Genomic DNA, 45812 nt, shown 5'->3' on the forward strand with positions numbered 1-45812 from the left:
TCTCAAGGAACGGACGCTTCCTTTGTACTCACCCTCTCGGGCTTTCCTCCGGGCGCTTCCCTTCGGTCTTGCGTTTCCGACTCTATCAGATCTTTTTCTCGACCTGACCCCCAGTCAGCGGGGTTTGCCTTCCCGGCCGTTGGGCCGTTCCGACGTCTCAAACCTTAGCGGCTCTCTCCGTGTTTCCCAAATCGGGGGCGGGAATTCGAATTCAGGCATGCCGAAATCGTTCCCGCTGGGAGGTCGTGCTGGGGTTTTGAGTGCCGCAGGTGCGGCGGGAGGTGTTGCCGGAGAACCGTTACGGCTCCGTGGCAACCCGAAGAACTCTACGGATCGCCGAGGTGGATGTCAACCACTCCTGGTCAAGATCTTTCAGTCCAGGTCGGTGAGGCGGCCGCCGGCGTCCGGCTGGGCGTCCTCCACCCTGCGCAGCAGTCGTGTGAGGACCTCACCGAGTGCTGTCCGCTCGTCCTGGTCGAGGTCCTGGAGGAGGTCGCTCTCGAAGACGGTGGCCATACGCATGGCCTCCTGCCACTTCTCCCGGCCGGCCGGGGTGAGCTCCACGATGACGCGGACCCGGTTGGCCTCGTCCCGCTCCCGGGTGACCAGGCCCTCGGCGACCATGCGGTCGATCCGGTGGGTCATGGCCGCCGGGGTCAGACCGAGGCGCTTGGCGAGGTCACTGGGGCCCATGCGGTATGGGGCGCCGGACAGGACGAGCGCCTTCAGGACCTCCCAGTCGGCGTTGGTGATGCCGAGTTCGGCGGTCTGCCGGCCGTAGGCGACGTTCATCCGCCGGTTCAGCCGTGACAGTGCGTTGACGATCTTCTCGACCTGGGGGTCGAGGTCCTGGAACTCGCGCTGGTAGGCGGCGATCTGCTCTTCGAGTGTCGGCTCGCCGATGCCGGAGGTGTCGCCCATGCCCCGCAGTATGGCACGCCCGCTCTTTGCCTTGAAGTCCTTCACTGTGTACTCTTTAGCCTCGAACTTTAGGTTCTAAGTCTTCAGGTCTAACTAGTAAGTGAGGTGAACGTGACCAGGGCGATGGGCGCGGCGATGCGCCGGATCCACGTGGGCAACGCGCTCAGTGCGTTCGGGCTGGGCTTCACGGTTCCGTATCTGTACGTCTATGTGGCGCAGGTGCGAGGGCTGGGGGCCATGACGGCGGGGCTGGTGCTCGCCGTCTTCGCCGTGGCCGCGCTGATCGTGCTGCCGTTCGCCGGGCGGGCCATCGTCCGGCGGGGTCCGCTGCCGGTCCTGCTCGTCGCCCTGGTCACGGCCGCCGTCGGCGCGTTGAGCCTGGGTCTGTCGAACAGCGAGGCGACCGTGCTGCTGTCGGCGTCGGCGCTCGGTGCCGGGCAGGCGGTGATGCAGCCGGCGCTCGCGACGATGATCGTGGACTGCTCCACCACGGAGACCCGGTCCCGTGCGTTCGCCATGCAGTTCTTCCTGCAGAACCTCGGGCTCGGTGTCGGCGGGCTCATCGGAGGTCACCTGGTGGACCCGACGGAAGCAGGCTCGTTCACTCTCCTCTTCTCGATCGAGGCGGCGATGTTCCTGCTGCTGGTCGTGGTGATGGCGACGGTGCGGATGCCGCGGGCGCCGCGCCTCACGGACGCGCCGCAGCAGTCGGCCGGCGCGAGCTGGAAGCAGCTGCTGGGCAACCGGGCCATGGTGCAGCTCTGCGTGCTGGGCTTCGTCCTGTTCTTCGCCTGCTACGGGCAGTTCGAGTCGGGGCTGAGCGCGTACGGCGTCGAGGCGGCCGGGATCTCCACCTCCGCGCTGGGGACGGCGCTGGCGGCGAACACGCTGGTGATCGTGGTCGCGCAGTTCGCGGTGCTGCGGTTCGTGGAGCGGCGCAGGCGCTCGCGGGTGATCGCGTCCGTGGGGCTGATCTGGGCCGTGGCGTGGGCCGTGGCCGGTTACGCCGGTCTGGGCGAAGGCAGCCAGGCGATGGCGACGGCCGCCTTCATCTCCACGTACGCGCTGTTCGGGCTCGGGGAGGCGCTGCTGTCGCCGACGCTCGCACCGCTGGTCGCCGATCTCGCGCCGACCGGCATGGCCGGTCAGTACAACTCGGCGTTCGCCCTGGTGAAGCAGCTCGCGCTGGCCGTGGGTCCCGCGGTGGGCGGACCGATGGGCGCGTCGCTGCACGCGCCGTACATCGTCGTCTTCCTGCTGTTCTCGCTCGGCATCACCGTTCTGGCGGTGCGGCTGGGGCGGCAGCTCACCGAGGCGCAGAACCATCCGTCGGCGGCGCGGAGCCGGGTCGTGGCACACAGCGGCGCGGCAGCGGGTCAGGCCCCGGCGCACGCCTGATCCTCGCCGGCTCCCGGACCGCCGCTAGGAGCCGGCGGTCTTCGGCAGGAGGAACTCGCACCAGACCGCCTTGCCGCCGCCCGGGGTGCGCCGGCTGCCCCAGCCGGAGGCGATCGTGGCGACCATGGCGATGCCCCGGCCGGACTCGTCGCCGGGCTCCGCGCGGCGGCGCCGGGGCAGGTGGTCGTCGCCGTCGGTGACCTCGATGATCAGGCGGCGGTCGGTGCGGCGCAGCCGCAGCCGCATGGGTGGTGTGCCGTGCTGGAGGGAGTTGGCGACCAGTTCGCTGGCGGCCAGGACGCCCAGGTCGTGCAGTTCGGTGGGGAAGCGCCAGCTCGTCAGCACTCCCGAGGCGAAGGCACGCGCGCGGGGCGCCGCCTCGACTCCGCCGAGCAGCTCCAGCGCGGCGTTGCGGAAGAGTTCGCTCTCCGCTCCCTTGCGGGCGGGGTGCTGGAGGACCAGGACCGCGACGTCGTCGTCGTGGTCCGGGGTCACCCCGGCCGAGCGGACCAGGCGGTCGCAGACCACCTGAGGGGTGCCGGTGGCTCCGGCCAGGGCGCGCTCCAGGGCGGCGATGCCCTCGTCCAGGTCCTCGTTCCTCCGCTCGACCAGGCCGTCCGTGTAGAGGACGGCGGTGGAGCCGGGGCCGAGGGGGACGGAGCCTGAGGAGTGCATCCAGCCGCCGGTGCCGAGCGGGGGGCCGGTCGGTTCGTCGGCGCGCCGGACGGTGCCGTTCTCGTCGCGGACCAGAAGGGGCAGGTGGCCGGCGGAGGCGTACACCAGACGGCCCTCGTTGGGGTCGTGGATGGCGTACGTGCAGGTGGCGATCTGGTTGGCGTCGATCTCCATGGCGAGGCCGTCGAGCAGCTGGAGGACCTCGTGCGGCGGGAGGTCGAGCCGCGCGTAGGCCCGTACGGCCGTGCGGAGCTGCCCCATGACGGCGGCCGCCCGCACTCCTCTGCCCATCACGTCGCCGATGACCAGGGCGGTGCGGCCACCGCCCAGGGTGATCACGTCGTACCAGTCGCCGCCGACGGCGGCCTCGGTGCCGCCGGGATGGTAGGTGGCGGCGATGCGCAGGTCGTCGGGCTCCTCGAGCTCCTGGGGGAGGAGGGAGCGCTGGAGGGTGACGGCGGTCTCGCGCTGCCTGCGTTCGCTGGCGCGCAGGCGCTCGGCGGCCTCGGCGTGATCGGTGACGTCCGTGGCGAAGATCAGCACCCCGCGGCCCTCGCCCTCACTGACGGGGGTGCAGGTGAACGTGTAGGAACGGCCGTCGGGGGCCTTGCGGGACTTCAGCGTCCGGGGTCTGCCGCTGCGCAGGACCTGGTCCAGGAGGGGCAGCAGGCCGAGCGCGTCGAGCTCGGGGAGCGCACCTCGCGCGGGGGCACCGACCGGGCGGACGCCGAAAGCCGCCGTGTAGGCGTCGTTGACGTAGGCGATGCGGTGCTCGGGGCCGTGGACGAGGGCGACGAGGGAGGGAACGCCCTCCAGAACCTCGCGCACTCCGAGCTCGTCGACGGCGGGCACGGGCTCCGTGTCGGTGGAGAGTCGTCCGGCGCGGGCCGCGGGCACGGAGCCCTCGCCCCGCCGGTCCGGGGAGACCGCCTGCTCGGTCCGCGCTGCCGCGCGGCGCTGCGTTCCGGGGAGCCGGGCGCTCCAGCGCGTGAAGTTCACGAATCCTTGCCTCGTGTAGTTGTCGGCGGCCGGAAACCGGGACCGGCCGGGACCCCGGAGGGCCGCACCGGGGTGGGCGGGGACCCGCCCGCGGTGGTGGACCAGTCTGGCAGGGTGCCGACCGGGCCGGCATCCGTCAGACGCCGGACCGGCCGCAGGAGTTCCTGACTCCGGTCAGGACGACCCCTTCGGGTCGCTCGGGGGGTCCTGAGGAGGTTTTCCACCGGCCGCCAGTTCGAACTCCGCACGGGGGTGCTCCAGTGACCCGAGGGAGACGATCTCCCGTTTGAACAGCCCCGCGAGGGTCCACTCGGCGGCCACCCGCGCCTTGCGGTTGAAGGTCGGGACGCGGCTGAGGTGGTACGTCCGGTGCATGAACCAGGCGGGGAAGCCCTTGAGCCTGCGCCCGTACACCTGCGCGACTCCCTTGTGGAGCCCCAGGGAGGCGACGGAACCGGCGTACTTGTACGCGTACGTCTCCAGCGGCTCCCCGCGCAGGGAGTGGACGACGTTGTCCCCGAGGACCCGTGCCTGCCGGAGCGCGTGCTGCGCGTTGGGGGCGCATTCCCGCCCCGGCTCCCGGGCGGTGACGTCGGGCACGGCGGCGGCGTCGCCGGCGGCCCAGACGTGCGCGGCACCGTCGACGGCCAGCTGGGCGGTGCACTTCAGCCGCCCGCGCCCGTTCAGCGGCAGGTCGGTGGCGGCGAGCACGGGGTGCGGTCTGACGCCGGCGGTCCACACGACCGTACGGGTGGGGAAGCGCGATCCGTCGCTGAGCACGGCGACACGGTCGGCGCAGGACTCCAGCCTCGTCTCCAGGCGTACGTCGATGTTGCGGCGGCGCAGTTCGGTGACCGTGTACCGCCCCATCTCCTCGCCGACCTCGGGCAGGATCCGCCCGGATGCCTCGACGAGGATCCACTTCATGTCCTCGGGCCGGATGGTGTGGTAGTACCGGGCGGCGTAGCGGGCCATGTCCTCCAGCTCGCCGAGCGCCTCGACGCCCGCATAGCCGCCGCCGACGAAGACGAAGGTCAGGGCCGCGTCCCGGAGCGACGGGTCACGGGTCGACGAGGCGATGTCCATCTGTTCGAGGACGTGGTTGCGCAGGCCGATGGCCTCCTCGACGGTCCTGAATCCGATGGCGTGGTCGGCGAGGCCGGGGATCGGCAGCGTGCGCGACACGGAACCGGGGGCGAGCACCAGTTCGTCGTAGGCGATCCGCCGCCCGCCCGTGCCCTCCTCCTCGGTCGCGAGGGTGCTGACGGTGGCGGTGCGTTCCTCGTGGTCGATGCCCGTGGCCTCACCGATGACGATGTGACACCGGTCCAGGACACGACGCAGCGGTACGACGACGTGACGAGGGGAAATGGCACCGGCGGCCGCTTCCGGCAGGAAGGGCTGGTACGTCATGTATGGGTCAGGGGTGACCACGGTGATCTCGGCCTCGCCCCGCCCGAGTTCCCGTTTCAGCTTCCGCTGCAGACGCAGGGCCGTGTACATCCCGACGTAGCCGCCGCCGACAACGAGAATGCGCGCACGTTCCTTCACCATCCCATGACGCACCCGCCGCTTGTGTTTGTCCACAGCCTCGACGAATTGTGTGACCGGAAGGCCGCGCGCCCCCGGGTTGGCCGATTCACCGCCCTCGACGCCATACCCCCAGGTCGTCCGGCCTATGCCCACCATCGCAGGGGGTGCATTCAGGACGTATACGACCCGTGCTCCGATCGAGGGGCGCTCCGTGCGGAACCTGCCCCTTCTGAATTGACCCCCTCTCAACTATGTTCATGTGTCGACGGGGTGTAGGGGCTGTGCCGACCGGGTCCGCGACGGGCGACACCGACGGGCCGGGCCTCTTCCACACGCCCCGGCCATCGAATGGCTGGGAGAAGTCTCCGGGGGGAGACGTCATTACCGGGGGAATACATATGCATGTTCAGGACTCTCATTGGTCTTCCGCCGTCGCGACGGGCGGTGCGCTGAGCGCTCCCGCGGGCGGCGCGCGCGGCGACGGCGTGCGGACGGCGCCGCTGCGCGTGGACGCACAGCGCAACCTGGAGCACGTGCTGCGTGCCGCGCGGGAGGTGTTCGGCGAGCTGGGCTACGGCGCGCCGATGGAGGATGTGGCCCGCCGGGCGCGGGTCGGGGTGGGCACGGTGTACCGGCGCTTCCCGAGCAAGGACGTCCTGGTGCGGCGGATAGCCGAGGAGGAGACGTCCCGGCTGACGGAGCAGGCTCGAACGGCGCTGGGCCAGGAGGACGAGCCGTGGTCGGCGCTCTCCCGCTTCCTGCGCACCTCGGTCGCCTCCGGCGCGGGCCGGCTGCTGCCGCCGCAGGTGCTGCGGGTGGGCGTGGCGGAGGAGCACGGTGCGGCGGACCACGCACGGCGGCTGCCGCAGCAGCGGACGCAGACGGCGGGCGCGGGTGAGCTGCGGCTGGTGCCGGAGCAGTCGGCCGGCGTGGGCGGCGTGGCGGACGACGCGGGGGCCGCGCAGCTGCTCGATGTGGTGGGGCAGCTGGTGGAGCGGGCGCGGGCGGCGGGGGAACTGCGGCCGGACGTGTCCGTGTCGGACGTGCTGCTGGTGATCGCCACGGCGGCGCCGTCCCTGCCCGATGCCGCGCAGCAGGCGGCGGCGTCGGCGCGGTTGCTGGACATCCTGCTGGAGGGGTTGCGGTCGCGTACGGCGTAGTCGGGGTTCCGCACCCCGGCGGCGTTCGGGGCCGGAGGCTCCGCGCGGTGCTTGCCGCGTGCAGGGGTTGATCAGTGCCGGGTTATGCCGCCGTCGGTGTGTGCGCAGCCCGGCGCTGGTGTGCGCCGGGTGCGTTGACGCAGCCCGGCGCTGCTTCGGCTGCCCGGCGTCGGTGTGGGCCGGGGGGGGTGTTGGCGCAGCCCGGCGCCGACGGGGTGCCGTCGCGCCCACCCTCCCCCACTCCCGGCTTCGCTCGAGCGGGAGGTGCCCCCACCGCCCCAACGGCACGACTGCCCGCGGAGGGCGGAGACCGGGGGACGGCAGTGCGGCGGCCCGCCCGGCGGCGAGGGGGCATCACCCTGGGCGCTACGCGCCCCCGGGGGGACAGCGGCGCCGCAGGCATCCACCCACCATGCCGCAGGGGCGGCAGGTGGTCAGCGGGCGGTGGCGCCGGCGCCCAGGGCTCCGCGCTGGGGGGCGATGCCGCCCGGGACGGCTCGTTGGCGGGCCGGGGTGCCGGTCCAGCAGGTGCCCCGGCGGGCCAGCAGGCGGCGCAGCCACACCTCCAGGGCGACCAGGTCCGCCAGACCGTCCAGCGGCAGCGGCTCGCCCTCCGCCGCGCCCCGCAGCGCCTTGCGCACCACCCGCGCCTCCACCAGCCCCGCCTCCGCCAGCAGCGGCGTGTCGAACAGCGACATCAGCGTGCCCGAAGCCACCCGCAGCCCCGACCGCGCCGCGGCCGCCGGGGTGGCCGTGCCCGGCGCTCCCCACCCCGCCGGCAGCTCCCGCACCCCGGCCCCCTCCAGCACCGACCGCAGGATGGAGGCCCGGGCGCCCGGCCGCACCCGCAGCGCCTCCGGCAGGGCCCGGCACGCCCGCACCACCTGGTTGTCGAGGAACGGCGCGTGCAGCCGCTGCGAGCGGATCTCGGCCGCCTGCTCCAGCACCCGCAGGTCCGCCGCGTGGCGCGCCAGCGCCGCCCGGGCCCTGAAGTCACCGGGCCGCTGTCCCGGCCCCACGTCGGACCGCCGCGTCGACGCCTGGAGGCGAACCGATACTTCAGCCAGTGCCTCCCCGGTCAGCCAGCGCGCGGCCGGCCCGGGTCTCCCCCAGGTCAGCGCCGCGAGCGAGGCATCCGCGGCCCCCGGCCCGTCGTCGTCCAGCCGCCGGTGCAGCAGCCGCTCGGCGAGGTTCTCCAGTCCCGTCCGGTACGGCGTCCGCGCCAGCCGCCGGGCCGCCGCGTACACCCGCGCCGGCACCATCACGGACCCGTCCGCCTTCGCCAGCGCGGCGACCGGCCGCACGAGGTGCCGCCGCTTGCGGTCCATCAGCAGGTCCGCCAGTCGCGCCGGATGCGCGTCGAGCACCTGCTTGGCCCCGTACCCGGTGAAGTGGTCCGCGCTCCCGGCGGCCAGCCGCGCCCGGTGCCGGGCGGCGGACACCAGCGAGGGTCCCGGCTCGTCCGTCAGCGGCCCGTCCAGTTCGACGTAGGGAAGGGTCGACTCCCCACCGGCCACGACCACGTGGTGCAGCCGCGGATTGGCCGCCAGCGCCCCCGCACGCTCCAGTTCGCCCTCGTCGCGCCCCCCGGCCGAGGCGCCGGCCAGATCGTTGAAGGTGACGGCCAGCAGCCGCTCCCCCGCCCCCGTCCCGTGTCCCAGCACGGTCCCCGGCATTCCCGGCAGCCCCGCCGCCAGCAGTGCCAGTGCCCCGGACGCCGGTCCGCCGGACAGGTCCGCCCCGATTCCCGGCACCGGCGTCCCCCGGGCGGCCCGCCGCTCGGCGGGTCCCATCCCCGGCACGGGCCCGGGGTCGATGTCGGCGCCGGGCACGTGCCGGGGTGCCGCCAGCCGGGTCCGTACGGCTTCCACCAGCGCGTCGCGCACGCCGTCCACCGCGTGACCGGGGTCGGCCGGCGGCGCGGCGACGACGAGCGAGGCGACGGGTTCGTACCCGGCGATCTCGCGGGCGCCCGCGCGGAGGATCAGGGCGTGCCCCGGCGGGACGCGTCTCACGCCGTCGTACGGCGTGGAGTCGTGGAGGGCGGCGGGTACGTCGGGGGCGGCGAGCAGTGCGGCGAGGTGCCCGAAGTCGAGGTTGGCCTCGACGAGGTCGGCGAGCGGCAGTGCGGCGGTGGCGTACGCCGTGCCGCCCGCCCAGGGGGTGTGGAACACGGGCCGGGCTCCGGCGAGGTCGCCGCAGACGGTGACCCGGCGCCCCACCTGCACCACCGCCGTGTAGCTGCCGGCCCAGGCGGTCAGGTGGCGCAGCGCGCCGCCGCGCGCGGCGAACAGGGCGACGCGCAGCTGTTCGTCGGTGGCGCCGCAGGTACCGAGGACGGCGATGCGGGTCTGTGCGTCGGCCTCGACCACCCGGATCTCGTCGGGGCGCCAGTCGCCGACCGCCCACAGCGGATCGGGGTCGCCCCACAGCAACTGGGATCCCACGGGCCGCACGGTCTCGCCGTCGACCCCGGTGGCGCCGGCGGAGCCTGTGGGGCCGAACCCCATGGCTCCGGCGGCGGTGCTGCTCCACCCCACCAACCACCGCATCGCCGCCTCCACAGGCTGTGGACAACCAGTGCACCGCACGAACCGGTTCCCCATGCTGCCATGAAGGAGGCGCTCGGTACCGGTGCCGGAGCCGTCTGCACTCCGTCGAATGCGCCCCGGCGGATACACCTAGCCTGAACACACCCCGTTCCGAACACGCGCTCGCCGCCTCCGGAGTGGCACCCCGTCACCGCCCGGCCGGCATACCGCGGACCACATCGCCGCGACGCGAATGCGCCCCCCTGGCGCGCCCCCGTAACCCCCAACGCGCCGTCACCTACCTGGGTAGAAGCGCGGATGCACCCGAAAGAGCGGGATCGATTTTCGGCCAAGTTGGAGCGGTGAGATCCACCTCGAACACGCTCCGTGCAGGCTCTGCGCACCGCTGGGCGGTCGCGCGGTCCGGGAGACGCCGCACGCCTCCCGGACCGTTCCGCCGCCCGCGGGGATGTAGGCGGCGGTGTCCCCCAGCCCACTGGATCCAGTACAGCGGGCCGACCCACGCACCGACCAGGGAACCGCCCCCGTGATGGCCGGAGAAGAGCGCACGGACGGGCGCACGGCCACACACCGGGAGCACGTCGCAACTGCGCGTATCGGGGCCGTACTTCAGTACGGACCACAATCCCGCCATCCGGAAGAATGCCCCTTAACGCTTGGGATGCGGCGAACTACGCTGGGTTTACGAATGCCGCACGGTTATGCCAGCGCGGCAGCCGTCTGTGTCGAGGGGTGGCGCATGTCCAGGGAGCAACGCGGGCCGAACGAGAAGCTCGGCGCCGTTCTCGCCCTCGCGGGAATCTCGAACGCGGGCCTCGCGCGGCGCGTCAACGACCTCGGCGCACAGCGGGGACTGACGCTTCGCTACGACAAGACGTCGGTGGCGCGCTGGGTGTCGAAGGGAATGGTGCCGCAGGGCGCGGCACCCCATCTGATCGCCGCGGCGATCGGCCAGAAGCTGGGCCGTCCCGTACCGCTGCACGAGATCGGCCTGGCGGACGCGGACCCCGCGCCCGAGGTGGGCCTCGCCTTCCCGCGCGACGTGGGGCAGGCGGTCCGCTCCGCGACCGAGCTGTACCGGCTGGACCTCGCGGGACGCCGGGCCGGCTCCGGCGGCATCTGGCAGTCGCTCGCCGGTTCGTTCGCGGTCAGCGCGTACGCGACGCCCGCCTCGCGCTGGCTGATAACCCCGGCCGACAGTTCGGTGGCGCGGGAGGTGAACCCCGCGGACGGCTCCGGCGCACCGCTCAAAGTCGGCCACAGCGATGTGCGGAAACTGCGGGAGGCCGCCGACGACGCCCGGCGCTGGGACTCCAAGTACGGTGGCGGCGACTGGCGTTCGTCCATGGTGCCCGAGTGCCTGCGGGTCGAGGCGGCACCACTGCTGCTCGGCTCCTACTCCGACGACGTGGGCCGCTCGCTGTTCGGCGCGGCGGCGGAGCTGACCCGCCTGGCCGGCTGGATGGCCTTCGACACCGGCCAGCAGGAGGCGGCGCAGCGCTACTACATCCAGGCCCTGCGCCTGGCCCGGGCGGCGGCCGACGTCCCCCTGGGCGGCTACGTCCTGGCCTCGATGTCCCTCCAGGCGACCTACCGCGGCTTCGGCGACGAGGGCGTGGACCTCGCCCAGGCGGCCCTGGAGCGCAACCGCGGCCTGGCCACCGCCCGCACCCTGAGCTTCTTCCGCCTGGTGGAGGCCCGCGCGCACGCCCGCGCCGGGGACGCCCAGGCGGCCGGTGCCGCGCTGAAGTCCGCGGAGAGCTGGCTGGAGCGGTCCCGGCCCGGTGACAGCGACCCGGTCTGGCTCGGCTTCTACTCCTACGACCGTTTCGCCGCCGACGCCGCGGAGTGCTACCGCGACCTGAAGGCGCCCCGTCAGGTCCGCCGCTTCACCGAGCAGGCGCTGTCGCGGCCGACGGAGGAGTTCGTGCGCTCGCACGGACTGCGCCTGGTCGTCTCGGCGGTCGCCGAACTGGAGTCGGGGAACCTGGACGCGGCCTGCGAGCAGGGCGTGCGCGCGGTGGAGGTGGCGGGCCGCATCTCGTCCGCGCGCACCACCGAGTACGTCAGGGATCTCCTGCACCGTCTGGAGCCCTACGGTGACGAGCCGCGCGTGGTGGAGCTGCGCGAACGCGCCCGGCCGCTGCTGATGACCACGGCCTGACCGCGCGCCGCGGGGCGCGCGGGGCGTTGTCAGTGGCGGGGTGCACTATCGATGCCGGAGGTGGTGCAGGTGGTGGTGGCACGGTCGTACGACTGTGACGTGCTGGTGGTGGGCGGCGGCATCGTCGGCCTGTCGACGGCGTACGCGATCAGCCGCGCGGCTCCGGGCACCCGGGTGACGGTGCTGGAGAAGGAGCCGGGCCCGGCCCGGCACCAGACGGGTCGCAACAGCGGGGTCATCCACAGCGGTGTCTACTACCGCCCCGGCTCCCTGAAGGCGCGGTACGCGGTGCGGGGCGCGGCGGAGATGGTCAAGTTCTGCGCTGAGTACGACATCGCGCACGCGGTGACGGGCAAGCTGATCGTCGCCACGGCCCGCGAGGAGCTGCCGCGGCTGCACGCCCTGGTCCAGCGCGGCCGGGAGAACGGCATCGTGGTCCGTGAGCTGTGCGGCGGCCAGATCGGGGAGTACGAGCCGGAGGTGGAGGGCCTGGCGGCCATCCACGTCGCCGCGACCGGCATCTGCGACTTCACGGCGGTCGCCCGCCGGCTCGCCGAGGCGTCCGGCGCGGAGATCCGCTACGGGACGCGGGTGGTGCGCGTCGACCGCCGCCCCGACCGGGGGGTCGCCGTCCTGACGGCCGGCGGGGACGTCGTGCGCGGCCGGGTGCTGGTGAACTGCGCGGGACTGCACTGCGACGAGATCGCGCGCGCCACCGGGGACGATCCGGACGTGCGGATCGTGCCGTTCCGCGGCGAGTACTACGAGCTGGCCCGCCCGGAGCTGGTGCGCGGCCTGGTCTATCCGGTGCCCGACCCGGCGTTCCCCTTCCTCGGCGTCCATCTGACGCGGGGCATCGACGGAGGCGTCCACGTCGGCCCGAACGCGGTGCTGGCCCTGGCCCGCGAGGGCTACGACTGGCGCACGGTGCGCCCGCGCGAGCTGGGGGCGACCCTGGCCTGGCCGGGCTCCTGGCGGCTGGCCCGCCGCCACTGGCGGTACGGCACCGGCGAACTCCACCGCTCCCTGTCCACGGCGGCCTTCACCCGGGCGGTGCGAAGGCTCCTGCCCGCCGTCCGGGAGGACGACCTGGTGCCGGCACCGGCCGGGGTGAGAGCGCAGGCGGTGCTGCGGGACGGCACACCGGCCGACGACTTCCTGATCCAGGAGACCCCCCGCGCGGTGCACGTGCTGAACGCCCCCTCGCCCGCGGCGACGGCGTCCCTGCCCATCGGGCGGGAGATCGCGCGGCGGGCGATGGCGCAGCTCACGGCGGAGGGGGGCTGAGGGCACGCCGGCCGCCGGCCGCGCCCCCGTAAAATCGGCAGCACTGTGTCTGACTCCGTGAGCATCCCCGAAACGCACCACCCGGCCTCCGCGCCCGGTGAGCCGATCCGCCGTACCCGGGCCAAGGGCGAGCCGAGGTTCCCGGACGGGCCGAAGGCCGACCCGGCCGGGTCGCACTTCGAGCGGCGGATCCGCAGTTTCCAGCCGCGCCGCAGCCGTGTCACCGCCGGGCAGGCGGACGCGCTGCAGCGGCTGTGGCCGGCGTGGGGGTTCGACATCGACGGCGGCCGGCGGCTGGATCTCGCCGCGTTCTTCGGCAACGGCAACCCCGTCGTGCTGGAGATCGGCTTCGGAATGGGCGAGGCCACCGCGGCGATGGCCGCCGCCGACCCGGACACCAACCTCCTCGCGGTCGACGTCCACACCCCCGGCCAGGGCCATCTGCTCAGCCTCGCCGACCAGCGGGGGCTGACCAACGTCCGGGTGGGCAACGGGGACGCGATCATCCTGCTGCGCGAGATGCTCGCCCCCGACTCCCTGGACGGACTGCGCGTCTACTTTCCCGACCCGTGGCCGAAGAAGCGGCACCACAAGCGGCGGCTGATCCAGGAGGAGTTCCTCACCCTCGCCGCGGCCCGGCTGCGGCCGGGGGCTGTCGTGCACTGCGCCACCGACTGGGAGCCGTACGCGGAGCAGATGCTGGAGGTGCTCACCGCGCACCCCGCCTTCGAGAACACGCGGGCGGACGGCGGTTTCGCGCCGCGTCCCGCGTTCCGGCCACGCACCCGTTTCGAGGGGCAGGGGCTGGAGAAGGGTCATGTCGTGAACGACCTGCTCTTCCGCCGCGTACCGCACGGGGAGCGGGACGGGCACCCAGTCTGAGACCGCACGCCGTCCTGCCCCTCCCTCGTTAGGGTCGATTCCGTGGCCACCAGCCCTCCGTACCCGCCGCACCCCGGCGACGACCCCGGCGGGACGCTGGGGCACGCGCACTGGTGGCAGCGGCCCTGGGTGCGCTACGCCGCGCTGACCGTCCTGCTCACGCTGTCCGGTCTGGTGATCCTCGCCCTGGTCCGCGAGCAGACGGGCACCGAGGGGTTCCTGGTCGGGCTGGGGCTCGCCGTGCTCCCGGTGCCGCTGCTCGTGGCCGCCTTCCGCTGGCTGGACCGGGTCGAACCGGGACCCTGGCGGAACCTGGTGTTCGCCTTCGCCTGGGGGGCGTGCGCGGCGGCACTGATCGCGATCGTGGCGAACAGCTTCGCCACGCGGTGGATAGCGACGGCGACGGCCGACCCGGCCGGCGCGGACACCCTGGGGGCGACGGTCATAGCGCCGGTCGTGGAGGAGTCCGCGAAGGCTGCCGCCGTCCTGCTGGTCTTCCTTTTCCGCAGACGCGACTTCAGCGGGATCCTCGACGGCGTGGTGATCGCCGGGGTCACCGCCACCGGTTTCGCGTTCACCGAGAACATCCTCTACCTGGGCACGGCCTTCGGCACCGACCAGCTCACCGGCGGCAGCGGCGTGGCCTCGGTCACCGCGGCGACGTTCTTCGTCCGCATCGTGATGTCCCCCTTCGCGCATCCGCTGTTCACCGTGCTCACCGGGATCGGTTTCGGCTTCGCCGCGCTGTCCGCGGACCGGCAGCGGCTGCGGCGGGTCCTGCTGCCGCTGAGCGGGCTGCTCCTGGCGATGGGCATGCACGCGCTGTGGAACGGCTCCGCCGCGCTCGGCCACTTCGGGTTCTTCGCCGTGTACGCGGCGTTCATGGTGCCGGCGTTCGGCCTGCTGACCTGGCTGGTGGTGTGGACGCGGCAGCGTGAGCTGCGGACGGTGCGCACGGAGCTGCCCGCGTACGTGGCGGCCGGCTGGCTCACCCCGGCCGAGCCGTTCGCCCTGGGCTCGATGCGGGCGCGTCACCTGGCCCGCCGGTACGCGCGCCGGCACGGCGGGAGACCGGCGGCGCGGGCGGTCGCCCGGTACGAGGCGTACGCGACGTCGCTGGCGTTCCTGCGGCACCGGGGCCGGAGGGGGCGGGCCGGGACGGACTTCGTGGCCCGGGAGCGGGAACTGCTGCTGGAGCTGTGGCACCGGCGGGCGGCGGCCCGCCCGGCGCTGGAGCACGCGGCCCGGCTCACCGCGCCGCCGGTTCCCCTCGCCTTCGCACCGTGGCCGGTGCCGGGGGCGTACGGGCCGCACCCGTACGGACCCCGTCCGTACGGACCTCACCCGCACGGACCACACCCCTACGGGAATCCGCCGTACGCGCACCCCGCACCCGGGAACGCGAACCCGCCCTATGGCAGGCACACCTGACCGGCAGCCCTGACGTCGGGGGGTCGTCGTCGGGACTGCCGGGGTGGGGAGGCGGTGGGGCTCAGGGGGCGCCGGCGCTCAGGGGTTGAGGCCCTTGCTCTGCAGCCACGCCATCGGGTCGATGCCGGTGGAGGAGCCGCCGGTGTGGACCTCCAGGTGGAGGTGGGCGCCGGTGGAGTTGCCGGTGGAGCCGACGCGGCCGATCACGTCGCCGGTGTTGACCTTCTGGCCGACGCTGACGCCGATGGAGGACTGGTGGGCGTACAGGATCTCGGTGCCGTCGTCGAGCGTGAGCACGGTCTTGTAGCCGTAGGAACCGTCCCAGCCGGCGGAGGTGATCGTGCCGGTGTGGACCGCCTTGATCAGGGTGCCGGTGGGGGCCGCGAAGTCGAGGCCGGTGTGCTGGCCGGAGGACCAGTAGGCGCCGGACTGACCGAAGGTCGAGGAGATGGTGTACGAGGAGGTCGGCAGCGTGTACTGCTTGGCCAGCTCGGCGAGGCGCTTGGCCTCGGCGGCCTTCGCGGCTTCCTCCTCGGCCTTCTTCTTGGCGGCCTCGGCCTTGGCCTTGGCCTCCTGCTCCGCCTTGGCGGCGGCCTCGGCGGCCTGCTTCTCGGCGGCGGCGAGGGCTTCGGCGGCGGCCTTGGTCTCGGCCTGGCTCTGCTGCTGCTCGACCTGGGCCATGATCCGCGAGCGGAGCGCCTCACCGGCACCGGCGGTGCCCTCTTCGGTGTCGGCCGCGCTCATGCCGAGGGTGCTGAGCGGAGTGGCCGAGCCCTGGGGCGTTTCCTCGTCGGAGATGAGGGAACCCACGTTGGGGAGGTCGGGCATGGAGATCGACACCGGCGGCTTGCCGGTCTGGGCGGTGGCCATGCCACCGGCGCCGACCGCGGCTATGACGCCGACACCGAGGACGGTGGAACTGCGGGCGAGTCCTCCGCCGCGCTGCTTGGAGACACGGTGCCGGCCCCGGACGGGGCGAATGGACTCCGCGGTGGGGTTCCACTCCTCGAAGGGGCCCTCGTCGGTGCGGTCTCCGCCGTAGGCGAAGGTGTCGCTCGGCATGAACGGGGCCTCGGGGGCAGGCGGGTTGGACGCCACGTGGGCGCGCTCCTTTCCTTCCTTCTCGCCTACCGGGTTAGCTGACGGGTTCGGAGCAGGAAGGTCTCCTACGCGCGTATACGAGCCGTGTCTCCACGGCCGCATCAACGCGATTCACCCCAAGTTGGTGGTTCCCCGGTTCCCTTGCGGGATTCGGCGCGTGCGCACGGAGCCGCCTTCTGTGACGGCTGGGACGACCGCGCTGCGTTATCGAACGTTAATAGACGCGGGGGCCGGATTCCAAGCCGTTCCTCTTGATCATTAACGAATCCCGGGTGGACTTAACTTCCACGAGCGGGCAAAAACGGGCGAGTTGACCGCGCTTCGGATACCGCCCCGCTCCTGACGGTTCGTCAGTCGTCACGCGCTGCGAGACGGTCCGATCACGGTGAGTGAGGGGAGCGGGGAGAGGGACGGACGACGGAAGACACCGAGGGCCGGAACCCTGATCGGATTCCGGCCCTCGGCCTTCAGTAGCGGGGACAGGATTTGAACCTGCGACCTCTGGGTTATGAGCCCAGCGAGCTACCGAGCTGCTCCACCCCGCGTCGTTGAGACCAGTGTACGCCATCGGCGGGACGTGCCGCACACCCGTCACGGACGGCTCGGCGTCACCCTCCGGTCAGGTGCCGGTTCGGCGCCTTGGCGCGCTCCTCGTACGCGGGCAGGACGACGACGGTGGCGCCCCCGTCCTCCAGTACGCCGCTGCCGTCGGCCCCCTCCACGAACGTGTCCGGCTCCCGCCAGGCCGTGACCACCCGCCGCACCCCCGCGGCGAGGATCAGCCGGGCGCACGGCACCGGCCGGGACGCGCGCCGGGCGCAGGGCTCCAGGCTGGAGTACACGGTGGCGCCGGCGAGCCGGGGATCGGCGGGGTCGGTCTTGGCGAGCGCGGCCTCCTCCGCGTGCACCACCGGGTCCGCGCCCTCCCGGGAGTGCCCGCGCGCCAGTTCCGTACCGTCGGCGGCGACCACCACCGCGCCCACGCTGAACGCGGTGCCGGAGGGCGGGCACTCGGCGGCCAGTGCGCAGGCGAGGGCCAGCCAGTGGTGGTCGGCCGCGGAGGACAGCGCGCCGGCGCCGGGCGCGGTGGGCTGGTAGCGCATCAGGACGACGTCGCCGACCGGACGGGTCTCCACCAGCCGCAGCCGGCCGCCCTGGTAGGTGCCGGGCCCGAAGAGGCGGGGGGCGCCCGGGTCGCCGACGAACAGGGGGGCGAGGACCAGCTGGAGTTCGTCGGCGAGCCCCTGGGTGATCAGCTGGGTGTGGATCAGACCGCCGCCCTCCACCATCAGCCGCCGCACCCCGCGCACGGCGTGCAGGTGCTCCAGGAGCCGCCGCCAGTCCAGCTCGGCACCGAGCGGGACGACGTCGGTGGCCAGGCCCAGGGCGCGGGCCCGTTCGGCGCCCCGGTCGGTGGTGTAGAGGACCTTCTCCCCGCCGGTGTGCCAGAAGCGCGCCGCCGGGTCGAGGTCGCCGGTGCCGCTGACGGTGACCTTGAGCGGGTACTCGGGCCTGCCCTCGCGGATCCGGGCGGCGCGCCGCTCGGGCGAGTTGACCAGCAGCCGGGGGTTGTCCGCGCGGATCGTGCCGGCGCCGACGAGGATGGCGTCCACCCCTGCCCGTACCTCGTCGACCCGGTCGAAGTCGGCCGGGCCGGACAGCAGCAGCCGTTCGGGGCCGGTGTCGTCCAGGTAGCCGTCGAGGGAGACGGCGGCGGACAGCAGGACGTACGGACGGTGCATCGGCGTACTCCGGGTGCGGGTCGGCGGCGGGCTCGGCCGTGGGGCGGCCGGCCCCAGTCTGACAAGCCGCCGGGCGGCCGGACACCCGCGCCCCTGGCCGGTCAGGGTTCGATGAGGCCCACGCGGATGGCGTACCGGGTGAGTTCCAGACGGTCCTTCAGGCCGAGCTTGGCCAGCAGGTTGGCGCGGTGCCGCTCGACCGTCTTGGGGCTGATGACCAGCAGGTCGGCGATCTGCTGCGAGGTGTTGCCCTCGGCGACGAGCTTGAGGATCTCCTCCTCGCGGTCGGTGATGGCCTTGGCCGGCAGGGTCCGGCCCTCCCGGGCGAGGTCGAGGTAGTTGTGGATGAGGGCGTTGACGGCGCCGGGGTAGAGGAACGGCTCCCCGCGCATGGTGGCGTGGCAGGCCTCGACGAGGTCCTGGTCGGCGACGGACTTCAGGACGTAGCCCGAGGCGCCGGCGGCGAGCGCCTCGAAGAAGAACTGCTCGTTGTCGTACATGGTCAGGACGAGGATCCGTGTCCCCGGCAGGGTGCGGGAGAGTTCGCGGGCCGCCTGAAGGCCGGTCAGGCGGGGCATGGCGATGTCGAGGATCGCCAGGTCGGGGCGGTGTTCACGGGCCTGTTCGAGGGCTTCGGCACCGTCCGCGGCCTCGGCCACGACGGTCAGATCCGGTTCGCCGTCCAGGATGAGGCGAACTCCCCGGCGGACCAGGGCGTGGTCGTCGGCGAGGAGGATACGGGTGGGGGCCTGCTCGGTCATGTCTGCGTTTCCGGTCGGGGGACGTCGGTCACGGGGGCGGGGCGTGCGCGGGCGAGGACGGGCCCCGCAGGGGAACGAGGGCGTGCGCGGGGAAGCGGGCGGGGACGGGGACGGCCAGGCGCACCTCGGTGCCGCCGGAGGGGCGGGACTCCACGGTCACCACGGCGCCGACGAGCAGGGCGCGCTCCCGCATCCCGCGCAGGCCGGCGCCCTCCTCCGCCCGGCCGACGCCCCGCCCGTCGTCACGGACGCGCAGCTCGACACCGCCGGCGGTGCGGTAGAGGGCGATCTCGGCGCGGCGGGCGCCGGAGTGCCGGGCGGTGTTGGTGAGGCCCTCCTGGGCGACCCGGTAGATGACCAGCTCCGTCTCCCGGTCCAGCTCCGGCAGGTCCGGGGCGAGGCTGTGCTGGACGCTCAGGCCGGGGCCGCCGAACTCGGTGGCGAGGGCCTTGAGGGCGCTGGCCAGGCCCAGTTCGTCGAGCACGCCGGGGCGCAGCCGGCGGGCGATGCGCCGGATCTCCTCCAGGCCGGCGCGGGTGGTCTCCTGCACCGACCGCAGTTCCCCGCGCAGCTCGGGCGGGGCGTGGTCGGCGGCGCGCTTGAGCTGGAGCAGGACGGCGGTCAGGGACTGGCCGACCTCGTCGTGCAGTTCCTGGGCGACACGACGGCGTTCCCCCTCCTGGGCGGACAGGGCGCGGGCGCTGCTGGTGGCCCGCTCGTCCTCCAGGCGGTCGAGCATGGTGTTGAACGTGGTGATGAGCTCGGCGATCTCGCCGCGCCCGCCGACGGCAGGACGGCGCCCCGGGCGGAGCAGGTCGGTGGTGGTCATCGCGCGGGTCAGCCGCTGCAGCGGCGCGAGCCCGACGCGCAGCAGCAGTGCGTTGGCGACCAGCATGGCGGCCAGGCCCACGGTGAGGACCGCGGCCTCGGTGAGCAGTACGGGGGTGGAGACGGTGACCGGTCCCAGCAGGAGGGCCGTGGCGACGATGAGCACGACGGCGTTCAGCATGAAGATCCGCCAGAACAGAGGCACCCGTTACCGCCTCCTCGCCATGGCGCGCTCACCTGGGCTCCCGGTGCGGCGGGAGCCCGCGACGACCCGCGGACCGGGGGCGCGGCGCGGGCCGTCATGGTCCAGCCTGTGCCTCGGCCGGCTCACGCGCCATCCGTGACAACCCCCATTTTTCCCCGGCGGGTCCGGCCTGAAGGCGATCGGCGTGCGCACCGTCCGCCAGGAGAAATGGGGCTCCTGCGCCCCGGGGATGGGGCTCGCGACCGATGGCCCCGGCGGGTGGTGCCGGGAGAGCCTGGAGTCTCCGGTACCGGACGGTACGAGACATCGGCACACGGGCAAGTCCCTTTGGAGCGGCCCCGGTTCGCACCAGGCCGGCAGACCCTCCACCCGTCCCGCGGTACCGGGACGACGGCCGCCGGCAGGCTGACGTGCGGCCACCCTCTGGGAAGGAGGAGCCGTGCCCCGGCCTCACGACGATCGCCTGGTCGCCCTCGCGGCCCGAGTCGAGCACGAGGATCCCCGGTTCGCCCGAGCGCTGTCCACCGGACAGCCGGCCCGCCCCCGCGAGTACCGGCGCACCGGCGCCTGGTGGGCGCTGGTCATCGGGGTGCTGATGCTGCTCGCGGGAGTGATCGTCCCCGACGGACTGCTCATCGCGGCGGGCCTGGTCCTCTCCGGCATCGCCGTCCAGCTCCTCGACCCCGAGCGCCGCCACACGCCCCGCACCCCCCGGGAGCCGCGGACGCCGCGCTGACCGCGTGCCGCCGCGCGCTGCGCTTCCCCTCACCGCACCCCGCGCTCCGCCAGTGCCGCCTTCAGGCTGCGCAGGGCGTAGTAGACCCGGGACTTCACGGTGCCCTGCGGGACGCCCAGGGCGACGGCCGCCTGCTGGGTGGTGCGGTCGGCGAGGAAGGTCGCCCGCAGCGCGTCGCGGTGCGCGGGGGTCAGCGTCTCGAGGGCGTCGTTGACGACGATGGACGACAGCATCCGTTCGATGTCGTCCGACTCCGATCCCAGCTCCGTCAGCCAGGTGGCGCCGCCTATCTCCAGCGGGCGGGCGGTGCGGGCGCGGTGCGCGTCGATGACGAGGTTGCGGGCGACCCGGAACATCCAGGGGCGCACCGCCATGCCCTCGTCGTCGGCCAGGTTCTGCTTGTTCCAGCAGCGCAGCAGCGTCTCCTGGACGACGTCCTCCGTGCGGTGGGTGTCCCCGCCCAGCATGCGCAGCACGTACGCGTACAGCGCCGGCCCGTGTTCGAGGTAGAGGTCGCGCAGTGCCCGTTCCTCGCAGGACGCGGCACTCGCCGATCCGATGACTGTCACGTTCATGGTTGCTCCCGCTCCGTGGGCCGGCCGGCCCGGACGCGGCCTGCGTCGGGGCCGGAGCTCTTGGCGGAACGGAGTGTTCCGAGGGGCGTTCCACGTTCGTTTGACGTCCGGTGTGCGCTCCGATGGACGCGCAGGCCGGAAGGGGGGCCAGGGGGTGTCTCAGACGTGTGCGAGGAGCGCCTCGACCTGTTCACGGGTCCGTTCGGCGAGTTCCGCCTGGTCCGCGGTGAGCGCGCCGAGGTCGCGCAGGGTGTCCCACATGTGCAGCAGTTCCGTGCCGTGCACCGCGGCGGCCCGGTCGTCCTCGATGTGCTGCCAGGCCGCTGCCGCCCGCGCCACGTCGGACGCGGCCCGCTCGTCCCCGTTCACGCAGCGGATGCGTGCCACGCCCAGGGCCAGCACCGTGGCCTCGCGGTGGTCGCCGCACAGGTGGGCGAGGTACGCCTCCAGCGCCCGGGCCTCCACCGCGTGCGGGTGGTCGGCGCCGACCGTCTCGGCCAGGCCCTCGCGCAGCGTGGTGGCGTCGGCGTACGCCTCGTCGAGCCGGCCGGCCGCCGCGTCCGCGTTGATGCGCCCGATCCGGTCGGCGACGTCACCGGTGAGCCCGGCGGCGGGGGCGGCCGGCTGCGGCGCGGGGGCGGGGACGTCCGGTACTGCGGAGGCGAGGGCCGGCTGCGGCGCGGGGGCGGGGTCTTTCGCCGCGGTGGCATGGGACGCGGCAGTGGCGCGGGCCCGGGTGACCACGGCACTGAGAGCGGAGGGGAGCGGTGCCGGCCTGGGGGCGGGGACGGTGGCCGGCGCGGCGGGGTCCGGGGCCGGTGCGGCAGAGCCGGAGGGCGGCACCGCCGGGCCCGACGGCGGCCCGGCAGGACCGGAGGGCGGCACGGCCGGGGCAGGGGCCGACTCGACGGAACCGGAGACGGACACGGCGGGACCCGACGCCGGCACGGCCGAGCCGGACGCCGGCGCGGCGGTGCCAGAGGCCGACTCGACAACACCAGGGACCTGCACGGCTGGGCCGGACACCGATACGGCGGAGCCGGGGGGCGGCACGGCCGGGCCAGCGGCCGATCCGTCGGGACCGGAGGGCGGCCCGGCGGGGCCCGAGGTCGGGTCCGTGGGCCGGGGGGCGGGCTCGGTGGGTTTCGCGTGGGCCGGGGGTCGAGGGGGTTGCGGAGACGCCGGGGAGTGCGGGGCCTCGGAGGGTTCGGAGCGTTCGGGGGACTGCGGGGACCCCGGCGCCTGCGGGGGCTCCGAGGTGGCCGCGGGTTCCGGGTCGGAGGCGTCGAGCAGGCGGCTGGAGCCGTCCGGGGAGATCTCGAGGAGGAAGTGGCCGGTGTCCGGGCCGTCGTTCACCGTCGCCCGGACCGCGGCGGCCCGCTCCTGGGCGTGGCGCTGCAACCGGTCCAGTACGGCGTCGTGGACGGACTCGCCCGGTGCGGGGACGAGGGGTGTCCCGTCGATCTCGGCGAGTCTCTCGTCGGTGATGCGTACCCGGAAGTGGGACATGGCTCATCTCCTCAGGCGGGGGAAGCGGCGGGGTCGGGGGTGACACCGGGGGTGGCGCCGGCCGGCGGCGCGGCGACACCGGCGTATTTGGCGAACTGGGCGCGCACGGCGGCGACGTAGCCCTGGGCCTCGTTCGTGCGGGGGAGGCCCCCGGCCGCGAGGACGGTGTCGAGGCCCACGTGGTAGGCGGCCAGCGTGAGGTCCAGGACACCGCCCTCGGCGCGGCCGTCGTCGACGGCCTGCTGGACCTGCTCCGCGAGGGCGCACAGGTAGCGGCCCTGGGCCATGATCGAGTCCTCCGCGTCCAGCGCCGAGACCTCGTCGTTGTCGTCGTCGTCCTCGCCGTACTCCTCGAACACCTCGGGCGGCAGCTGGGAGAGGCCCCGCTCGCCGCCGGAACCGACCAGCGAGGCGTCGAAGCCGGACTCGTACTCGATCTGGGCGGCGATGACGATCGGTCCGATCGCCTCGCACACGGCCCCGGCGTCCTTGATGGGGTCCACCAGGTCCTCGGGGACGGTGGACTCCTCGAGTTCGCCCTTGCCGTCGCCCTCGAACGCGTCGATGACCTGTTCGGCGATCTCCTCGTTCGACGGGCCGTCGCCCCCTCCGCCACCGCCGCCGAAGAGCAGGATCAGCGCGATGAGCGGGGCCAGCAGGACACCGAACCCGCAGATGATGATCACGACGATCGCACCGCCGGCCAGCACGACCGGGGACAGCAGGCAGCCGCAGCCCGTCCCGGCGAGGACCGTGTTCCTGGTGGCGGCGGAGGCACCGCCCTCCGCGCTCCGATCCGAACCCGCACCCATCGGCTCCCGCCTTCTTCCCCTCGTCTTGAACCGCTGTCGCCGGACGGACCGTTGTGCTGTCCGTCGGGCTCGGCAGACGCAACGGACTGCCGGGCGAACAGGTTCAAAGCCGACGCGCATCAGATGACGCAGAGCAGCGCGAGCACGAGCGAAGAGGGAGGCGGGTACGCATGAGCACTCCTTCGGCCAGGCCGTCGGTCCCGCAGGGGTGGATACGGGGCCCGAAGTCCGCACCGCCCACGGGCCCTGACACGCGGCCGGCCACGGACGGGGGCGCGGGAGGACCGGCGGCGGGGACCGGCGGGGAGACGCCCGTACCCACCGAGCACGCTACGGGCCAGAGCCCCGCGGGCCCTGCCGGGAACACGCGGGTGGCCGAGGGCTCCGGCGCACGGCCGAAGCGTTCCGCTCCTCGCCGTACCACCCCCCTGCGCCGTCCCGCCCCCTCGTCCGGCGAACCGACCTGGGCCGAGCCACGGCGGGGCGGGGCCGACCGGGTGAAGGCACGTGACGCGGTCGGCTGGGTCAAGGCGCACGGCGGCGCGGGAGCGACCTCGCTGGCCGACGTCCTCGGCGGTGTGGAGGTCGGTGCCCGCTGGCCGGACCCCTCACGGGGGGAGCCGCACCGGGTCGTCCTGGTCGGCAGGACCAGCGCGCGGGGACTGCGGTCCGTCTCCCGGGCGCTCGGTGAACTGCGCGGGGAGGACGGACCGCGGGGCCTGGACCTGCTGGCCGTCGTCCTGGTCGCCGACGCCCCGGGCCGGCTGCCGCTCGGCCTGCTGGGCCGGATCCGGGTGCTGCGCTCCGTCGTCCACGTGCACCGGGTGCCGTGGATACCGGCGTGGCGCATGGACCGCCGTCCCAGGACCCTCCCCCGCCAACTCGTCACCCTCGCCGACCTGGTGGGCGGCGAACCGTACGCCGAGGAGGCGGTGTCGTGACCCCCTTCCCGCACGGCGCCCGGCTGCTGGCCGCCCCCTACGTCCCCGGCGGCGACGCCCAGACGATCATCAACCTGCTCGCCTGGTGCGTCTCGGCGGGCGGTGTCTTCGGGCTGATCGTGGTCGGCACCACCATGGCGATCCAGCTCAACCGCGGTGATCCGGGCGAGGGGTCGTCGCACTTCAGAGGTGTCTTCTTCGTCGTCCTCGCCTGCCTGGTCGCCTCGACCGCCCGTCCGCTCGTCGGGGCCCTGGGGAGCCTGGAGCTCCTCGGCCCCTGAGCGCACGGACCCTTCCGTCACCCCTCCTCGCCCGTCGCTCACGGTGGGCGCCTACTTTTCCGGAGACCTCCATGCCCTCGACCCTCCTCGACACCTCCCGGTTCCTCGCCGCCGGTGTGCCCCAGCCGCAGCGGCAGGCGCCCGGCGACCTGGCGGAGAAGGTCAACACCGTGCTCGGCATAGCCGCCTGGGCCGGTACGGCCGCCGGCGTGGCCGGAGTGCTGATCACCGGCGCGATGATGGCCATCTCCGTCAAGCGGGGTGAGAGCTCCGAGCACATGAGCCGCCTCGGCATGGTGCTCGGCGGCTGCGTGCTGGTCGCCACCGCGGGCCCGCTGGTCCAGTTCGTCTTCAACTGACCCGGCGGGCGGCCGAGATGTTCACACGCAGCAGACGGCGGGCCGAGCCCTCCGGCCCCTACTGGCGCCAGCGCGGCTGGCAGCTGTCGGCGGGGTTCGTCGCCGTCGTGTTCGTCCTGGGCGGCACCATCGCGCTGACGGCCGGCGAGGACCGGGCGCGGGAGCCCGCCCCCGGCGGTCCGCTGTCGGGGACGGCCGCCACCGGGGACAGCCGGCCGCAGGGGTGCCGTACCGACGACAGCGACGACGCGGTGCCCACCACCCCGCCGCGGGGCATCGAGTGGCGCACGATCGGTGTGGTGCGTGTGCCGGCGTCCTCAGCCGCCGGTCCCACCCGGACCGACGGGGGCATGCGGTGGTGCTTCGCGCACACGCCCGTCGGCGCCGTGCTGGCCGCCCACGTCATCCCGTCCCAGCTGAGCGAGCCCGGCTGGCGCAAGGTCCTCGACCAGCAGGTCGTGGCCGGGCCGGGGCGCGACCGCTTCGAGTTCCAGCGCGGCCTCGTCCGGGACTCCGCCGCCCGCCGGTCCGACGGCGCGGTCGCCACGTACGCCGGTTTCTCCGTCGCCTCGTACGAGGGCTCGGCCGCGACCGTGGACCTGCTCATGCGGACCGGTTCCGGCTACGCGACGACCAGCATCGACCTGCGCTGGAGCGGCGGCGACTGGAAGCTCCGGCCCTCCGACGGGGGTGATCCGCACACACCGGTGTCGGTGGTGCACAACCCCCGCGGCTACGTCCTCTGGGGGCGCTGACATGGCGTGCACGACGGGCAATCCCGCCACCAACCTGTTCAAGGGGTTCTTCGAGTTCCTCGGCGATCCGGTGGGCACCATCATCGACCTGATCGCCAAGTCCATCCTGGCCGGTGCGGTCACCGTCTTCGGTGACCTGGTCAGCAGCGTTCCGGGGCTGACGGGGACGACGACCGCCAAGGAGGTCAACAACCAGTCGCAGTGGATCGTGGTCTACCTGGCGGTGGGGTCGCTGCTGTTCGCGTCCGCCCGCATGGCCGTCGAGCGGCGCGGCGACGCCGGGGTGACCGCGCTGAAGGGCATCGCCCGGGTGATCCTCGTCTCCGGTGCCGCCACCACGGTCTTCGCGGCCGCCGCCCGGGTGTCGGAGGGCTACTCCGACCACCTCTTCGCCGCGGGTGCGGAGCGGCTGCTGACGGACGTCGGCTGCGACAGCGACACCAGCCTCGGCAAGTCGTTCCTGCTGCTGATCATCGCGTTCCTGCTGCTGATCTCCGCCATCATCCACACGATCCTGCTCTACATCCGCCTCGGCGTGCTGATCGTGCTGCTGGGCACCCTGCCGCTGGCCGCCGCGGCCTCGATGACCGACTGGGGCAACGGCTGGTGGCGCAAGCACATCGGCTGGATGATCGCCTGGCTGCTGTACAAACCCGCGGCGGCGCTCGTGATGTACGCGGGCACGGCCATGATCAACTCCAATGAGGCGGGCAGCGAGTCCACCGAACGCATCGCCGGCATCGGCGTCATGCTGCTGTCCGCCGTCGCCCTGCCGGCGCTGCTGAAACTCGTCATGCCGGCCACCGCCGCGCTCGGCGGGTCCGCCGCCATGTCCGGCGCGATGTCCCAGGCGGGCGGGGCCCTGGCGTCCGGCGCCCGCTCGATCGCCGGCCGGAGCGCCGGCGGGGGCGGCGGTCAGGTCGGCCGGGCGGGACCGTCCGGAGCGGCCGGAGCGGCCGGCGGGAGCGGTTCCGGCGGCGCGGCGGGCACGTCCGGTCCGTCCGGACTCTCCGGCGGCGGCGGCTCACCGGGCGGTGCCGGTGCTCCGGGCGCGAGCGCCGCGGGCGCCGGCGGCTCGGCCGCGGGCGGGGCCGGAGCGGCGAGCGGGGCCACGCGGGCCGCCGCCGCTGCTGGCGGACCGGCCGGCATGGCCGTCGCCGCGGCGATCACCGCGGCCCAGACCGCCGGCCGGGTCGCGTCCGGAGCCGTGGACGACGCCGACGGCGAACGGGGGCACAACACCTGACCCGGGCCGTCGCCGGGCTCCCCCGCCTCCCGGGGCCCGGCGACCACCCCCGGGGAGCCCGGGGTCTCCCGCCCCCCGCCACCCCCACCCCACGCCTCACGAAGGGAAACCGGACCCTCATGTCCACGGAAGCCGCCACCCGTCCGACCTACGGCAACTGGCGCCGCCCCCGGCGGCCGGGGCTCGGACCGCTCGGCCTCGTCGGCACCTTCGGTGTCTTCGGCGGGCTCGTCCTCACCCTGCTCGCCTCGCTGATCTCGCTCTACGCGGCGCTGGTCGTGTTCCTCCCCGTCGCCGTGTTCCTGCTGCCGCTGGCCGTCCGCACCCAGGACGGGCGCAACGTCTACCAGCTGATGGCGCTGCGCATCGGCTGGCGGCGCCGCCGGGCCAGGGGCGCCCACCTGTACGTGTCGGGCCCGCTGTCGCCCCGTCCCGGCGGCCGGTTCCGCCCGCCCGGGCTGCTCAACAAGGTCACGGCGAGCGAGGGCCGGGACGCCTACGACCGTCCCTTCGGCGTGCTGCACCACCCGGGCCGCAACCTGTACACCGTGGTGCTGGGCTGCGAACCGGACGGCGGCGCCCTGATCGACCCCGACCAGGTCGACGTCTGGGTCGCGCTGTGGGGCGAGTGGCTGTCCCGGCTGGCGCACGAGCCGGGCCTGCGGGGCGCGTCGGTGATCGTGGAGACCGCCCCCGACCCGGGGACCCGGCTCGCCCACGAGGTGCTGCCCCGCATCCACGCCGACGCCCCGCCCGCGGCCCGCGCCGTGATGGAGGAGGTCGTCGAGCGCTATCCGACCGCCTCCTCCGAGATGCACACCTACGTCACGCTCACCTACGGCGTCCCCGCGGGCAAGCGGCGCCCGAAGGAGGACGTGATCTCCGACCTGGCCATCCGCATCCCGGGGCTGCTCAGCGGCCTGGTCTCGGCGGGCGGCGGGGCGGCGTACCCGCTGTCGGCGGAGCGGATCGCCGAGGTGGTCCGCGTCGCCTACGACCCCGCCGTCGCCGCCGACGTCCTCGACGCCCGCGCCCGGCACGGCGGGACGGGCCTGGAGTGGGAGGACGCCGGTCCGGCCGCCGCCGTCGAGACCGTCAACAGCTACCAGCACGACTCGGGGGTCTCCCGCACCTGGCTGATGACGCTGGCACCCCGCGGCACGGTACGGTCCTCGGTCCTGCGGTCCATGCTGGAGGCGGACACCGCCACCCGCCGCAAGCGGGTCGCGCTGATCTACCGGCCCATCGACCCGGCCACCTCGGCCCGGATCGTCGAGGCCGACCGCCGCGCCGCCCAGTTCATGGCCACCTCCGGCCGGGGCACGGTGCAGGCCCGCGCGGCCTCCGAGGTGCGGGCGGCGGAGCAGACCGCGGCCGAGGAGGCGTCGGGCGCCGGGCTCGTGGAGTTCTCCCTGATGCTGACGGTCACCGTCGACGACACCGACCAGCTCGCCGACGCCGACGTCACCGTCCGCAACCTGACCGCCGCCTCCCGGGTGCTGATGCGGCCCGCCGACCGGATGCAGGCGGCCGCCTTCACCTGCACCCTGCCCGCCGGGATCCTCCCGTGGGAGCAGACCCTGGTCCCGCACGAACTGCAGGAGGCGCTGTGAGCCGGCGCGAGGAGAAGAGAGCCGAACGCGAGGACCGGCTGGCCGAGCAGCGGGCGCGCGCGGCCCTCACGGCCCGGCGGTCCGGTGAGGACGGCGGCGACGGCGGCGACGGGCCCGGTCCGGGCGGCGGGAGCCGGGGGCGGGGGCGCCACGGCGGCGCCGGTGAGCCCGGCGGTTCCCCCACCCCTCACCCGCCCGGCCGGCCGGCCGGGCCCGCCCGGTCCCCCAGGAGCGCGGACACGTCCGCACCCCGCCCCAGGGAGCTCTACGTCCCCCCGCGCGGCTGGCACGGCGCCGGCGGCGGACGCGTCGGCTACCTGGACCCGCCCACCATGTGGCGGGCGACCACCGTGCAGGCGTGCGGCATGTGGCCGTTCGCGGCCGGTTCCGGGTCGCCGATGACGGGCGTACCGCTGGGGCAGCACCTGTTCACCGGCGCCACGGTCTGCGGCGACCCGCTGAACTGGTTCACCCGGGCCCGCTACATCTCCAACCCGTCCCTGTTCATGCTCGGCATGCCCGGCCTGGGCAAGTCCACCCTGGTCAACCGGATGCTGATCGGGCTCGCCGCGACCGGCGTGGTCCCGCTGGTGCTCGGTGACCTGAAGCCGGACTACGCCGACACCGTGCGCGCGCTGGGCGGACAGGTGATCTCCATCGGCCGCGGCCGGGGCGGCATCAACGTCCTCGACCCGGGCGCCATGGGCGAGGCGGCGGTGCGGATCGGCGGCGAGGCGGGCGAGGTGCTGAAGGCCGAGACGCACGGCCGGGTACTGAACATGGTGGCCGCGCTGATCACCATCGTGCGGGGGCGTCCGATGGACGACCACGAGCAGTCCGTGCTCTCCGCCGTGCTGCACCACCTGCGCGAGCGCACCGCGCCCGGCCGCGCCCCCCTCCTGCCCGACCTGCTGCGGGTGCTGACGGAGGGGCCCGACCGGGTGCGCGCGGTCACCCTGGACCGCGGCAACGAGACCCGTTACCGCGACGCCGTCGACCCGCTGCACCGCTCGCTGCTCGGCATCCTCGACGGGCCCCTCGGCGACACCTTCACCTCCGAGACGTCCACCCGCATCGACCCGAACGCGCCCGCGGTGTGCATCGACATCTCCGGCATCGGCGAGGCCGACACCCAGCTGACCGCCGCCGCGATGCTCGCCGCCTGGTCCGACGGGCTGGGGACGGTGGCCGCCTCGCACGCCCTCGCGGACGCCGGACTCGCCCCGCGGCGCTGGTTCTTCACCGTGCTGGACGAGCTGTGGCGTCCGCTGCGCGCCGCCTCCGGCATCGTCGACCGCATCGACGCGCTCACCCGCCTCAACCGCTCCCTCGGCCTGGGCGACGCGAAGATCACCCACACCCTCAAGGACGCCGAGGCGCTCGGCACCGACGCCGACCGGGCCAAGGCGCGCGGCTTCGTCGAACGGGCCGGGATGGTGGTGTGCGCGGGGCTGCCCAGGACCGAGATGGAGGAACTCGGCAAGGTGGTGGGCCTGTCCCGGCGCGAGATCGAACTCGTCTCGTCCTGGTCGTCGCCGCCCGGCTGGGGGATGACCGGCGAGAACGAGGAGCCGCCCGGCCGGGGCCGCTTCCTCATCAAGGTCGGCGGACGGCCCGGCATCCCCATCAAGGTCGCCATCACCGACGCCGAGCGCCGGCTGCACAACACCAACACCCGGTGGGCGACCGACGAGGAGGCCGTCGAGCAGGCGGCGGCGCGGGCCGCCCGGGACGTCGCGCGGGCCGCCGGGCAGGCGGGCCCCGGGGGGTGGCCGGCGTGAGCGGCCCCCGCTCCGGCGAACTGCACGAGCAACTGCCGTGGGCCGTGGTCGCGCTGGCCGCGGGCGGCCTGGGGCTGTTCACCGTCGCCTGGACCGGCGGCACCCTCGGCGCCGGTGTCACCGGGCACGGCTGGCAGGCCCCGCCGTTCGCCCTGTCCACCGCGGCCACCCTGGCCGGCGAGGGCCCCGGCACCCTGTGGCCCGGCGCCCCGGCCGGTGCCGTATACGGCGGCATGCTCGCGCTGCTGACGCTCCTCCTGGTGCCCGTCGCCGTCACCGTACGCCTCCTTGTGAGCCGCTCCGCGCGGCCCAACGGGCTGGCGGGGCGCCGGGAGCTCGCCGCGATGTGCCCCAAGGGCATCACCGCCCGCGCCCGCGAACTGCGGCCCAGCCTGGCGGGCCGCGAGCGGCTTCACCCGGACGAGACCGGCAACCTGCTCGGCGACCTCGCTCCGAACGGGCCGGAGCTGCGCAGCAGTTACGAGGACGTCGAGCTCGACCTGATGGCGCCCCGGGCCGGCAAGTCCACCGGCATCGCCGTCCCCCGGGTGCTGCGCGCCCAGGGCGCGGTACTGCTCACCTCCAACAAGTCCGACGTGTACGCCGTCACCCGCGCCGCCCGGGAGCAGGCCGGCCGGGTCTGGACGTTCGACCCGCAGGGCATCGCCCACACCCCGCGCGCCATGTGGTGGAACCTGCTGGGCGAGTGCCACACCATCGAGGGCGCCCGCCGCCTGGCCGGCCACTTCGTCGCCTCCGTCAACGACGACAGCGCGAAGAAGGACTTCTGGATCTCGGCCGCCCAGAACACCCTCACCGCGCTGTTCCTGGCCGCCGCCCGCGGCGGGGCCTCGGTCCGCGACCTGCTCGGCTGGCTCGCCGACCCCGCCGACCGCACCCCGGTCGACCTGCTCCGGGAGGCGCGGCTCATCGCGATGGCGGAGCAGCTCCAGGGCACCGTGCGCGGCGCGGTGGAGACCAGGGACGGCATCTACGAAACGGCGCGGCAGACCGTCTCCTGCCTGCTGGACCCGGAGATCCTCGCCTGGGTCACCCCCGACCCGGCGCTGCCCGAGTTCCGCCCCGACCGGCACGTCCTCGGCAAGGACACGCTCTACCTGCTCTCCAAGGACGGCGGCGGTTCCGCGGCGGGCGTCATCGCGGGCATCGCGGACGCGACGATGCGGGCGGGCGTGGTCGCCGCCGAGCGCATGGGCGGGCGGCTCGACCCACCGCTGACCGCGGTCCTCGACGAGGCCGCCAACGTGTGCCGCATCGCCGACCTGCCCGACCTCTACTCCCACTTCGGCTCGCGCGGCATCAACGTCGTCACCCTGCTCCAGAGCTACCGGCAGGGCGCCCGGGTGTGGGGCGAGGTGGGCATGGACGCCCTGTGGAGCGCGGCGACCGTCAAGCTCCTCGGGGCCGGCCTGGACGACGCGGACTTCGTCCAGAAGATCTCCACGCTGGTCGGCCAGCACGACGTGCGCACCCCCACGGTCAACCGCGGCAAGGAGGGCACCTCGCGCTCGTACTCCTACCGGCAGGAGGCCGTGCTGCCCCCGGACCGGATCCGGGCCCTGCCCAAGGGCACCGCCCTGCTCCTGGCCACCGGGGTGCGCCCCGCCCTGATCCGGCTGCGCCCCTGGTACAAGGAGCCCGGTGCCGGTGCCGTCTCGGCGGCGGCCAAGGCGGAGACGGCGGCGATCACGGAGCGGGCCGCGGCCCGGCTGCCGGCCGCGCCCGCCGTGGCCCTGGAGAAGTGGAACCGTCCCGCCCGGGACGCCGGCCCAGTGTGAGCGTCCGCAGCAGCAGTTCGGCCGGACCGTACCGGGCCCGCCCCGCCCAGAGCGCGCCGAGCGCGAGCTGCGCGCCGTACAGGGGGACGCAGCCGGCGAGGACGGCCGCCGTGCCCGGCCGGCCGTACAGCGCGAGGCCGTACCCGGTGAACACGCAGGCGAGGACCAGCGACTGGGCGAGGTAATGGCTGAGCGCCATGCGCCCGGCGGACGCGAGCACCCGCGCCGCCGGGCCCCGGAGGTCGAGCAGCAGGAGCAGCCCGCACGCGTACGCCGCGGTCAACGCCGGCGCGGTCAGCACCGCCACCGCCCGGCCGGCCAGGAACCACCGTCCGTCCAGCGGCCCGTTCGCGCAGCACGCGGCGACCACGCCACCGGCCAGACCGACCGGCAGCAGGCGGTGGACGGCCCCGCGCAGCCACGCCCTGTCCCTCCCGCGCCGCTCGACGAGACCGGAGCGGGCCGCCGCCAGGCCCGCCAGGAAGGCGGCCAGCATGTCGGGCGCGTACAGCAGGTTCGCGGCGAGCGCCGCCGGCAGGTCGCCTAGGTGGGCGGCGACGACCGAGGCGGCACCGCCCCGGTAGGCGGCGGTATCCGGGGTGTCCGGGACGGGGGCGGCCGCAGCGGTGAGGGCCGCGGTCAGCAGCCCGTAGGCGAGGAGGACGGCCGCCACCGCCGCCAGCAGGACGGCCGCCAGCCGCAGCGCGGCCCGCGGACGGAGCCCGCGCAGCCCGTACAGCACCAGCCCCAGCACCGCGTACGTGGTGAGGATGTCGCCCGGGAAGAGCAGGACGGCGTGCAGCACACCGAGCGCGAACAGGGCGGCGGTGCGGCGCAGATGGCGTGGCGCGAACGCGGCGCCGGCCCGCCGGGCCGACCGCTCCTGGAACACGAAGGAGCAGCCGAAGAGGAAGGAGAACAGCAGGTAGAACTTGGTGGTGACCAGCGCGGTGACCACCCAGGCGGCGACCCGGTCGACCGCCGGGGCCCCGGGGCCGCCCCCGTGCACCACGTCGGGGCCCGCCGTCAGCAGGGCGTTGACCAGCAGGATGCCCGACAGGGCGAAACCGCGCAGGACGTCCAGCTCGACGAGCCGCCGCGGCTCCCCGCCCGGTGGGCTCACGGCAGCACCGCGAGGGCGGTGCCGCAGGCCAGCGCGGAGGTCAGGAACCAGCCGAACGAGGGCGCCAGCAGGGCGCGCACCGACCACAGCCGGGCCTGGTCGGGGCGGCCCCTGGCGTGCACCACGGGGACCGTCGCGCCGATCCCGGGCAGCCCGTGGAGCGGCCCGTGCCGGCCCGGATCGAGGACGAAGGCCCGGCCGAGACGGTCGGTGTACGACACGAGCCCGCCGGGCCGGCGGTCGTAGGCCGTGCGGGGGATCACCACCCCCGGCACCCGTTCACCGCGCGCCCACAGGCGGGCCGCCGCCGTCAGTGCCCGGAGCGCGGCCGCCAGGGCGCCGAGGCCGAAGCCCGTGCACAGCGCCGGCAGCAGCAGTTCCGCGTCCATACCGCCCCTTCCGCCCTTTCCTCTCCCGTGTCCTCGGCACGCACAACGGGCCGCGGGCCACCGCGGTTCAGGGGTCCGGGTTGAACCGGCGCGCCCGGCGGCCCCGTTGTACCGGTGCCCTGGTCCCCACCCGTGAAAGGAGCCGCGGCCCGGATGAGAACCGCACCGAACCCGCACCGGATCCGGACGGCGGCGGCCGTCACGCTGGTCTGCGCGCTGACGCTCACGGCCCAGTCCCCCGCCCGTGCCGACCCGGAACCGGTGCCGGGGACCCTCGCCGACGTGCGCGCCGAACTCCAGCGCCTGTACCGCGAGGCAGCCGTCGCCACGGACCGGTACAACGCCGCCGAGGAGAAGGTGACGCTCCAGCGGAAACGTGTCCGCGCCCTCGACGGCCGGGTGGCGACGACCGAGGCGCGGCTCGCCGGGCTGACCGAGCGCGCCGGGGCGGCCGCCCGTGCCCAGTACCGCGGGGGTGGCGAACTGCCCGCCGAGGTGCAGTTCGTCTTCGCCGGCCGGCCCGATCGCGCCCTGGACGACGCCGCCCGGACCCGGCAGGCGCACCGCTCCACCCGGATCCTGCTCACCACCCTGGCCCGCACCCGCGAGGAGCTGGGCGGGCAGCGGGACGGGGCGGTCGCGTCGCTGGAGGACCTGCGGAAGAACCAACGGGCCATGGACACCCAGCGCGAGCGGATCGAGAAGCGCATCTCCACCGCCGAGCGGCTGGAGTCCCGGCTCGCGGAGGAGCAGCGCCGGGAACTGGCGGAGCTGGAGCGCGAGGAGTCCGCCGAGGCGCAGGCGGAGTGGGTGGACACGGGCATTCTCGACCGGGTCGGCACCGAGGCGACGGCCGCCGGCCGCAAGGCCCTCGCCTACGCCACCCGGCAGATCGGCAAGCCCTACGTGTGGGGCGCGGAGGGCCCCGGCTCCTTCGACTGTTCCGGCCTCACCTCCCAGGCCTGGCTGGCCGCGGGCACCGTCGTCCCGCGCACCTCCCAGGAGCAGTGGCGCCGGCTGGACCGCGTCCCCGTGGCAGACATGCGCCCCGGCGATCTGATCATCTACTTCCCGGACGCCAGTCACGTCGGCATCTACGCGGGCGACGGCGACATGGTCCACGCCCCCCGTCCCGGCCGCTCGGTGACGGTCGCGCCGGCGGGGTCGATGGAGATCCTGGGCGTGGTGCGGCCCGACGCGTGACCCGGGCCCGACGCGTGACCCGGGGCCTGGGGCCCGGGTTTCAGTGTCCGGGGGCCGGCGGCGGGGGCGGGCCGAACGGGTCGAGGGCCTCGACGGTGGGCGCCTCCTTCGGCCGGTGGCCGCCGGGCTTGCAGCCGGAGAAGGGCCCCGAGGGGTCCCGGAGCGAGCCCAGCACCGGGAGCAGGTAGTCGCGGTGCCAGTTGGCGGGCCCGCACGCCCCGGCGTCCGGCCCGGTCAGCTCCTGCCACGCCAGCCACAGCCCGTGCAACTGGGCGACCGCCTCCCCGTGTTCCCACCAGCGGCCGCACCAGGGGGCCGTGGACGTGACCTCCCTGCCGTAGACCGGCAGCAGCACGTGATGGGTCCACAGGGTCAGCCGGCGCAGCGTCTCGGTGTACTCGGCTCCCTCCATGTAGAGGATGAACAGGGGGGCGGGGGGCGCGGTCGCCTCGTGCGACGCGTCGTCCCGCTCCCCGGCGGACACGGTGTCGGCGGTCATGCCCGCTCCCGTGGTCGGCTGTGCATGGGTGTTCCTCCGGTCCGTTTCGATCCGTGGGGACGCGCGCGTGGTGCGCCGGGCGGGAAGCACCGGCGCACCACGCGGACGGCGGCGGGGCGGGCGTCAGCCCTTCCTTCCCCGTCTTGCCGGCTTGTTCGAGTCCGGCTTGTGGGTACGGCTGGACGTACCGGTCGTGGTGGCGGACGACTCCTGTCTCCGGCCGCGCCCCCCGCCCCGGGAGGACTCGCTCGCGTGGGTGGGTGTCTGGGTCGTCGGGTTCTGCGGGGTCGGAGCCGGGGACTGCTGGTCGCCCCCGGCGCCGCTGGCCGCGTTCCACATCTGGTTGACCGACAGCGTGCTGGGGAACTGCTGGGCCGGCAGCTGCGGGGCCACCTCGGGCACGGACGAGGCCCGATGCGATGGCTGCTGCGACGCCCGGTACCGGTTCAGGGCGTAGTCGCCCGCCATGCCGAGCGACTGGACCGCGGCGCCCACGGCACGTCCCTCGGGCGTCGGCGCCAGCCCGTAGGCGGCGGCGCCGGCAGCCCGGGCCGCGCCGAGGACGCCCGCCAGCACGTCGGGCGGGTCGCTCGGGTGGGGCCGGAACGCCCTGGAGCCCTGGATGAGGACGGTCCGCAGCCCGTCGGCACCACTGAGCACGACGCCCCAGTTGTAGCTCGACCGGGCGCCCTGCGCCGAGTCGTTCAGCCCGGTTCCGATGCTCTGCAGCGCGACGGAGGCCGGCGCCAGCCCGTCGACGGCCGCGGAGACGATCTGGCCGCGGTTCTCCGCCACCCACCCGGCCGCGTCGCCGGCGTAGGTCATCAGCTGGGAGCCGGCGATGTAGTGGTAGGCCCTGGTCAGGGGGCTGTACCACTGCTCCGAGGCGAAGTCGTCGGGAGGCGGGGAGGGCGAGCGGGAGGGGCCCCGCTCGACGTCCTGCGGAGGGGTTGTCATGACGAACTCTCCGTCCACTGGGTGAGGCTGTCGGCCTCACAACGGGGTCGGCGCCCGCCGCGGTTCAGCGGGCCCGCCCCGCGGGGCGCTCGCGGCGGGCCCGGCGCGGTCACCTGAGCCGGTTCCTCACCGGGGCGGCGGCGGGCTGCACGGCGGCGGGCGAGGGCCGGGAGCCCGTGTGCCGCGTGTCCGGGGACGAGGTGGTGGACGTGGCCGGGAGGCGCGCGGCGCGGAGCCCCTCGGGGCCGAGCAGGGAGGGTGCGGCGGACTCGGCGCGCGGGTGCGCCGGGCTCACCGGCCGGGCAGGGGGAGGCACCGGGCTGGACAGGGGGCTCACCGGCCCGGCCGGGGAGGTCACCGGGCTCGACGGCGGACTCACCGCTTCGACCGCCCCGCCCGGCGGGCTCAGCGGACTCGGTGGCGGGCTCAGCGGACTCGGTGGCGGGCTCAGCGGACTCGGCGGTGGCCCGGCCGCCGAGGCACCGCGTGACGCCTGATCGATGGAGGTGAAGGCCTGACCGTCGTACACCGCCTCGTGCCCGCCCGGACCACGGAGGACGGCGCTGGGCGACGGCGGGTCCGGTACCGCTTCCCGTGCGGCGGCCGCCGGACGGGAGAAGCGTTCCCGGAGGGCCGCGAACTGCACGGCGTCGGCGGCCCTGATCCGTTCCCCGGCCCGGTCCATGGCCTCCGCGGCGGCCCACAGCGCGTCGCCGTCCGGCAGCGGCGGGCCCGCGTCCGGGGCGAGGGAGCCGAGTGAGGGCGCCTCCCGCCGCGCCGGGCCGGCAGCATCGAGGGCCGGCCCCTCCCGCAGCGCCTCCCTCTCGTACGCGTTGTTCGCGCAGCGTGCCGCCCACGGCATGCCCGCCGGGTCCTCGTCGTACGCCTTCCGCCACTTCCTGTCGGTCCTGAGCAGGTGCAGGACCGCGTCCTCGAAGGCCTCCCGCCGGTCGGGAGGCAGCCGGTCGATCCGCTCGACGATGCCCTCCAGGGCGCGGTCCCGGCCCTCCCCCGCGGAGAGCGGGGGACCGGCGGGCGGACCGGCCCCCGGTCCTGGCGGGCCCGGCACCGGCCGCGCCTCCGGTGCCGCGCCGTCGGGCGGCAGCCCGGTGTCCGCTCCGTACGACGGCGGCGGCGCGTTCCGCGAGCGGCCGATGAGATCACGCCACGCGTCCCGCAGCGCCGTCCAGGCGCGGGCCGCGAAGTCCGTCCCCCGCGCGCGCCGTCGGCGCTCGTTCCTCCGGCGGTACTCGGTCCTGATCAGCTCCCGGGCCAGCCCGGCCTCCGGGCCCTGACTGGTCAGCCGGTTCGGTCGGCGGGGAGCGGGGGTGGCGTCTGCCATGGTCGCCCTTCCTCTCGGCACACCGCACGACGGGCCGGCCCCCGCGAGCGGTTCAACGGCCGGGCGTCCGCCCCGGCGCCGCGGTGAACCGTCCGGCGCGCGCATCCGTCGTGCCTGCGCGGATCACCGCCGCCGGCGCCCCGTTCGCCGGACCCGTGCGAGAAGAGGGAGAGCCACATCTCATGCGCAGACGCACTTCACTCCTGCTGGCCCTGTTACTGGTGATCGCCGGTGTGACGGGCACCGTCGTCGCGGTCCAGGCACAGCGGTCCGCCGGCACGGACATCGACGGCGGGAACGTCGCCGGCACCGCCGACCACACCGTCACCTTCGTGAACCGCACGGACAGCCGGATCTGGGTCGGCAGCACCGTCAACGCCGACGGATCGGCCGCGCTGACCGGACTGCCGGTGGTGGATCCGGGCGGGTCCGCCACCATCACCGTCCCCGAGCACCAGGGCGCCGGGCACTGGCGCGGCACGTTCTTCGCCCGCCAGGGCTGCACCGGAGAGGAGGGCAGCACCTTCCACTGCGCCGTCGGCGACTGCGGACCGTACGCCGGGCACTGTTCCACCGGTGAGCAGCCGGTCAGTCTGGCGGAGTTCAACTTCGACCCCGCCGACGCCCTCGCCCCCTGGTACGACGTCAGTTACGTCAACGCCGTCTCGGCGGCCGTCACCATCACCCCGGACGGGGTCGAAGCGCCCGCCGACGGCGAGTGCGCGGCCGTCGGCTGTGCCGAGGACCTGCTGTCCGCCTGCCCGGCCGACAACCTGGTCAAGGACCCGGCGACGGGCCGGGGGCTGGTCTGCGTCAACCCGAACCGGGACGCCAGGACCCCCTACAGCGACGCGATGAGCCGGCAGTGCCCCACCGCGTACGCCTGGTCCAAGCACGACACCGAGCCGGGCAACCAGGTCGTACGCCAGTGCGCCCGGTGCAGCGGTCTGACGGTCACCTTCCACGGCGGCGGCACCCCCGCCCCCGCACCCGTCCCCGCACCCGCCGCCCAGCCGGCAGGCCAGGGCGACCAGGCCGCGACCGCCCCGGTGCGCCGGGGCGTCGCCCTCAACCCCGTCGACGGCGCGGACCGGGCGCTCGCCGACACCGGGGCGTCCTGGTACTACAACTGGGCCTCCTCGAAGGGCACGTTCGCCGGACCGGAAGGCGCCGAGTACGTCCCGATGATCTGGGGCCCCGGCTCGGTCACCGACGCGGAGCTGGGCCGGGCCGCCCAGGAGGGCACCCACCTGCTCGGCTTCAACGAGCCCGACCTGCCGGGCCAGGCCGACATGACGGTCGAGCAGGCCCTCGACCTGTGGCCCCGGCTGGAGGCCACGGGACTGCGCCTGGGCGCACCAGCTGTCGCGTTCGGCGGCGACGTGGAGGGCGGCTGGCTGGACCGCTTCATGCGGGGCGCGGCCGAGCGGGGCCTGCGGGTCGACTTCATCCCCCTGCACTGGTACGGCGGCGACTTCGGACCCGACGCCCCCGAGCAGCTGCGCCGCTACCTCCAGGCCGTCCACGACCGCTACGGCAAGCCCGTCTGGCTGACCGAGTACGCGCTGACGGACTTCTCGGGGCCGACTCCCCGCCACCCGGACGAGCGGCAGCAGACCGACTTCGTCAGGTCGTCGACGGCGATGCTGCACGGTCTGGACTTCGTGGAGCGGTACGCCTGGTTCGCCCTGTCCACCGCGACCAGCCCGACCGGTCTGTACGACGGTGCCACGGCGAACGCCTCCGGACGGGCGTACCGGGAGGCCGGCTGACGGAGCGTTGAACCGTCCGCGCGGGCCGCCCGTTGTAGCGGGGAGGGCTCACCGGGCCCGTCCGGGGCCCGGGCGGCGCCCCATATCCGGGATCGGGGGAGATCCATGTCAGGCGCTCCGCGCGGACGCGGTCCCGTCGTCGGCCGCGCGCCGCGCGCGGCCCGGCGGGCGGGCGAGCCGCTCGCGGGCCTTCTCCGCGTCCGGGTGACCGAGTTCCACGAAGATCTCCAGGGCCCGCCGCCAGCTGGTGCGGGCCTCCTCCTCCCGGCCGGCGTCGAGCTGGACGTCGCCGAGGTTGCTCAGCGAGTGGCCCTCGCCCCACCGGTTGGCGATGACCCGGTGGGTGGCCAGCGCCCGGTGGTAGTGCGCGACCGCTTCGTCGTGGCGGCGCAGGCGGTGGTGGACGGTGCCGAGGATGTCGAGCGCGACGCCTTCGACCCAGCGGTTGTCGCTCGCGCGCAGGACGGTCAGCGCCTGCTCCAGGCAGGAGATCGCCTCCGGGAACCGGCCGAGCCGCTGGTAGGCGTCGCCCAGGTTGGTCAGGGCGATGCCCTCGCCCCAGGCACTGCCGAGGACCCGGTCGATGGCCAGTGCCCGGCGGCTGTACTCGACGGACTCCTCCAGCCGCCCGGCCTGGAGGTAGGCGTCGCCGAGGTTGCCCACCGCTCTCGACCTGCCCGTCACGTCACCGAGCCGGCGGTACAGGGCCAGCGCCTTGTGCTGGTGGTCGATGGCCTCCTCGACCCGGCCCACGAAGCGCAGCGCGGCAGCGGTGTCCGACAGGGCCTGGGCCTCCCCGACGTGGTCGTCGGCGGCGCGGGCGGCGGCCAGGCCCGTGCTCGCGGTGTCGAGCCAGTCGTGGAGATGACTGCGCAGGTAGAAGAAGCCCCACAGGACGGCCGGCAGGCGCCAGGCGAGGTCCGGCCGGCCGCACGCGGCGGCCTGGTGCACCGCGCTGACCAGATTGGCGCGTTCGCTCTCGCACCAGTCGAGGGCCTGGTCGTGCCCGGTGAACTCCAGCGGCCGGCACGACGGGGGCGGGGCGGGCAGCGGGACGCGCGCGCGGTTCGGGGTGATCAGCGGGTAGGTCGCGTCGGCGGAGTGCAGGTACCAGGCGAGCAGCCGTTCGACGGCCCGTTCCCGCTCCTCGGGCGGATCCTCCGCGCGGACGCGCTCCCCGGCGTAGACCCGCAGCAGGTCGTGCAGGGTGTAGCGGCCGGGCAGGCGCTCGATGACCAGGTGGGCGCGGGTGAGCTCGGCGAGGAGGTTTCGGGCCTCCTGCGCACGAAGCCCGGCGAGGGCTGCCACGGCGGGGCCGGAGACGTCGGGGCCGGAGTGCAGGCCCAGGAGACGGAACAGGCGCGCGGCCGGGCCGGAGAGCGCCTTGTACGACCAGGAGAAGACGGCCCGTACGTCGGTGGTGATGTCGTCGCCCCCGGTGAAGGCGTCGAGGCTGCCGTGGCTCTCGCGGACCTCCTCGGCGATGGTGGCGAGCGGGAAGCCGGGGTGGCCGACGGCGTGGGCGGCGACGATGGCCAGCGCCAGCGGAAGCCGGGCGCACCGGGTGATGATCTCGTCCGCCGCTTCCGGTTCCGCGGCCAGCCGGTCGGCGCCGAGGCGCCGGGCCAGCAGGTCGTGCGCCTCGGCGGTGGTCAGCTGGTCCAGGGTCAGCGGGAACGCCCCCTCGCCGACGACCAGCCCGGTGAGCCGGCTGCGGCTGGTGACGATGACCAGCGAGCCGGGCGACCCCGGCAGCAGCGGGCGCACCTGGTCGGCGTCGCGGGCGTTGTCGAGGAGGATCAGCACGCGCCGCTCGGCCAGCATGCTGCGGTACAGCGCCGCCTGGGCCTCCAGGCCGGCGGGGATGTTCGCGGGGGGAACGCCGAGGGCGTCGAGGAAGACGCGGATCGCCTCCTCCGGCGTCACCACGGTGCCGGTCGGGTCGAAACCGCGCAGGTTGACGCAGAGCTGTCCGTCGGGGAAACGGCCGGCGATCTCGTGGGCCCAGTGGACGGCCAGGGTCGTCTTGCCGATGCCGCCCATCCCGCCGATCGCGCCGATGACCACCGTGGCGGGTGTCCGTCCGTCCTCGGGGAGGAGGGCGCGGACGCGGTCGAGCTCGGTCTGCCTGCCCACGAACGTCGGCAGGTCGGCGGGGAGTTGCGCCGGGCGCGTGGCCGGGGCGGGAGGCCGGGCGGGCGGGGACTGGGCCTGCTGCCGGGGCGGCAGGAGCCCCAGGGACTCGTCGGCCGCGAGGATGCGGTCGTGCAGCTCCCGCAGCGCGGCGCCGGGCTCGATGCCCAGCTGGTCCACCAGGGTCCGGCGGGCCGTGCGGAAGACGGCCAGCGCGTCGGCCTGCCGTCCCGAGCGGTACAGCGCCAGCATGAGCAGCCGGCTCAGCTGTTCCTTCATCGGGTACGCGCGGGTCAACGCCATGAGGTCCGCGATGACTTCGGCGTGCCGGCCGAGGTCGAGGTCGTTGTCGATCCGGAACTCCAGCACGGCCAGCCGTTCCTCGTCCAGGCGGGCGCGCTCCGCCTCCGCCAGCGGGCCGGGGATCCCGGCCAGCGCCGTCCCCTGCCATCCGTCGAGCGCGGCGTGCAGCAGGTCGGCGGCGGCGGACGGAGCGCCCTCGGCGCGTGACGCGCGGGCGCGGGCGACCTGTCGGCGGACGACCGTCAGGTCCAGGGCGTCCTCCGGGGCGCGCAGGAGGTATCCGTCGCCCACCGAGACCACCACCCGCGGACCGCCGGCCGTGTTCCTGCCGGGTTCCAGCACCTTGCGCAGCCGCGACACGTAGGTCCGCAGGACGGACACGGCCGCCGCCGGCGGCCGCTCGCCCCAGACGCTGTCGATGAGCTCGCCCAGGGTCGCGGGACGCCCCCCGCGTAACAGAAGGGCGGCCAGCACCGCCCGCTGCTGCGGCGAGCCGAGTTCCAGCTCCTGTTCCCCGCGCCAGGCCCGGACGGGCCCCAGCACAACGAAACGCAGCGAGTTGTCAGTTGCGTTCACTTCTCGAACTCTAGTACCCGGCGTCACCGGCGCCGGCGGCTTGGCGGAACGTGCCGTTCCGTACCGTACGCACCGTCCTGTCGGCCTGCTCCGCTCTCGTCGGCCGGTTCCGGCCCGCTCCCCGACCGGACGGCGCGGCGCTGAACCCGGCGGGCCCCGGCGCCCGTTGCGGTACGCGGGGACCGCGCGGCGCAGGCCCACGGGCGGCCGCGCGGCGCCGGAAACCGTTCGCCGACGAAGGGACAGACGCATGAGCCGGGACGAGGCAACGGACGAGCCGAGGCCGGGGGACGGACACGACCGGCCCGGGGGACCGGGAGGTCAGGACGGTACGGAGACGGCCTCGGGGGACTCCGGGACGGCGGCGCGCTTCGCGGTGGTCATCTCCGCGGACGGATCGGCCTCCATCGACGGACAGCCCGTACCGGTGGCGGAGGGGGAGCCGCTGGACGCTGCGATCCTCGACGCGCTGCACGCGCACGCCGGCCGCCGGAACACCACCGTCACGGCGTCCATCTCCGACCCCTCCGCGGACTACGTGGCCCTGGTCGAGGTCGCGCCGGACGGTTCCAGCAGGCTCGTGGACCAGCCGGCCCAGGACACTCCGGCCCCGCCGCCCCCGCCCCCGGCGCGGACGGGCCGGCCGGGCGGCGACGGACCCGGAATCTCCAGCCCCGCGGACTCCGGCGGTCGCGGCGGTCCCGACGGCGAGGCGGATGCTCCGCCGCGGCGGCGGCCGACCGCGGTGGGGCCCGCCCGTTCCGCCCCCCGGCCCGCACCGGTCGGGAAGGCCGGCCGCAGGGACGGGCCGCGCCAGTCGGACGACGAGTACGCGCCGCCCCGCCTGCTGAACCGGCCGCTGGTCGTCGGTCCGGTGGCGCTGATCGTGGCGGCCCTCGTCATCACTCCGCTGGCCGTGCTGGGCAGCGGAGGATCGAACGAGGCGGAGGACCGGCGGCAGAACGCCCGCTCCAGCCACGAGACACCGGCTGCCTCTCCGTCCGGTGAACCGCTGCCGACCGTCTCGGTGTCCTCCCGCACCCTCCCGCCGCCCCCGCCCACCGGGTCCGCCGGCCCCAGCGCCACGCCCCAGCGCGGGAAGACCACGGAGCCCGGCCCGAAGAGCACCGTCACCGTGACCGCGAGGCCGCCGCGGGCCACCGCCACGGTGACGGCGAAACCCGCCCAGGAGACCGCCGCCGACGCCGTGAAACGCCTCGCCGCGGCCGACCCCTCGGGCCGGCACATCTGCTACCGCGCCTACGTCACCGGGAAGGGCTGGCAGAAACCGGTGTGCGACGGCACCCTGGCCGGGACGTCGGGACAGGACCGCCCGGTCAAGGCCCTCAACATCGCGGTGCACGGCACCGGCGGATCCGCCGCGAACGCCTTCGTCCACCGTCCGGGCTCCAAGGACGGCAAGGGCGTGTGGAAACCGAAGTGGACGGCCGTCATCGCCGACGGCCGGAACAACTACGTCGGCAGCACCGAGCGCGGCGCCCCGGACATGCTGGGCTTCGCCGTCAACGTCGGCAGCGGACGGATCTGCCAGACCACGCGGGTGCGCGACGCCGACTGGGGCGCGCGGAGCTGCGCCGACGCCCGCCCCGGATTCCTCTTCGGCGGCACGCTCGCCAACGACTCCTGGCTGGAGGCCGTCCGCCTCACGGTGTGAACGGCGGCACGGTCCGCGCACCGGCCGGTCCCCGCGCGTTGAACCCGCGCCGCGCGGGCGTCCGTAGTGCTGTCGACGTACCGGCGGAGCACGCGACAGGAGACCCGTATGACCACACCGGCCGATGTCACCTACGAGGAGCAGACGTTCCCGACCATCGCCGAGGCCGAGGCGGCGGCGGCCCGCGAGGGCCGGCGGTCCGCCTCGCCGGAGCCGAACGTCAACCAGGGCGGGCACGGCGGGATCAGACCGCTCGGCGAAGCCCGGCAGATCCTGGAGAAGCCCGCCCCGTACGACGCCGTGGAGAACGAGTTCTACCGGCGGGTGCGCGCCGGAGACTATCCGCACTTCACACCGGTCGTTCCGGCCTCGTACACGGCCGAGCAGGTGCGCGCCGCGCTGGGTGACGAGCTGAGCCCCGCGGACAGCGCCGCACTGGACGACCGCCGGAACATCTACATCGAGAACATCACGGCCGGTCTGGACGGGCCGAAGACCCTGGACACCAAGATCGGCAGGTCGACCACGAGCTACCGGGAGAACAGGGCGCAGCAGGACAAGTCCGTGGTGGAGGCCGGGTTCAAGAGCTTCAAGTTCGTCTTCGCCGACCTGGCCACCGGTTCGACCGCGCGCGGGTGGCGCGTCGTCGCGGGCTCGGACGCGAGCGGCAACCGTGTCCTGGACGGAGCGCAGTCGTCGGAGATCCTCAGCAGGTTCTCCGACGACCCCGCGGTGTGGGACGGGCTGATCACCAGGATGACGGCCATCAGGGACGCCGCACGGAACTCGGACCTGGGCTTCGTCGCGGCCAGCGTCTTCTCGGTGCACGGTACGAGCAACGGCGAGACCAGGGTGGACGCCCGGCTCATCGACTTCGCCCACGCGATCGACGCACAGCGCCCCTTCAAGCAGAGCCCGTCCCCCAGCCCCGAGGGCAGCCCCCGCCTCGGCGGCGGGCAGGCGCCGGCCCGCGACCTGACGGGCCTCAAGGACACCTACCGGCGCCAGTTCATCTCGGGGATGACCCATCTGATCGAGGACGCCACGCGGGTCCGCGCGACGAAGGCCGCGCGGGCGACGATGAACCCCGCGCAGGCACACGCCCGCACCGCGAGCTCGGACCCCTCCGCGCCCGCCGCGACGACGCGGGGGCAGGGACAGACCAACCCCGCGGGCCCCAGGCGCTGACCCCGCGGCGAGGACGACGAACGCCCCGGCCGATCGGAACCGGCCGGGGCGTTCGTCGTCGCGGCCGGAAGCCGTACTCCCGCCCGCCGTCGGTAGGCCCTGTGGGACTCGAACCCACAACCAATGGATTAAAAGTCCACTGCTCTGCCAATTGAGCTAAGGGCCCCTGACGATGTTGCCTCCCCGAGCATAGCGGGACGTGGCCGGGTCTCCGATCGGGTATCGGTGAGGCGGGCCCTTCCGTGTCCCCCGGGGAACGCGGAAGGGCCCGCGCGAGCAGGTGTCGCGGGGGCCCTTCCGGTCATTCGGGTGAGGACCCGTCAGCCGTTGCGCTTCCAGCGCGGCTTGTCCTCGCGGCGGCCGAAGGAGCCGCCGCCGCGGTGGTCGTCACGACGGCCGTACGGGCGGTCGTGGGCGGCGCCGGAGCGGAAGCCCGGACGGTCGCCCTGGCGGTCGCGGTTGAACGGGCGGTCGCTGCCGCGGTGGCCGGCGCGGTCACCGCGGTCGTCGCGGCGGAAGCCGCCACGGTCCCGGTCGCGGTTGAAGCCGCCCCGGTCGTCACGGCGCTCGAAGGAACGCCCGCCACGGTCACCGTCACGACGCTCG

36 protein-coding genes, 2 tRNA genes, 1 pseudogene and 1 riboswitch are annotated in these 45812 nt (G+C 74.6%); of the genes and pseudogenes, 19 read left to right on the forward strand and 20 right to left on the reverse strand.

The genetic code is table 11. The features are described from left to right. Positions 1-372: 372 nt before the first annotated feature. Positions 373-921 carry a MarR family winged helix-turn-helix transcriptional regulator gene (locus tag ACZ6A9_RS08185; RefSeq protein WP_468980749.1) on the reverse strand — a complete coding sequence of 183 codons (549 nt, stop codon included), beginning with the start codon at positions 919-921 and terminating at the stop codon, positions 373-375. A 123-nt stretch (positions 922-1044) separates the two neighbouring features. Here ACZ6A9_RS08185 and ACZ6A9_RS08190 point away from each other — a divergent pair, with 123 nt between their 5' ends. Continuing rightward, on the forward strand, positions 1045-2319 hold the full coding sequence (locus ACZ6A9_RS08190; RefSeq protein ID WP_468982825.1) for an MFS transporter: 1275 nt from the start codon (positions 1045-1047) through the stop codon (positions 2317-2319). A gap of 24 nt (positions 2320-2343) precedes the next feature. Here ACZ6A9_RS08190 and ACZ6A9_RS08195 read toward each other — a convergent pair whose 3' ends face one another. Both ACZ6A9_RS08195 and ACZ6A9_RS08200 read right to left on the reverse strand, forming a co-directional pair. Continuing rightward, positions 2344-3993 (reverse strand): ATP-binding SpoIIE family protein phosphatase, encoded by a 1650-nt coding sequence (locus tag ACZ6A9_RS08195; RefSeq protein WP_468980752.1) that lies wholly within the window; start codon positions 3991-3993, stop codon positions 2344-2346. Positions 3994-4167: 174 nt separating this feature from the next. After that, entirely contained in the window at positions 4168-5547 is a 1380-nt protein-coding gene (locus tag ACZ6A9_RS08200) for an NAD(P)/FAD-dependent oxidoreductase (protein WP_468980756.1), read from the reverse strand. Between the two features lie 377 nt (positions 5548-5924). Between ACZ6A9_RS08200 and ACZ6A9_RS08205 the strand changes: the two genes are divergently transcribed. After that, entirely contained in the window at positions 5925-6686 is a 762-nt protein-coding gene (locus ACZ6A9_RS08205; RefSeq protein ID WP_468980758.1) for a TetR/AcrR family transcriptional regulator, read from the forward strand. A gap of 434 nt (positions 6687-7120) precedes the next feature. Here the strand turns inward: ACZ6A9_RS08205 and ACZ6A9_RS08210 are convergent, their stop codons facing one another. Beyond that, on the reverse strand, positions 7121-9238 hold the full coding sequence (locus tag ACZ6A9_RS08210; RefSeq protein WP_468980761.1) for an asparagine synthase-related protein: 2118 nt from the start codon (positions 9236-9238) through the stop codon (positions 7121-7123). A 739-nt stretch (positions 9239-9977) separates the two neighbouring features. Between ACZ6A9_RS08210 and ACZ6A9_RS08215 the strand changes: the two genes are divergently transcribed. Genes ACZ6A9_RS08215 through ACZ6A9_RS08230 form a run of 4 tightly spaced genes read left to right on the forward strand, consistent with a single transcriptional unit; the run spans position 9978 to position 15002 of the window. After that, a complete protein-coding gene (locus ACZ6A9_RS08215; RefSeq protein WP_190096028.1) occupies positions 9978-11402 on the forward strand; it encodes an MFS transporter in 1425 nt (474 codons plus the stop codon). 51 nt (positions 11403-11453) lie between these two features. Next, positions 11454-12689, forward strand: a complete 1236-nt coding sequence (lhgO, locus tag ACZ6A9_RS08220) for an L-2-hydroxyglutarate oxidase (protein ID WP_468980765.1) — start codon at positions 11454-11456, stop codon at positions 12687-12689. A gap of 45 nt (positions 12690-12734) precedes the next feature. Then, a complete protein-coding gene (trmB, locus tag ACZ6A9_RS08225) occupies positions 12735-13571 on the forward strand; it encodes a tRNA (guanosine(46)-N7)-methyltransferase TrmB (RefSeq protein WP_468980768.1) in 837 nt (278 codons plus the stop codon). A 42-nt stretch (positions 13572-13613) separates the two neighbouring features. After that, entirely contained in the window at positions 13614-15002 is a 1389-nt protein-coding gene (locus ACZ6A9_RS08230) for a PrsW family intramembrane metalloprotease (RefSeq protein ID WP_468980770.1), read from the forward strand. A gap of 78 nt (positions 15003-15080) precedes the next feature. Here ACZ6A9_RS08230 and ACZ6A9_RS08235 read toward each other — a convergent pair whose 3' ends face one another. The 5 genes from ACZ6A9_RS08235 to ACZ6A9_RS08255 form a co-directional block, all read right to left on the reverse strand. Further along, positions 15081-16100 carry a M23 family metallopeptidase gene (locus tag ACZ6A9_RS08235; RefSeq protein ID WP_468980773.1) on the reverse strand — a complete coding sequence of 340 codons (1020 nt, stop codon included), beginning with the start codon at positions 16098-16100 and terminating at the stop codon, positions 15081-15083. An 11-nt stretch (positions 16101-16111) separates the two neighbouring features. Continuing rightward, positions 16112-16269: riboswitch (cyclic di-AMP (ydaO/yuaA leader) on the reverse strand. Positions 16270-16574: 305 nt separating this feature from the next. Next, positions 16575-16648, reverse strand: a tRNA-Met gene (locus ACZ6A9_RS08240). Positions 16649-16711: 63 nt separating this feature from the next. Then, positions 16712-17845 (reverse strand): dihydrofolate reductase family protein, encoded by a 1134-nt coding sequence (locus ACZ6A9_RS08245; RefSeq protein ID WP_468980776.1) that lies wholly within the window; start codon positions 17843-17845, stop codon positions 16712-16714. Positions 17846-17946: 101 nt separating this feature from the next. Continuing rightward, the gene (locus ACZ6A9_RS08250; protein WP_468980779.1) at positions 17947-18606 is read right to left on the reverse strand and encodes a response regulator; all 660 of its coding nucleotides are present in this window, start codon (positions 18604-18606) and stop codon (positions 17947-17949) included. A gap of 28 nt (positions 18607-18634) precedes the next feature. After that, positions 18635-19639 (reverse strand): HAMP domain-containing sensor histidine kinase, encoded by a 1005-nt coding sequence (locus tag ACZ6A9_RS08255; protein ID WP_468980783.1) that lies wholly within the window; start codon positions 19637-19639, stop codon positions 18635-18637. Positions 19640-20078: 439 nt separating this feature from the next. On the opposite strand from ACZ6A9_RS08255, the gene ACZ6A9_RS08260 reads away from it, so the two are divergent. Continuing rightward, complete coding sequence (locus ACZ6A9_RS08260) at positions 20079-20375, forward strand: DUF3040 domain-containing protein (RefSeq protein ID WP_468980787.1); 297 nt, start codon at positions 20079-20081, stop codon at positions 20373-20375. 29 nt (positions 20376-20404) lie between these two features. Here ACZ6A9_RS08260 and ACZ6A9_RS08265 read toward each other — a convergent pair whose 3' ends face one another. From ACZ6A9_RS08265 to ACZ6A9_RS08275, 3 genes are all read right to left on the reverse strand, one after another. Next, positions 20405-20950, reverse strand: a complete 546-nt coding sequence (locus ACZ6A9_RS08265; protein WP_468980790.1) for a sigma-70 family RNA polymerase sigma factor — start codon at positions 20948-20950, stop codon at positions 20405-20407. Positions 20951-21109: 159 nt separating this feature from the next. Continuing rightward, complete coding sequence (locus ACZ6A9_RS08270) at positions 21110-22459, reverse strand: hypothetical protein (RefSeq protein ID WP_468980794.1); 1350 nt, start codon at positions 22457-22459, stop codon at positions 21110-21112. An 11-nt stretch (positions 22460-22470) separates the two neighbouring features. Beyond that, the gene (locus ACZ6A9_RS08275; RefSeq protein WP_468980797.1) at positions 22471-23271 is read right to left on the reverse strand and encodes a lytic transglycosylase domain-containing protein; all 801 of its coding nucleotides are present in this window, start codon (positions 23269-23271) and stop codon (positions 22471-22473) included. A 497-nt stretch (positions 23272-23768) separates the two neighbouring features. Here ACZ6A9_RS08275 and ACZ6A9_RS08280 point away from each other — a divergent pair, with 497 nt between their 5' ends. The 8 genes from ACZ6A9_RS08280 to ACZ6A9_RS08315 all read left to right on the forward strand — a co-directional run bounded on the left by ACZ6A9_RS08280 (position 23769) and on the right by ACZ6A9_RS08315 (position 32046). Continuing rightward, positions 23769-24212 (forward strand): hypothetical protein, encoded by a 444-nt coding sequence (locus ACZ6A9_RS08280; protein WP_468980800.1) that lies wholly within the window; start codon positions 23769-23771, stop codon positions 24210-24212. Continuing rightward, entirely contained in the window at positions 24209-24493 is a 285-nt protein-coding gene (locus ACZ6A9_RS08285) for a hypothetical protein (protein ID WP_468980805.1), read from the forward strand. The genes ACZ6A9_RS08280 and ACZ6A9_RS08285 overlap by 4 nt, the downstream gene beginning before the upstream one ends. Before the next feature lie 71 nt (positions 24494-24564). Then, entirely contained in the window at positions 24565-24852 is a 288-nt protein-coding gene (locus ACZ6A9_RS08290; RefSeq protein ID WP_468980807.1) for a hypothetical protein, read from the forward strand. A 17-nt stretch (positions 24853-24869) separates the two neighbouring features. Next, positions 24870-25607, forward strand: coding sequence for a DUF8175 domain-containg protein (locus tag ACZ6A9_RS08295; RefSeq protein WP_468980810.1), 738 nt, complete (start codon positions 24870-24872; stop codon positions 25605-25607). 1 nt (position 25608) lies between these two features. Further along, on the forward strand, positions 25609-26853 hold the full coding sequence (locus ACZ6A9_RS08300; protein WP_468980813.1) for a hypothetical protein: 1245 nt from the start codon (positions 25609-25611) through the stop codon (positions 26851-26853). Positions 26854-26972: 119 nt separating this feature from the next. Continuing rightward, entirely contained in the window at positions 26973-28466 is a 1494-nt protein-coding gene (locus tag ACZ6A9_RS08305; RefSeq protein WP_468980816.1) for an SCO6880 family protein, read from the forward strand. After that, positions 28463-30247, forward strand: coding sequence for an ATP/GTP-binding protein (locus ACZ6A9_RS08310; protein ID WP_468980818.1), 1785 nt, complete (start codon positions 28463-28465; stop codon positions 30245-30247). The genes ACZ6A9_RS08305 and ACZ6A9_RS08310 overlap by 4 nt, the downstream gene beginning before the upstream one ends. Continuing rightward, positions 30235-32046, forward strand: coding sequence for a type IV secretory system conjugative DNA transfer family protein (locus tag ACZ6A9_RS08315; RefSeq protein WP_468980820.1), 1812 nt, complete (start codon positions 30235-30237; stop codon positions 32044-32046). The genes ACZ6A9_RS08310 and ACZ6A9_RS08315 overlap by 13 nt, the downstream gene beginning before the upstream one ends. On the opposite strand, the gene ACZ6A9_RS08320 is transcribed toward ACZ6A9_RS08315, so the two are convergent. Together ACZ6A9_RS08320 and ACZ6A9_RS08325 are read right to left on the reverse strand one after the other, a co-directional pair. After that, positions 31955-33169 carry a DUF418 domain-containing protein gene (locus ACZ6A9_RS08320; protein WP_468980823.1) on the reverse strand — a complete coding sequence of 405 codons (1215 nt, stop codon included), beginning with the start codon at positions 33167-33169 and terminating at the stop codon, positions 31955-31957. The two genes, ACZ6A9_RS08315 and ACZ6A9_RS08320, sit on opposite strands and share 92 nt — an antisense overlap. Beyond that, a complete protein-coding gene (locus ACZ6A9_RS08325; RefSeq protein ID WP_468980827.1) occupies positions 33166-33558 on the reverse strand; it encodes a hypothetical protein in 393 nt (130 codons plus the stop codon). The genes ACZ6A9_RS08320 and ACZ6A9_RS08325 overlap by 4 nt, the downstream gene beginning before the upstream one ends. 153 nt (positions 33559-33711) lie before the next feature. Here ACZ6A9_RS08325 and ACZ6A9_RS08330 point away from each other — a divergent pair, with 153 nt between their 5' ends. Then, the gene (locus ACZ6A9_RS08330; RefSeq protein ID WP_468980830.1) at positions 33712-34761 is read left to right on the forward strand and encodes a C40 family peptidase; all 1050 of its coding nucleotides are present in this window, start codon (positions 33712-33714) and stop codon (positions 34759-34761) included. A gap of 40 nt (positions 34762-34801) precedes the next feature. Here the strand turns inward: ACZ6A9_RS08330 and ACZ6A9_RS08335 are convergent, their stop codons facing one another. The 3 genes from ACZ6A9_RS08335 to ACZ6A9_RS08345 form a co-directional block, all read right to left on the reverse strand. Beyond that, positions 34802-35260 (reverse strand): DUF4913 domain-containing protein, encoded by a 459-nt coding sequence (locus ACZ6A9_RS08335; RefSeq protein WP_468980832.1) that lies wholly within the window; start codon positions 35258-35260, stop codon positions 34802-34804. Between the two features lie 123 nt (positions 35261-35383). Continuing rightward, positions 35384-36217, reverse strand: coding sequence for a hypothetical protein (locus tag ACZ6A9_RS08340; protein WP_468980834.1), 834 nt, complete (start codon positions 36215-36217; stop codon positions 35384-35386). Positions 36218-36326: 109 nt separating this feature from the next. After that, positions 36327-37559 carry a hypothetical protein gene (locus tag ACZ6A9_RS08345; RefSeq protein WP_468980837.1) on the reverse strand — a complete coding sequence of 411 codons (1233 nt, stop codon included), beginning with the start codon at positions 37557-37559 and terminating at the stop codon, positions 36327-36329. Between the two features lie 182 nt (positions 37560-37741). Between ACZ6A9_RS08345 and ACZ6A9_RS08350 the strand changes: the two genes are divergently transcribed. Next, positions 37742-39331 carry a glycosyl hydrolase gene (locus tag ACZ6A9_RS08350; RefSeq protein WP_468980839.1) on the forward strand — a complete coding sequence of 530 codons (1590 nt, stop codon included), beginning with the start codon at positions 37742-37744 and terminating at the stop codon, positions 39329-39331. Positions 39332-39439: 108 nt separating this feature from the next. On the opposite strand, the gene ACZ6A9_RS08355 is transcribed toward ACZ6A9_RS08350, so the two are convergent. Then, complete coding sequence (locus ACZ6A9_RS08355) at positions 39440-42343, reverse strand: AfsR/SARP family transcriptional regulator (protein ID WP_468980841.1); 2904 nt, start codon at positions 42341-42343, stop codon at positions 39440-39442. 250 nt (positions 42344-42593) lie between these two features. On the opposite strand from ACZ6A9_RS08355, the gene ACZ6A9_RS08360 reads away from it, so the two are divergent. Together ACZ6A9_RS08360 and ACZ6A9_RS08365 are read left to right on the forward strand one after the other, a co-directional pair. After that, positions 42594-44018: a hypothetical protein gene (locus tag ACZ6A9_RS08360; RefSeq protein WP_468980843.1), complete on the forward strand. Its 1425-nt coding sequence runs from the start codon at positions 42594-42596 to the stop codon at positions 44016-44018. A gap of 108 nt (positions 44019-44126) precedes the next feature. Then, positions 44127-45206, forward strand: a complete 1080-nt coding sequence (locus ACZ6A9_RS08365) for an inositol polyphosphate kinase family protein (RefSeq protein WP_468980845.1) — start codon at positions 44127-44129, stop codon at positions 45204-45206. A gap of 93 nt (positions 45207-45299) precedes the next feature. Here ACZ6A9_RS08365 and ACZ6A9_RS08370 read toward each other — a convergent pair. Together ACZ6A9_RS08370 and ACZ6A9_RS08375 are read right to left on the reverse strand one after the other, a co-directional pair. Then, a tRNA-Lys gene (locus tag ACZ6A9_RS08370) sits at positions 45300-45372 on the reverse strand. A gap of 154 nt (positions 45373-45526) precedes the next feature. Further along, positions 45527-45812 (reverse strand): annotated as a pseudogene (locus tag ACZ6A9_RS08375) (DEAD/DEAH box helicase); the annotation flags it as partial.

This window comes from Streptomyces sp. NPDC041124, from assembly GCF_055592385.1.

Excerpts from the sequence above, each read along its gene's own strand:
- ACZ6A9_RS08185 (WP_468980749.1), bottom strand. The coding sequence starts at position 921 with ATGGGCGACACCTCCGGCATCGGCGAGCCGACACTCGAAGAGCAGATC.
- ACZ6A9_RS08190 (WP_468982825.1), top strand. The coding sequence starts at position 1,045 with ATGGGCGCGGCGATGCGCCGGATCCACGTGGGCAACGCGCTCAGTGCG.
- ACZ6A9_RS08200 (WP_468980756.1), bottom strand. The coding sequence starts at position 5,547 with ATGGTGAAGGAACGTGCGCGCATTCTCGTTGTCGGCGGCGGCTACGTC.
- ACZ6A9_RS08205 (WP_468980758.1), top strand. The coding sequence starts at position 5,925 with ATGCATGTTCAGGACTCTCATTGGTCTTCCGCCGTCGCGACGGGCGGT.
- ACZ6A9_RS08210 (WP_468980761.1), bottom strand. The coding sequence starts at position 9,238 with ATGCGGTGGTTGGTGGGGTGGAGCAGCACCGCCGCCGGAGCCATGGGG.
- ACZ6A9_RS08215 (WP_190096028.1), top strand. The coding sequence starts at position 9,978 with ATGTCCAGGGAGCAACGCGGGCCGAACGAGAAGCTCGGCGCCGTTCTC.
- lhgO (WP_468980765.1), top strand. The coding sequence starts at position 11,454 with ATGCCGGAGGTGGTGCAGGTGGTGGTGGCACGGTCGTACGACTGTGAC.
- ACZ6A9_RS08245 (WP_468980776.1), bottom strand. The coding sequence starts at position 17,845 with ATGCACCGTCCGTACGTCCTGCTGTCCGCCGCCGTCTCCCTCGACGGC.
- ACZ6A9_RS08250 (WP_468980779.1), bottom strand. The coding sequence starts at position 18,606 with ATGACCGAGCAGGCCCCCACCCGTATCCTCCTCGCCGACGACCACGCC.
- ACZ6A9_RS08265 (WP_468980790.1), bottom strand. The coding sequence starts at position 20,950 with ATGAACGTGACAGTCATCGGATCGGCGAGTGCCGCGTCCTGCGAGGAA.
- ACZ6A9_RS08270 (WP_468980794.1), bottom strand. The coding sequence starts at position 22,459 with ATGTCCCACTTCCGGGTACGCATCACCGACGAGAGACTCGCCGAGATC.
- ACZ6A9_RS08275 (WP_468980797.1), bottom strand. The coding sequence starts at position 23,271 with ATGGGTGCGGGTTCGGATCGGAGCGCGGAGGGCGGTGCCTCCGCCGCC.
- ACZ6A9_RS08290 (WP_468980807.1), top strand. The coding sequence starts at position 24,565 with ATGCCCTCGACCCTCCTCGACACCTCCCGGTTCCTCGCCGCCGGTGTG.
- ACZ6A9_RS08295 (WP_468980810.1), top strand. The coding sequence starts at position 24,870 with ATGTTCACACGCAGCAGACGGCGGGCCGAGCCCTCCGGCCCCTACTGG.
- ACZ6A9_RS08300 (WP_468980813.1), top strand. The coding sequence starts at position 25,609 with ATGGCGTGCACGACGGGCAATCCCGCCACCAACCTGTTCAAGGGGTTC.
- ACZ6A9_RS08305 (WP_468980816.1), top strand. The coding sequence starts at position 26,973 with ATGTCCACGGAAGCCGCCACCCGTCCGACCTACGGCAACTGGCGCCGC.
- ACZ6A9_RS08325 (WP_468980827.1), bottom strand. The coding sequence starts at position 33,558 with ATGGACGCGGAACTGCTGCTGCCGGCGCTGTGCACGGGCTTCGGCCTC.
- ACZ6A9_RS08330 (WP_468980830.1), top strand. The coding sequence starts at position 33,712 with ATGAGAACCGCACCGAACCCGCACCGGATCCGGACGGCGGCGGCCGTC.
- ACZ6A9_RS08335 (WP_468980832.1), bottom strand. The coding sequence starts at position 35,260 with ATGACCGCCGACACCGTGTCCGCCGGGGAGCGGGACGACGCGTCGCAC.
- ACZ6A9_RS08340 (WP_468980834.1), bottom strand. The coding sequence starts at position 36,217 with ATGACAACCCCTCCGCAGGACGTCGAGCGGGGCCCCTCCCGCTCGCCC.
- ACZ6A9_RS08345 (WP_468980837.1), bottom strand. The coding sequence starts at position 37,559 with ATGGCAGACGCCACCCCCGCTCCCCGCCGACCGAACCGGCTGACCAGT.
- ACZ6A9_RS08350 (WP_468980839.1), top strand. The coding sequence starts at position 37,742 with ATGCGCAGACGCACTTCACTCCTGCTGGCCCTGTTACTGGTGATCGCC.
- ACZ6A9_RS08360 (WP_468980843.1), top strand. The coding sequence starts at position 42,594 with ATGAGCCGGGACGAGGCAACGGACGAGCCGAGGCCGGGGGACGGACAC.
- ACZ6A9_RS08365 (WP_468980845.1), top strand. The coding sequence starts at position 44,127 with ATGACCACACCGGCCGATGTCACCTACGAGGAGCAGACGTTCCCGACC.